This window comes from Curtobacterium sp. MCBD17_034 (assembly GCF_003234515.1).
Classification (GTDB): Bacteria; Actinomycetota; Actinomycetes; order Actinomycetales; family Microbacteriaceae; genus Curtobacterium.
Genome location: NZ_QKTN01000005.1, coordinates 115,344 through 171,747, shown reverse-complemented (window position 1 = coordinate 171,747; position 56,404 = coordinate 115,344). Strand labels below are relative to the sequence as shown.

At 72.1% G+C, this 56,404-nt stretch carries 52 protein-coding genes, 1 tRNA gene and 1 pseudogene (2 of these 54 only partly in view); 31 read left to right on the top strand and 23 right to left on the bottom strand.

Annotated elements, in window-relative coordinates; all coding sequences use genetic code 11:
• The 9 genes from topA to DEI92_RS10865 all read left to right on the top strand — a co-directional run.
• Positions 1 to 1,318: the 3' end of a type I DNA topoisomerase gene (gene topA / locus DEI92_RS10905; protein WP_111013502.1), read on the top strand. Its footprint begins 1,436 nt before the window's first position; 1,318 of the gene's 2,754 nt are visible here — the last part of the coding sequence; the start codon falls outside the window, past its left edge; it ends in the stop codon at positions 1,316 to 1,318.
• Complete coding sequence (tmk, locus tag DEI92_RS10900) at positions 1,315 to 1,965, top strand: dTMP kinase (protein WP_111013501.1); 651 nt, start codon at positions 1,315 to 1,317, stop codon at positions 1,963 to 1,965. The genes topA and tmk overlap by 4 nt, the downstream gene beginning before the upstream one ends.
• Before the next feature lie 49 nt (positions 1,966 to 2,014).
• Positions 2,015 to 3,157 carry a DNA polymerase III subunit delta' gene (locus DEI92_RS10895; protein WP_111013500.1) on the top strand — a complete coding sequence of 381 codons (1,143 nt, stop codon included), beginning with the start codon at positions 2,015 to 2,017 and terminating at the stop codon, positions 3,155 to 3,157.
• A gap of 61 nt (positions 3,158 to 3,218) precedes the next feature.
• On the top strand, positions 3,219 to 3,845 hold the full coding sequence (locus tag DEI92_RS10890; RefSeq protein ID WP_111013499.1) for a TetR family transcriptional regulator: 627 nt from the start codon (positions 3,219 to 3,221) through the stop codon (positions 3,843 to 3,845).
• Positions 3,846 to 3,889: 44 nt separating this feature from the next.
• Positions 3,890 to 3,962, top strand: a tRNA-Thr gene (locus tag DEI92_RS10885).
• Between the two features lie 106 nt (positions 3,963 to 4,068).
• Entirely contained in the window at positions 4,069 to 5,088 is a 1,020-nt protein-coding gene (locus DEI92_RS10880; RefSeq protein WP_111013498.1) for a Gfo/Idh/MocA family protein, read from the top strand.
• 11 nt (positions 5,089 to 5,099) lie between these two features.
• Positions 5,100 to 6,626, top strand: a complete 1,527-nt coding sequence (gene dacB / locus DEI92_RS10875) for a D-alanyl-D-alanine carboxypeptidase/D-alanyl-D-alanine-endopeptidase (protein WP_258370168.1) — start codon at positions 5,100 to 5,102, stop codon at positions 6,624 to 6,626.
• A gap of 42 nt (positions 6,627 to 6,668) precedes the next feature.
• Positions 6,669 to 7,286, top strand: coding sequence for an isochorismatase family protein (locus DEI92_RS10870; protein ID WP_111013497.1), 618 nt, complete (start codon positions 6,669 to 6,671; stop codon positions 7,284 to 7,286).
• A gap of 21 nt (positions 7,287 to 7,307) precedes the next feature.
• Positions 7,308 to 8,837 (top strand): NAD-dependent succinate-semialdehyde dehydrogenase, encoded by a 1,530-nt coding sequence (locus DEI92_RS10865; protein WP_111013496.1) that lies wholly within the window; start codon positions 7,308 to 7,310, stop codon positions 8,835 to 8,837.
• Between the two features lie 16 nt (positions 8,838 to 8,853).
• Here DEI92_RS10865 and DEI92_RS10860 read toward each other — a convergent pair whose 3' ends face one another.
• The 10 genes and pseudogenes from DEI92_RS10860 to DEI92_RS10815 all read right to left on the bottom strand — a co-directional run bounded on the left by DEI92_RS10860 (position 8,854) and on the right by DEI92_RS10815 (position 18,334).
• Entirely contained in the window at positions 8,854 to 10,773 is a 1,920-nt protein-coding gene (locus DEI92_RS10860; protein WP_111013495.1) for an ABC transporter ATP-binding protein, read from the bottom strand.
• Positions 10,774 to 10,822: 49 nt separating this feature from the next.
• Positions 10,823 to 11,038, bottom strand: coding sequence for a helix-turn-helix domain-containing protein (locus tag DEI92_RS10855; RefSeq protein ID WP_111009491.1), 216 nt, complete (start codon positions 11,036 to 11,038; stop codon positions 10,823 to 10,825).
• A gap of 144 nt (positions 11,039 to 11,182) precedes the next feature.
• Entirely contained in the window at positions 11,183 to 12,610 is a 1,428-nt protein-coding gene (locus DEI92_RS10850) for an MFS transporter (protein WP_111013494.1), read from the bottom strand.
• A gap of 231 nt (positions 12,611 to 12,841) precedes the next feature.
• Positions 12,842 to 13,465, bottom strand: a pseudogene (gene ribA / locus DEI92_RS10845) (GTP cyclohydrolase II); the annotation flags it as partial.
• Between the two features lie 29 nt (positions 13,466 to 13,494).
• Positions 13,495 to 14,493 (bottom strand): bifunctional diaminohydroxyphosphoribosylaminopyrimidine deaminase/5-amino-6-(5-phosphoribosylamino)uracil reductase RibD, encoded by a 999-nt coding sequence (gene ribD / locus DEI92_RS10840; protein ID WP_111013589.1) that lies wholly within the window; start codon positions 14,491 to 14,493, stop codon positions 13,495 to 13,497.
• 88 nt (positions 14,494 to 14,581) lie between these two features.
• Positions 14,582 to 15,148, bottom strand: a complete 567-nt coding sequence (locus DEI92_RS10835) for a GNAT family N-acetyltransferase (protein WP_111013492.1) — start codon at positions 15,146 to 15,148, stop codon at positions 14,582 to 14,584.
• A gap of 16 nt (positions 15,149 to 15,164) precedes the next feature.
• Positions 15,165 to 16,172: a tryptophan--tRNA ligase gene (trpS, locus tag DEI92_RS10830; RefSeq protein ID WP_111013491.1), complete on the bottom strand. Its 1,008-nt coding sequence runs from the start codon at positions 16,170 to 16,172 to the stop codon at positions 15,165 to 15,167.
• Positions 16,173 to 16,221: 49 nt separating this feature from the next.
• The gene (locus tag DEI92_RS10825) at positions 16,222 to 17,064 is read right to left on the bottom strand and encodes an exodeoxyribonuclease III (protein ID WP_111009496.1); all 843 of its coding nucleotides are present in this window, start codon (positions 17,062 to 17,064) and stop codon (positions 16,222 to 16,224) included.
• A gap of 129 nt (positions 17,065 to 17,193) precedes the next feature.
• Positions 17,194 to 17,466: an HPr family phosphocarrier protein gene (locus DEI92_RS10820; protein WP_111009497.1), complete on the bottom strand. Its 273-nt coding sequence runs from the start codon at positions 17,464 to 17,466 to the stop codon at positions 17,194 to 17,196.
• A 97-nt stretch (positions 17,467 to 17,563) separates the two neighbouring features.
• On the bottom strand, positions 17,564 to 18,334 hold the full coding sequence (locus DEI92_RS10815; RefSeq protein WP_111013490.1) for a DeoR/GlpR family DNA-binding transcription regulator: 771 nt from the start codon (positions 18,332 to 18,334) through the stop codon (positions 17,564 to 17,566).
• Positions 18,335 to 18,562: 228 nt separating this feature from the next.
• Here DEI92_RS10815 and ptsP point away from each other — a divergent pair, with 228 nt between their 5' ends.
• The 5 genes from ptsP (at position 18,563) to DEI92_RS10795 (ending at position 24,669) form a co-directional block, all read left to right on the top strand.
• The gene (gene ptsP, locus DEI92_RS10810) at positions 18,563 to 20,218 is read left to right on the top strand and encodes a phosphoenolpyruvate--protein phosphotransferase (RefSeq protein WP_111013489.1); all 1,656 of its coding nucleotides are present in this window, start codon (positions 18,563 to 18,565) and stop codon (positions 20,216 to 20,218) included.
• Between the two features lie 58 nt (positions 20,219 to 20,276).
• Complete coding sequence (locus tag DEI92_RS10805) at positions 20,277 to 21,836, top strand: PTS mannitol transporter subunit IICB (RefSeq protein ID WP_258370167.1); 1,560 nt, start codon at positions 20,277 to 20,279, stop codon at positions 21,834 to 21,836.
• An 87-nt stretch (positions 21,837 to 21,923) separates the two neighbouring features.
• Positions 21,924 to 22,361 (top strand): PTS sugar transporter subunit IIA, encoded by a 438-nt coding sequence (locus DEI92_RS16870; protein ID WP_111036626.1) that lies wholly within the window; start codon positions 21,924 to 21,926, stop codon positions 22,359 to 22,361.
• A complete protein-coding gene (locus DEI92_RS10800) occupies positions 22,358 to 23,509 on the top strand; it encodes a mannitol-1-phosphate 5-dehydrogenase (RefSeq protein ID WP_111013488.1) in 1,152 nt (383 codons plus the stop codon). The genes DEI92_RS16870 and DEI92_RS10800 overlap by 4 nt, the downstream gene beginning before the upstream one ends.
• A gap of 218 nt (positions 23,510 to 23,727) precedes the next feature.
• Positions 23,728 to 24,669, top strand: coding sequence for an NADP-dependent oxidoreductase (locus tag DEI92_RS10795; RefSeq protein WP_111013588.1), 942 nt, complete (start codon positions 23,728 to 23,730; stop codon positions 24,667 to 24,669).
• 37 nt (positions 24,670 to 24,706) lie between these two features.
• Here the strand turns inward: DEI92_RS10795 and DEI92_RS10790 are convergent, their stop codons facing one another.
• Genes DEI92_RS10790 through sdhC form a run of 5 tightly spaced genes read right to left on the bottom strand, consistent with a single transcriptional unit; the run spans position 24,707 to position 28,956 of the window.
• Positions 24,707 to 25,363, bottom strand: coding sequence for a TNT domain-containing protein (locus tag DEI92_RS10790; RefSeq protein ID WP_111013487.1), 657 nt, complete (start codon positions 25,361 to 25,363; stop codon positions 24,707 to 24,709).
• A gap of 22 nt (positions 25,364 to 25,385) precedes the next feature.
• Positions 25,386 to 26,162, bottom strand: a complete 777-nt coding sequence (locus DEI92_RS10785) for a succinate dehydrogenase iron-sulfur subunit (RefSeq protein ID WP_111013486.1) — start codon at positions 26,160 to 26,162, stop codon at positions 25,386 to 25,388.
• Position 26,163: 1 nt separating this feature from the next.
• Positions 26,164 to 27,987 carry a succinate dehydrogenase flavoprotein subunit gene (gene sdhA / locus DEI92_RS10780; RefSeq protein ID WP_111013485.1) on the bottom strand — a complete coding sequence of 608 codons (1,824 nt, stop codon included), beginning with the start codon at positions 27,985 to 27,987 and terminating at the stop codon, positions 26,164 to 26,166.
• A gap of 34 nt (positions 27,988 to 28,021) precedes the next feature.
• Positions 28,022 to 28,468 carry a succinate dehydrogenase, hydrophobic membrane anchor protein gene (gene sdhD, locus DEI92_RS10775; RefSeq protein WP_111009505.1) on the bottom strand — a complete coding sequence of 149 codons (447 nt, stop codon included), beginning with the start codon at positions 28,466 to 28,468 and terminating at the stop codon, positions 28,022 to 28,024.
• Between the two features lie 14 nt (positions 28,469 to 28,482).
• Positions 28,483 to 28,956: a succinate dehydrogenase, cytochrome b556 subunit gene (gene sdhC, locus DEI92_RS10770; RefSeq protein WP_111009506.1), complete on the bottom strand. Its 474-nt coding sequence runs from the start codon at positions 28,954 to 28,956 to the stop codon at positions 28,483 to 28,485.
• 226 nt (positions 28,957 to 29,182) lie between these two features.
• Here sdhC and DEI92_RS10765 point away from each other — a divergent pair, with 226 nt between their 5' ends.
• The 10 genes from DEI92_RS10765 (at position 29,183) to DEI92_RS10720 (ending at position 39,499) form a co-directional block, all read left to right on the top strand.
• Positions 29,183 to 30,295: a mannose-1-phosphate guanylyltransferase gene (locus tag DEI92_RS10765; RefSeq protein ID WP_111013484.1), complete on the top strand. Its 1,113-nt coding sequence runs from the start codon at positions 29,183 to 29,185 to the stop codon at positions 30,293 to 30,295.
• Positions 30,296 to 30,498: 203 nt separating this feature from the next.
• Entirely contained in the window at positions 30,499 to 31,572 is a 1,074-nt protein-coding gene (locus tag DEI92_RS10760; protein WP_111009508.1) for a BMP family protein, read from the top strand.
• 139 nt (positions 31,573 to 31,711) lie between these two features.
• Positions 31,712 to 33,232 carry an ABC transporter ATP-binding protein gene (locus DEI92_RS10755; protein ID WP_111009509.1) on the top strand — a complete coding sequence of 507 codons (1,521 nt, stop codon included), beginning with the start codon at positions 31,712 to 31,714 and terminating at the stop codon, positions 33,230 to 33,232.
• Positions 33,229 to 34,545: an ABC transporter permease gene (locus DEI92_RS10750; RefSeq protein WP_111013483.1), complete on the top strand. Its 1,317-nt coding sequence runs from the start codon at positions 33,229 to 33,231 to the stop codon at positions 34,543 to 34,545. The genes DEI92_RS10755 and DEI92_RS10750 overlap by 4 nt, the downstream gene beginning before the upstream one ends.
• Positions 34,542 to 35,831 carry an ABC transporter permease gene (locus tag DEI92_RS10745; RefSeq protein ID WP_111009511.1) on the top strand — a complete coding sequence of 430 codons (1,290 nt, stop codon included), beginning with the start codon at positions 34,542 to 34,544 and terminating at the stop codon, positions 35,829 to 35,831. Before DEI92_RS10750 ends, DEI92_RS10745 begins: the two co-directional genes overlap by 4 nt.
• Before the next feature lie 64 nt (positions 35,832 to 35,895).
• Entirely contained in the window at positions 35,896 to 36,366 is a 471-nt protein-coding gene (locus tag DEI92_RS10740) for a cytidine deaminase (protein ID WP_111013482.1), read from the top strand.
• Positions 36,363 to 37,655 (top strand): thymidine phosphorylase, encoded by a 1,293-nt coding sequence (locus tag DEI92_RS10735; RefSeq protein ID WP_181434844.1) that lies wholly within the window; start codon positions 36,363 to 36,365, stop codon positions 37,653 to 37,655. The genes DEI92_RS10740 and DEI92_RS10735 overlap by 4 nt, the downstream gene beginning before the upstream one ends.
• A 10-nt stretch (positions 37,656 to 37,665) precedes the next feature.
• Positions 37,666 to 38,781: an adenosine deaminase gene (locus tag DEI92_RS10730; RefSeq protein WP_111009514.1), complete on the top strand. Its 1,116-nt coding sequence runs from the start codon at positions 37,666 to 37,668 to the stop codon at positions 38,779 to 38,781.
• Positions 38,778 to 39,230: a PTS sugar transporter subunit IIA gene (locus DEI92_RS10725; RefSeq protein ID WP_111009515.1), complete on the top strand. Its 453-nt coding sequence runs from the start codon at positions 38,778 to 38,780 to the stop codon at positions 39,228 to 39,230. The genes DEI92_RS10730 and DEI92_RS10725 overlap by 4 nt, the downstream gene beginning before the upstream one ends.
• The gene (locus DEI92_RS10720) at positions 39,227 to 39,499 is read left to right on the top strand and encodes a PTS sugar transporter subunit IIB (RefSeq protein ID WP_111009516.1); all 273 of its coding nucleotides are present in this window, start codon (positions 39,227 to 39,229) and stop codon (positions 39,497 to 39,499) included. Before DEI92_RS10725 ends, DEI92_RS10720 begins: the two co-directional genes overlap by 4 nt.
• Before the next feature lie 1,237 nt (positions 39,500 to 40,736).
• Here the strand turns inward: DEI92_RS10720 and DEI92_RS10710 are convergent.
• From DEI92_RS10710 to DEI92_RS10695, 4 genes are all read right to left on the bottom strand, one after another.
• A complete protein-coding gene (locus DEI92_RS10710) occupies positions 40,737 to 42,482 on the bottom strand; it encodes a phospho-sugar mutase (protein WP_375342541.1) in 1,746 nt (581 codons plus the stop codon).
• Positions 42,479 to 43,315 carry a purine-nucleoside phosphorylase gene (locus DEI92_RS10705; RefSeq protein WP_111013480.1) on the bottom strand — a complete coding sequence of 279 codons (837 nt, stop codon included), beginning with the start codon at positions 43,313 to 43,315 and terminating at the stop codon, positions 42,479 to 42,481. Before DEI92_RS10705 ends, DEI92_RS10710 begins: the two co-directional genes overlap by 4 nt.
• A 98-nt stretch (positions 43,316 to 43,413) precedes the next feature.
• On the bottom strand, positions 43,414 to 45,183 hold the full coding sequence (locus DEI92_RS10700; protein ID WP_111013479.1) for a biotin carboxylase N-terminal domain-containing protein: 1,770 nt from the start codon (positions 45,181 to 45,183) through the stop codon (positions 43,414 to 43,416).
• A gap of 96 nt (positions 45,184 to 45,279) precedes the next feature.
• On the bottom strand, positions 45,280 to 46,044 hold the full coding sequence (locus DEI92_RS10695; protein WP_111013478.1) for a nucleoside triphosphate pyrophosphatase: 765 nt from the start codon (positions 46,042 to 46,044) through the stop codon (positions 45,280 to 45,282).
• Between the two features lie 14 nt (positions 46,045 to 46,058).
• Between DEI92_RS10695 and DEI92_RS10690 the strand changes: the two genes are divergently transcribed.
• The 4 genes from DEI92_RS10690 to DEI92_RS10675 all read left to right on the top strand — a co-directional run bounded on the left by DEI92_RS10690 (position 46,059) and on the right by DEI92_RS10675 (position 50,456).
• Positions 46,059 to 47,306, top strand: a complete 1,248-nt coding sequence (locus tag DEI92_RS10690; protein ID WP_111013477.1) for a class I SAM-dependent RNA methyltransferase — start codon at positions 46,059 to 46,061, stop codon at positions 47,304 to 47,306.
• 144 nt (positions 47,307 to 47,450) lie between these two features.
• Positions 47,451 to 48,131 (top strand): response regulator transcription factor, encoded by a 681-nt coding sequence (locus tag DEI92_RS10685; protein WP_258370166.1) that lies wholly within the window; start codon positions 47,451 to 47,453, stop codon positions 48,129 to 48,131.
• Positions 48,121 to 49,395 carry an ATP-binding protein gene (locus DEI92_RS10680; protein WP_111013475.1) on the top strand — a complete coding sequence of 425 codons (1,275 nt, stop codon included), beginning with the start codon at positions 48,121 to 48,123 and terminating at the stop codon, positions 49,393 to 49,395. The genes DEI92_RS10685 and DEI92_RS10680 overlap by 11 nt, the downstream gene beginning before the upstream one ends.
• Positions 49,392 to 50,456, top strand: a complete 1,065-nt coding sequence (locus DEI92_RS10675) for a hypothetical protein (RefSeq protein WP_111013474.1) — start codon at positions 49,392 to 49,394, stop codon at positions 50,454 to 50,456. The genes DEI92_RS10680 and DEI92_RS10675 overlap by 4 nt, the downstream gene beginning before the upstream one ends.
• Positions 50,457 to 50,749: 293 nt before the next feature.
• Here DEI92_RS10675 and DEI92_RS10670 read toward each other — a convergent pair whose 3' ends face one another.
• Positions 50,750 to 51,013, bottom strand: coding sequence for an acyl-CoA carboxylase epsilon subunit (locus DEI92_RS10670; protein ID WP_111013473.1), 264 nt, complete (start codon positions 51,011 to 51,013; stop codon positions 50,750 to 50,752).
• Positions 51,010 to 52,623 (bottom strand): acyl-CoA carboxylase subunit beta, encoded by a 1,614-nt coding sequence (locus DEI92_RS10665; RefSeq protein WP_181434842.1) that lies wholly within the window; start codon positions 52,621 to 52,623, stop codon positions 51,010 to 51,012. The genes DEI92_RS10670 and DEI92_RS10665 overlap by 4 nt, the downstream gene beginning before the upstream one ends.
• A gap of 131 nt (positions 52,624 to 52,754) precedes the next feature.
• On the opposite strand from DEI92_RS10665, the gene DEI92_RS10660 reads away from it, so the two are divergent.
• The 3 genes from DEI92_RS10660 (at position 52,755) to DEI92_RS10650 (ending at position 55,533) form a co-directional block, all read left to right on the top strand.
• The gene (locus tag DEI92_RS10660; protein ID WP_111013472.1) at positions 52,755 to 53,546 is read left to right on the top strand and encodes a biotin--[acetyl-CoA-carboxylase] ligase; all 792 of its coding nucleotides are present in this window, start codon (positions 52,755 to 52,757) and stop codon (positions 53,544 to 53,546) included.
• 4 nt (positions 53,547 to 53,550) lie between these two features.
• Positions 53,551 to 54,114, top strand: coding sequence for a PH domain-containing protein (locus tag DEI92_RS10655; RefSeq protein WP_111071363.1), 564 nt, complete (start codon positions 53,551 to 53,553; stop codon positions 54,112 to 54,114).
• Positions 54,115 to 54,225: 111 nt separating this feature from the next.
• Positions 54,226 to 55,533, top strand: coding sequence for a UDP-glucose/GDP-mannose dehydrogenase family protein (locus DEI92_RS10650; RefSeq protein ID WP_111013470.1), 1,308 nt, complete (start codon positions 54,226 to 54,228; stop codon positions 55,531 to 55,533).
• A 48-nt stretch (positions 55,534 to 55,581) separates the two neighbouring features.
• Here the strand turns inward: DEI92_RS10650 and DEI92_RS10645 are convergent, their stop codons facing one another.
• The gene (locus tag DEI92_RS10645) at positions 55,582 to 56,319 is read right to left on the bottom strand and encodes a hypothetical protein (RefSeq protein ID WP_111013469.1); all 738 of its coding nucleotides are present in this window, start codon (positions 56,317 to 56,319) and stop codon (positions 55,582 to 55,584) included.
• An 81-nt stretch (positions 56,320 to 56,400) separates the two neighbouring features.
• Positions 56,401 to 56,404 carry the end of a GtrA family protein gene (locus DEI92_RS10640; protein WP_111009529.1) on the bottom strand. Its footprint extends 476 nt past the window's final position, so only the last 4 of its 480 coding nucleotides appear in the window; its start codon lies beyond the right edge, outside the window; its stop codon occupies positions 56,401 to 56,403.

The following is a 56,404-nucleotide window of genomic DNA, read 5'->3' as shown; positions in this document are numbered from 1 at the left end:
GGCGGAGCGCGACCACCTCGGCGTCGAGGGCATCGAGGCCAAGGGCCACGACACGTCGGCGCCGCCGCGGTACACCGAGGCGAGCCTCGTCAAGGCGCTCGAGGAGCTCGGCATCGGCCGTCCGTCCACGTACGCCGCGATCCTGTCGACGATCGTCGACCGCGGGTACGTCACGCCGCGCGGCAGTGCGCTCGTTCCCAGCTGGATCGCCTTCAGCGTCGTCCGGCTGCTCGAGGAGTACTTCCACGACCTCGTCGAGTACGACTTCACCGCCGAGATGGAGGGCGATCTCGACCGGATCGCGGATGGTGAGGCCGACCGGGTCGATTGGCTCAACGGCTTCTACTTCGGCACCGACGCCCAACGGGGCCTCCGCGGGGTCATCGACAACCTGGGCGAGATCGACGCGCGCGAGATCAACTCCGTCCAGCTCGCGCCCGACCTGACGCTGCGCATCGGCAAGTACGGCCCCTACATCGAGGCACCGAGCGACGACCCCGAGCAGCCCCGTCGTGTGAACGTGCCCGAGGAGCTCGCGCCCGACGAGCTGACGGCCGAGAAGGCGCGCGAGCTGATCGAGGCGCCCGTCGTGGGGGACCGCGTGGTCGGCATCAACCCCGCGACCGGCAAGGAGGTCCTGGCGAAGGACGGCCGGTTCGGGCCCTACGTGACCGAGCGGACGCCGGAACCCGAGGCCGAGGTCGACCAGGCCACCGGCGAGGTCCGGGCGTCCACGGCGGCAGACGCTGCCGAGGGCACGACGACGACCGCGACGGCGCCGAAGCGCACCACGAAGAAGGCAGCGCCCCCGAAGGAGCGCACGGCCTCGCTGTTCAAGTCGATGGACCCGCAGACCATCGACCTCGAGACCGCCCTCAAGCTGCTCGACCTCCCGCGCGTGGTCGGGACGGATCCGGAGTCGGGCGAGGAGATCACGGCGCAGAACGGCCGCTACGGCCCGTACCTCAAGAAGGCCGCCGACACGCGGACGCTCCCGAGCGAGGACGCCATCTTCGACATCGACCTGCCCGGGGCCCTCGAGCTCTTCGCACAGCCGAAGTACGGCGCGCGTCGAGCGTCGAGCGCGCTCAAGGAGTTCGAGGCGGACCCGGTGAGCGGCAAGCCGATCAAGGTCAAGGACGGACGCTTCGGGCCGTACGTCACCGACGGCGAGACGAACGCGACCATCCCCCGCGGCGAGGACGTCGAGGCGGTCGACTTCGACCGGGCCGTCCAGCTGCTCGCGGACAAGCGTGCGAAGGGCCCGGCGAAGCCCCGCGCCAAGGCCACCCGGAAGCCCGCCACCAAGAAGAAGTGAGCGCGTCGGGCCGGACCGGCCGCGGACGGTTCATCACCCTCGAGGGCGGCGACGGCGCGGGCAAGAGCACGCAGGCGGCCCTCCTCGAGGACTGGCTGACCGAGGGTGGCCGGACGGTCGTGCGCACCCGCGAGCCGGGCGGCACCGCGCTGGGCGAGCGCATCCGCGAGATGGTCCTGCACGAGCGTGGGCACGTCGCCCCGCGGGCCGAGGCGCTGCTCTACGCCGCCGACCGGGCACACCATGTCGAGACCGTCGTCCGGCCGGCGCTCGCCCGGGGCGACGTCGTGGTGCAGGACCGCTACATCGACTCGTCGGTGGCCTACCAGGGCGTCGCGCGATCGCTCGGCGCCGACCGGGTCCGAGCGGTCTCGGACTGGGCCGCGGACGGCCTGACCCCGGACCTGACGGTGCTGCTCGACCTCGACCCCGTCGTCGGCCGCCGTCGGGTGGCCGCCGCACGGGGGACCCTGGACCGACTCGAGTCGGAGGCGACCGCGTTCCACACCGCGGTGCGCGACGCCTTCCTCGCCATGGCCCGAGCCGAGCCGGACCGGTTCCTCGTGCTCGACGCCACACGCCCCCTGGAGGAACTGGCGGGGGCGGTGCGCGCTCGGGTCGCGCAGGTGCTCGGAGCGGCGGCGTGACCTCCCGCGATCGCTCCGCGCTGTCGGTGGCCGATGAGAGTGTGTCCCGGTGAGCGTGTGGGACGGGCTGACCGGCCAGGCGGACGCGGTCGCCGCGCTCCGAGCGGCGGCCGAGGCCCCCGAAGGCAGCGGGAGCATGACGCACTCGTGGCTCATCACCGGGCCTCCCGGCTCCGGGCGGTCGAACGTGGCGCTCGCGTTCGCCGCGGCGCTCGTGGGTGACGGCCCCGACGACGACCGCGCCCTGACGCAGGTCACCGCCCGGACGCACCCGGACGTCGCGGTCCTGTCGACGCAACGGGTGATCATCACCATCGACGAGATCCGCTCGCTCGTGACGGGGTCGCACTACGCGCCGTCGGTGGGTCGGCACCGCGTCGTGATCGTCGAGGACGCCGACCGGATGACCGAGCGCACCTCGAACCTCCTACTCAAGGCGCTCGAGGAGCCCCCGGAGCGGACGGTCTGGATCCTCTGCGCCCCGAGTGAGGCCGACCTCATCCCGACCATCCGCTCGCGGGTGCGGTCCGTGCGCCTCCGGGTCCCGGACGTCGCGTCGGTGGCCGACCTCATCGTCGCCCGCACCGGCGTCGACCGCACCCTCGCGGTCGACGCGGCCCGGCAGGCCCAGAGCCACATCGGGATGGCGCAGCGTCTGGCCACGAGCGCCGAGGCGCGGGACCGCCGTCGCCGCACCCTCGAGACCGTGCTCGCCGTCCGGAGTGTCGGGGACGCGGTGGTCGCCGCGGCCGACCTGCTCGCCGTGGCGGACGAGGACGCCAAGGCCATCACGCAGGAGAAGGACGCCGAGGAGCGTGACGCGGCGCTCCGGTCGCTCGGCGTGGAGCCGGGCGGGACGGTGCCGCCGGCGCTCCGCGGGCAGCTGCGTGGGCTCGAGGAGGACCAGAAGCGGCGCGCCACCCGGAGCCTCCGCGACGGCCTCGACCGCATCCTCGTCGACGTCATGTCCCTGTACCGCGACCTGTTGTTGCTCGGTCTCGGCGCGCCCGTCGAGCCCGTGAACGCGTCGATGCAGGCGGAACTCGATCGTGCGCTCGCATCGGTGCCTCCCGCGTCCGCGCTCGAGGTGCTCGACGCGGTCGCCCTCGCCCGAGACCGCATCGCCGCGAACGTGGCGGCGCTCCTGGCGCTGGAGGCGCTCATGGTGACGATCGCGCGGGCCGTCCGCTGATGCACGGACGCCCTCGGCGGACGACCGTCGCCGACCGCACCGCCTCTGGGATGATCAGACGATGAGCGACACCGAGCCGGGCCTGCGCGAACGCAAGCGTCGGGCGACCCGTCTGGCGATCCAGCAGGCGGCGATCCGGATCGCGCTCGAACAGGGCCTCGCCGCAGTGACCGTCGACGAGATCTCGCGGCGCGCGGACGTCTCGCCACGCACGTTCTTCAACTACTTCCCGAACAAGGAGCAAGCGCTCTCGGGTGACGATCCCTCGTTCCCCGACGACGCGATCCTGGTTGAGTTCGCGGCTGGCGGACCGACAGGCTCGTTGCTGTCGGACGTCGGTTCGCTCCTGGTCCACTCGACGCAGGAACTCATCGCCGACCGCGAGCTGCTCCCGGAGCGGCAGCGCCTGTTCAGGGAGCACCCCCAGCTCTTCAGTCAGCGCATGGCGTCGATGAAGGAGTTCCAGGCGCAGCTCTCGGCGGTCGTGGAACGACGGCTCCTGCGTGACCACCCCGATGGCGACCCGGTCGTGCTCGCTCGGCGCTCGACGCTCGTGGCGTTGGTCGCACTCGCGGCGGTGCGGCAGGCGTGGTCGCAGTGGTCGGCGGACGAGGACGCGACCCTGGTGGACAGCATCGAGACCGCGTTCGCGGACCTCGCCGTGCTCGTTTCGCGCACACCCGCCTGATCCGCTACAGTTGACACCCGTGCCGCTCCGGATCCGGAGCGTCCGCCGCCTTAGCTCAGTCGGCAGAGCGATTCACTCGTAATGAATAGGTCGTCGGTTCGATTCCGACAGGCGGCTCGATCGAGGCCCACATCCCCACGTCGGGGTGTGGGCCTCTTCGTCGTGAGCGGTGGTCCGCGGCGCGCTTCGCACACGTCCGTCGCGGTCCCGGTAGACAGGGACCATGACGGTTCGCTGGGGCGTGATCGGGACGGGCGGCATCGCTCGCTCCTTCGTGGAGGACAGCGCCGCGCTCGGGGTGCGCTTCACCGCGGTGGGGTCGCGGACGCGGGACCGAGCGGAGGCGTTCGCGGACGAGTACGGCATCGAGCACGCCCACGGCGACTACGACGCCCTGGTCGCCGACGACACCGTCGACGCGGTGTACGTCGCGACCCCGCACTCGGCACACGCCGAGGACGCCCTGCGGGCGATCGAGGCGGGCAAGCACGTGCTGGTGGAGAAGGCGTTCACGGTGAACGCGGCGGAGGCGCGACGGGTCGTGGACGCGGCACGAGCCGCCGGGGTCCTCGTCGTCGAGGCGATGTGGACGCGGTTCCTGCCGCAGGCGAGCCGGATCCGCCAGCTCGTGCACGAGGGTCGCATCGGACGGCCTCGTCTCGTCGAGGCGACGCACCACCAGGCCCTGCCGACGGACCCGCGGCACCGGCTGAACGACCCGGCGCTGGCCGGCGGTGCGCTGCTGGATCTCGGCGTCTACCCGCTGGCGTTCGCGGTCGACGCGCTCGGCGTGCCGGAGACGGTCGCGGCGGTGGGGTCCTTGAGCGATCAGGGCGTGGACACGCAGATGGGGCTCGTGCTCGGGCACCCGGACGGCGCGCAGTCGGTGCTGCACTTCGCGCTCGACCTGCGCAGCCCGAACGCGGCGTCGATCATCGGGGACGAAGGGCGGATCGACCTCGACCCGTCGTGGATCGGCCCGACGACCTACCGGCTGCGCGATCGGGACGGCCACGTGCTCGAGGAGTTCGACGGGCGTGAGGACCGCGTCGGCTACCACCACGAGGCGCGGGCGTTCGAGGAGATGATCGCGTCGGGTGACCACGAGGGCGGACCGATGCCGATCGAGCAGACCGTCGCGATCATGGAGGTCATGGACGAGGCGCGTCGGCAGGTCGGCGTGCGCTACCCGGGCGAGACGGACGACACCACCGACACTGGCGCGGAGCCGACCCACCCGTAGAATCGTCGGCGATGTCCGACGACCTCGACGCGCCGAACCACGCCGACCACGTCCCCGCCGCCGACGCCCCCCACGGTGGGCGCGCGGCCTTGACGCGCCTCCGCGGTGCGGTCGCGCGACGCCCGATGCCGTGGGCGGTCGGCGCCTTCGTCGCCGTCCTCGTGCTCGGGTCCGGTGGCGCCGCCGCGATCGCGGCGGCGACGACACCCGGCGCCGGGAGGCCCGTGACCGGCGTGACGGCGGCGAGTGGCGCCTCCCGGTCCGCGCCTCCGGCGACGCGGTCGGCGACACCGACGCCGACGCCGACGGTGGCCGCCCGACCGGTGCCGAGCGACCCCGCCGGTCCGACGGCGATCGGGACGTGCTCGGTCGCGGGGGCGGCCTCCGCCGCTGGTCTCGGTCAGTTCGAGGGCGTCGTCGTCGACGCCGCGACGGGCGAGACCCTGTTCGACCGGAGCGGCGGCACGCCCGCACGGACGGGGAGCGTCATGAAGACGCTCACGACCGCGACGGCGCTCGCCGACCTCGGTGCGGGCTACCGCATCCCGACCACGGTGGTCTCCGAGGGCGGCGGCACCGTCGCGATCGTCGGCCACGGTGACCCGACCCTCTCGGCGGGCGGGGCCACCGTCTACCCGGGGGCCCCGACGCTCGTGCAGTTGGCGCAACAGGTCAAGACGACGCTCGGCAGCACGCCCGTGACGACGATCGTCACCGACGACACGTACTGGAACGACGCGGACGCGTGGGACCCGACGTGGCCGGTCACCGAGCGGACCATCGGTTACCAGCCGGAGATCACCGCGCTCATGGTGGACGGTGACCGCGCCAGTCCCGGTCTCGCGACCTCCCCCCGGTCGACCGATCCCGTCGGCCGCGCTGGCGCGATGTTCCGCACCGCCCTGGCGAACGCGGGCGTGATCGGTGCGGCGTCGGCGACGATCACGAAGCGTGCCACCACGGGCACGACGACCATCGCCGAGGTGCAGTCGCAGCCGGTGTCGACCCTGATCGGGCAGATGATCCCGAACTCCGACAACACGCTCGCCGAGATGCTCGCCCGGATCTCGTCGAAGGTGTCGGGGTCGAACGGCTCAGCGGCATCGCTGACCGGCGTGTACCGCGCGGCCCTGTCGGCCTACGGCATCGACGCCTCGGCGATCACGATCCGGGACGGCTCGGGCGAGAGCGCCTCGAACGCCGTCGCACCAGCGCTCGTCGCGAAGCTCATGGTGCAGGTCGCGGCCGGGCAGAAGGGCCTCGGCGTGCTGGCGCAGTCGCTGCCGATCGCCGGTCAGACCGGGACGCTCGCCGGTCGCTTCACGGGGGCGAACGCGGTCGCCGCCGGCAAGGTGCACGCCAAGACGGGATGGATCGACACCGCGAACACACTCGGCGGGTACATGGACGCCGCGGACGGCACGCGGCTGACCTTCGCGTTCTACGCGCTCGGGTCGTCGCGGGCCGCCGCGTTGCCAGCGCTCGACGCGATCACCGCTGCGGTCTACCGATGCGGCGGCAAGCTCGCGAACACCTGACCGTGTGCGGCCGCAGACGGCGGCAGGGGACAGGATGGACGCATGACCAGAGCGCTCGTGATCGTGGACGTCCAGAACGACTTCACCGAGGGCGGCGCCCTCGGTGTGGACGGGGGTGCTGCGACCGCCGCGCGCATCACGACCTTCCTCGGGCGACACGCGGGCGACTACGACGTCATCGTCGCCTCGCGCGACTGGCACCACGGCGACGACGACAACGGCGGTCACTTCGCGTGGGGGGATCCGGACTACGTCACGACGTGGCCGGTGCACTGCGTGGCGGACACCTTCGGGGCCGAGTACCACCCGGACCTCGACACCGCACCGGTCGACATCCACGTGCGGAAGGGCATGGGGGAGCCGGCGTACTCCGCGTTCGAGGGCGTCGACGACCAGGGTCGGGGGCTCGTCGACCTGCTGTACGACCGGAAGGTGCACGCGCTCGACGTCGTCGGCATCGCGACCGACCACTGTGTCCGGGCGACGGCCCTCGACGGTGCCCGAGCCGGCCTCGACGTCTTCGTGTTCGAGGACCTCGTCGCCGGGGTCGCGTCCGGACCGAGCGCGGCCGCGCTCGACGAGATCCGCGCGGCCGGTGGGCACGTCGGTCGGAGCGACGTCGGGGAGGGCCTCGAACGCACCGACGGTGCCCAGATCTGACGCGACCCGGAGGAGACGAGCATGAGCGACGGCACGGCCACGACCGCGCGCACGGCCCCGACCGCCCCCACGACCACGATCGACGACGGCGTCGTCCGGGTGACGGACGTGCCGACGGGCTTGTTCATCGCGGGCGGATGGCGTGCCTCGTCGTCCGGCCGGACCTTCGACGTCCGCGACCCGTCGACGGGCGCCGTCATCGCCGCCGTGGCCGATGCCACCCCCGAGGACGCGATGGCGGCCCTCGACGCCGCGGTGGTCGCGCAGGACGCCTGGGCTGCGACCTCGCCCCGGGGCCGCTCCGACGTGCTCCGTCGCACGTTCGACCTGGTGCACGAGCACGCCGAGGACCTCGCGCGGCTGATGTCGCTCGAGATGGGCAAACCCCTGGCCGAGGCGCGCGGCGAGGTCGTGTACGGCGCCGAGTTCCTCCGGTGGTTCAGCGAGGAGGCCGTGCGCATCGGCGGCTCCTACGGCACGAACCCCGAGGGCACGGGTCGCGCCATCGTCCTGAAGCGCCCGGTCGGCCCGGTCTACGCGATCACGCCGTGGAACTTCCCCCTGGCGATGGCGACGCGGAAGATCGGGCCGGCGCTCGCGGCGGGCTGCACCATCGTCGTGAAGCCCGCCGACCTGACGCCCCTGACGACCCTGTACCTCGCGCGGCTGTTCGCCGAGGCCGGGCTGCCTGCCGGGGTGCTCGGCGTCGTGCCGACCTCGGACGCCGCGGCGCAGTCGGGGCCGCTCATCGCCGATCCGCGACTCCGGAAGCTCACGTTCACCGGGTCCACGCCCGTCGGCTCGGCATTGCTCAAGCGGGCCGCGGACAACGTGCTCCGGACGAGCATGGAGCTGGGCGGCAACGCGCCACTCGTGGTGTTCGACGACGCGGACCTCGAGACCGCCGTGTCCGCGGCGATGGCAGCGAAGTTCCGCAACGTGGGCGAGGCCTGCACGGCGGCGAACCGCTTCTTCGTGCAGGCCGGGATCGCCGATGCCTTCGTCGCGGCGCTCACCGACCGCGTCCGCGGGTTCCGCATCGGCCGCGGGACCGAGGACGGCACGACCATGGGGCCGCTCATCGACGAGCGCTCGGTCGACAAGGCGGCGCGACTCGTCGCGGACGCCGTCGATCGCGGGGCGACCCTCGTGCTCGGCGGGGAGCGCGTGGACCGTCCGGGGACCTACTACGCCCCGACGGTGCTCGACACGGTCCAGCCCGGGTCCGCGATCCTGTCGACCGAGATCTTCGGGCCGGTCGTGGCGATCACCCGGTTCGACACCGAGGCCGAGGCCGTCCGGCTGGCGAACGACACCGAGTACGGTCTCGTCTCGTACGTGTTCACGAAGGACCTCGCGCGCGGCCAGCGCATGGCGGAGCGGCTCGAGTCGGGCATGGTCGGGCTGAACACGGGTGTCGTCTCGAACGCGGCGGCACCGTTCGGTGGTGTCAAGGCGTCGGGGCTCGGGCGTGAGGGTGCCCACGACGGTCTCGAGGAGTACCTCGAGACCGTGTACGTCCTGACGCCGGATCCGTTCGCCGCGCCCTGACCGTCCGGGCAGGCCCTCAGACCAGGAGCTGGTGCTTCGCCAGGTCCCGGTAGAGCGGCGTCGTCTGCACGAGTTCCGAGTGGGTGCCCTGACCGACGATGCGGCCCTGCTCGAGCACGACGATGTGGTCCGAGTCGACGACGGTGGACAGTCGGTGCGCGATCACGAGGAGCGTGCGGTCCTCGGCCACCGCGTCGATCGCGGCCCGCATCCGCTGCTCGTTGATGCCGTCGAGGCTCGACGTCGACTCGTCGAGCAGCAGGATCGGCGGTGCGGCGAGGAGCGCGCGGGCGATCGCGAGCCGCTGGCGTTCGCCGCCGGACAGCATGACGCCGTCCTCGCCGACCTGGGCGTCGAGGCCGCGTTCGTCGCGCTCGAGCACGTCGGACAGGTTGACGGCCTCGAGGACGCGCACGCACTCGGCTTCGGTCGCCTCGGGCTTGCCGAGCAGCAGGTTCGCCCGGATCGTCCCCGCGAGCACGGGGGCGTCCTGTTCGACGTACCCGATCTGGCTGCGGAGCTCGGCACGGTCGAGCCCGCGGACGTCGATCCCGCCGAGTCGGACGACGCCGTCGGTCGGGTCGTAGAACCGCTCGATGAGCGCGAGCGTCGTGCTCTTGCCGGCACCGGAGGGGCCGACGAGCGCGACGCGCGTGCCGCGCCGCACGCCGAAGGACACGTCGTGCAGGACGGCCGTGTCGCTGGCCGTGCCGGTCGTGTCGCCGTCCGGCCGGGAGGCGGTGCGCGCGCCCGGCAGGCCGCGCGCGTCCGCCCCGTCGACCGCGGGGACCGCCACGGCGGCAGCGGTTCCCGGGACCGTGCCGTCCGCCTCCGTCACCGCGCGGACGGCGGCCTCGCGGTAGTGGAAGGACACGTGCTCGAAGGTGATGGCGTCGTCCGTGGCGACCGCGGGGGCCGGGAGGGCGGCGTGGTCGTCCTGGTCCTCGGTGGGCAGGTCGAGGATCTCCTGGATGCGGCCGAGGGCCCCGAGGGCTTGATTGACCGCGACCGCCGCACCGAACGCCTGACCGAGCGGCATGATCATCATGAACAGCAGCAGGATGAACGTCACGAGGGTGGCGACCTGGATGCTGCCCGCGGCGACCTGTCCGCCGCCGACGCCGATCACGACGATGAACGAGAGCTGCATGGCGATGCTCGCGACCGGGACGACGAACGCCGACATCCGAGCGATGTCCAGACCGCGGCGGTAGGCCTCCGAGGCGTGGCCGTCGATCTCCGTGACCTCGCGTTCGGTGGCACCCGCGGCTCGGATCGTACGGACGGCGCTGATGCCGCGCTCCACTGCGGCCGTCAGGTCGCCCACCTTCTCCTGCGCGGCCTTGCTCGCGGCGCGGATCCGGCGCGACAGCACGCCGACGACGACGATCGAGACGGCGATCACGATGGCGGTGAGACCGAGCAGGAGCGGGTCGATGATCGCCATGCCCACGACGGCGCCGATGAAGGTCAGGGCGCCCCCGATCGCTTCGACGAGTCCCTGGGTCAGGACCGCGCGGAGGAGCGTCGTGTCGCTGCCGACGCGGGACACGAGGTCACCCGTGCGGCGGACGTCGAACTCGGAGATCGGGAGGGACAGGATCCGCGCGACGAGGCGCCGCCGGCTCGACAGCACGACGCCCTCGCCTGCCCGCTGGAGCATGAAGTGCTGGAAACCGTTGATGAGCCCCGCGACGACGACCATCGCCGCGAGCGCGACGACGAGCAGGGTCAGGGTGTGCCCCGCCTCGACGGCCTGGATCACCTGGTTCACGAGCAGGGGCTGTGCGAGCGACGCAGCCGAGCCGAGCACGCTGAGCATGACGATGAACACCATCACCGGGCGGTTCTCGAACAGGTACGGGAGCAGTGAACGGAAGGTCGCGCGGGGTCCGTCCGGCTGCTTGCGGCCGCGTCGGGCCAGGGGATTGCTCATCGGTTCCTTCTCGGATGGTGCCGGGCGCATGCCCGTGACGGAGGTCGCGTCAGCAGCGGCCGTACTTCTTGTGCACGGCCTGACGGCTCACGCCGAGGAGCGTGGCGATCTCCTGCCACGAGGCTCCGGCGTTGCGTGCGCGACGGGCGGCGATCGCCTCGACCCGGTCGACCTCGCGACGGAGGTCCCGCACGGCACCGAGGGCCGTGAACGGGTCGTCGTCGCCGGCGTCGGCCGCGAGCGCGGTGATCGTGCCGCTGTCCATGGTGTCAACCTACATTGACACTCGCAGCATGTCAACCCGCGTTGACGGAGGCGCCCGTCCGCGCCACGGCGACGGGCGCCCGTCGACCGGTGCCGGTCCTCCCGGTCGGTCGGCGAGCGCCCGTCGTGCTGGCGGTGGCCCGCGTCAGGGAGCGAGGCTCCCGGCGCTGGTGGTCCCCTCTGTCGTGCCGGCGCCGACGGTACCGTCCGTGCGGTCGAAGTCGCTCCCGCGGGTCTCGCGGACGAAGAACAGCGCGACGAGTGTGACGACCGCCGCTCCCGCCAGGTAGAGCCCGACGAGGAAGATGTTCCCCTTGGCGCTCCACAGGGCGATCGCGACGGTCGGGGCGAGGGAGGCACCGAGGATGCTCGCGACGTTGTAGGCGACGGCCGAGCCCGTGTACCGGACGTTCGCGGGGAACAGCTCGGGCAGGAGCGCACCCATCGGACCGAACGTCAGGCCCATGAGCGAGAGTCCGACGACGAGGAACGTCACCGTGCCGAGCGGCCCGTGCGCGGACGCGAACCAGAACTGGAACGTCAGGCCGAACAGCACGATACCGATCGTCGTCAGGATGAGCGTCGGGCGGCGCCCGAAGCGGTCCGCGAGCATGCCGGCGATCGGCGTGAAGATCCCGAAGAAGACGACGCCGATCATGAGGAGGCCGAGGAACTCGCCCCGCGGGTACCCGAGCCCGATCTTCGCACCGGCGGTCACGGTGGACGGCGCCGTGCCGTACGTCAGCGTGAACGTCGTCATGAAGTAGAACAGCACGTACGTCGCGACCATCCCGAACGTCCCGACGACGACCGCACGCCAGGACGTGCGGAACACACGGCCGAGCGGCACCTTGGCGACCGCGCCCGATTCCACGACCCCCGTGAACACCGGCGACTCGATGAGCTTGAACCGGACGTAGAGTCCGATCACCACGAGCACGGCGCTGAGGAGGAACGGGATCCGCCAGCCGAAGGACTGGAACGCGGGCGATGCCGCCTGTCCCGCCGCGGCCGGCATGAGCGCGTTGAGCACGATGAAGACGCCGTTGGCGATGAGGAACCCGATCGGCGCGCCGAGCTGGGGGAGCGACCCGAAGACGCCCCGGCGGCCGGACGGCGCGTTCTCGGTCGCCAGGAGCGCCGCCCCGCTCCACTCGCCCCCGAGGCCGACACCCTGGCAGAACCGCATGACGGCGAGGAGGACCGGCGCCCAGACACCGATCTGCGCGAACGTCGGCAGGACGCCGATGAGGAACGTCGCGCTCCCCATCACGAGGAGGGAGGCGACCAGCGTGGTCTTCCGGCCGATGCGGTCACCGAAGTGGCCGAAGATGATCGATCCGACCGGGCGTGCGAAGAACGCCAGCGCGAACGTCACGAACGACGACAGCTGCGAGGCGACCGCGCTCTCGTTCGGGAAGAACAGGCTGGGGAACACGAGGACCGCGGCGGTCGCGTAGACGTAGAAGTCGTAGAACTCGATCGACGTGCCGACGAGGCTGGCGATCACCACGCGTGAGCGCGGGTTGGTGGTGGGTGCGGCGACGGACGTCGCCGGAGCGGGTGCGGACATGGTTGCGCGTCGGACTCCGAGGGGAGCACCCGGGACGGGTGCGGTGCGGACACGAACGTCGGGTCGACGACCGGTTCGCGCAGGTGGGCGCGGACACCGGTCGGATGCGTTCGTCGAGGTACCGCTCGTGACGGTCCACACAGTCTACGTGCTCGTCGTCGAACCTGCGAATCCGCCCAGAGCCTGGGATACCAACGCCGCGGCGCCGGATGGGCTCCGCCGCCCGACCGATCAGCCGGGGAGGTCCGCCTCGAGATGCGCGGGGAGGGCGTGTCCCATCCGGTCGCGCTTCGTGTCGAGGTAGCCGGCGTTCTCGGCCGAGACACCGACCACGAGCGGCACGAGCTCGTCGACGACGATCCCGTGCTCCTCGAGCTGCCGGCGCTTCTCGGGGTTGTTCGACAGCAGCCGGATGTGGGTGATCCCGAGGTCCGTGAGGATCCCCGCGGCCCCGCCGTACTCACGCGCGTCCGCGGGCAGGCCGAGCGCGAGGTTCGCGTCGAGCGTGTCGAGCCCGTCCTCCTGCAGCCGGTAGGCGCGGAGCTTGTCGATGAGCCCGATGCCCCGGCCCTCCTGCCCCCGCAGGTAGACGACGACCCCGCCCTCGGCGGCGATGGTGTCGAGCGCGGCGTCGAGCTGCGGGCCGCACTCGCACTTGAGCGACCCGAAGGCCTCGCCGGTCAGGCACTCCGAGTGCACTCGAACGAGCGCTCCGTCGGCCGGGGCGTTCCCGGTGCGGTCGCGCGCGATGACGGCGACGTGGTCCGCCCCGGTCACGAGGTCCCGGTACGCGCGCATCTCGAACCGGCCGTGGACGGTCGGGACGGTGGTGGCGACCTCGAACCGCACGGGACTGCCCGGTGTGGGGGAGGTCAGCGCGTCGCTCATGTGGTGCTCCGGTCGATGCGGGCCCGGAACAGCAGGTCCGGGCCGAGTTCCGTGGACGATGCGATGGTCAACCGCAGGCGGTCGTTCATGCTTCCCACGCCGAGGTCGTCGAGGGCCGTCCGTGGACCGCCGAGCAGGACCGGCGCCGTGTACACCAGCAGTTCGTCGGCGAGGCCGTGCCGGATGAGGGCGCTCGCGACCGTCGGACCGCCCTCCGCGAAGACGGTGTGCACCCCGAGGGGGCGGAGGGAGCGCAGCGCTGCCTCGAGGTCGTGGCCCGGAACCGCGCGGTATCCGCGGGGATGGCGGCGGAGCGCGGCGTCGTCCGGCACCGCGCGGTCACCGACCACGACGGGCAGGGGCTGCACCGGCATGAGCTCGCCCGCGTCTCCCCGCGCGGTGAGGCTCGGATCGTCGGCGAGCACGGTACCGGTACCGACGAGCAGCGCATCGTGGTCCGCGCGCTGCTCGTGGACGTGCTGCCGCGCGGCCGCCCCCGTGATCCACTTGCTCGAGCCGTCCGCCGCCGCGGCCCGGCCGTCGAGGCTCATGGCCCACTTCACCGTCACCCAGGGCCGGCCGAGTCGGACCGAGAGCAGCCAGCGCTCGAGGAACGACACGGCCTCGTCCGCGAGGAGCCCGGACACGACGTCGACGCCCGCGGCGCGGAGGCGCGCGGCACCGCCGTGCGCGTGCTCGCCCGGGTCGTCGATCGCGTACACGACGCGGGTCACCCCGGCGTCGAGCAGAGCGACCGAGCACGGTCCGGTGCGGCCGACGTGGTCGCACGGCTCGAGCGTGACCACCATCGTCGCACCACGGGCCGCGCCCGGCGGGAGCGCTGACAGTGCGTCGACCTCGGCGTGGGGCGTGCCCGCACCACGGTGGTGTCCCTCGGCGAGCACGGAGCCGTCCGGCGCCAGGACGACGGCGCCGACGCGCGCGTGGTCGCCGACGCGCGGGCCCTCGGCCGCGAGTTCGAGCGCGCGGCGCATGGCCCGCTCCTCGGCCGGGGAGACGGGTCCGGAGGGCGCGGTGCTCACCCGGTCGAGCATAGCGAGGCTCCCGGCCGCCGGCCGGGCGTCAGGCGTCGAGCGCGGCCGCGGGCCACGGCAGGTCCGAGGCCGATCGGCCGTCCGCTCGGAGCAGTCCCTTCCAGCAGGTCACGGGGGTGCCGTCACGGCCGGGGATGAGCCCGGGTCCGGTCCCGGTGTAGGCGAACCCCGCCCGTCGCGCCACCGCGGCCGACGCCCGGTTGCCGACGAAGCACTCCCAGTACACGTCCTCGTGGCCCTGCTCGAACGCCCACCCGGTCACGAGTCGCACGGCCTCGGCCATGAGCCCGTGCCCGCGCGCCGAGGGCGCGAGCCAGAACCCGATGTCGCGGTGCGCGGGCCGGAACGCCACGACGCCCTCGAGCCACGTGCTCGACGGCCGGCGGATCGCCCACGTGTACTCGCGGTCGGACGCCCAGCCCGGGCCGACCAGGGCGTCGACGAACGCATGGGCGTCACGGGGCCCGTACCGCATCGGGATCGTCGTCCATCGCGCGATCTCGGCGTCCTGGCACGCCTCGGTGATCGCGGGTGCGTCCGCCCGCGTCGGCATGTCGAGGCGGGCGACGGGGGACCGCAGCGTGACGGGGAGCACGTCCGGCGGGGACGGGTCAGCGGTGCCGCGGCACGAAGCCGATGCGGTCGTAGACGGTGGCGAGGGTGGCCTCGGCGATCGACTCCGCCCGGTCCGCCCCGACGGCGAGGAGCCGGTCGAGCTCGGCCGGGTCGTCGAGCAGCTCGAGGGTCCGCGCGCGGACGGGCTCGAGCTCGGCCACGACGGCGTCCGCCACGGAGCCCTTGAGATCGCCGTAACCCTTGCCCACGAAGGCCTGCTCGAGCTCCGGGACCGGGGTCCGCGTGAACGCCGACAGGATCGTGAGCAGGTTGGTCACGCCCGGCTTGTGCTCGCGGTCGGCCCGGACGTCGCGCTCGGTGTCCGTGACGGCCGATCGGATCTTCTTGGCGGTGCGCTTCGGGTCGTCGAGCAACTGGATGAGACCCGCGTCGGTCGCCGCCGACTTGCTCATCTTGCTCGTCGGCGTCTGCAGGTCGTAGATCCGTGCGGTCTCGGCCAGGATGTGGGCCTCGGGCACGACGAACGTGTCGCCGAAGCGCGAGTTGAAGCGGCCCGCGAGGTCCCGCGTCAGCTCGACGTGCTGGCGCTGGTCGTCGCCGACCGGCACGATCGCGGACCCGTAGAGCAGGATGTCGGCGGCCATGAGCATCGGGTACGTGAACAGGCCGACGGACGCCGACTCGGTGCCCTGCCGTGCGGCCTTGTCCTTGAACTGGGTCATCCGGCTCGCCTCGCCGAAGCCGGTGATGGTGTTGAGCACCCAGGCGAGTTCGGCGTGCGCGGGGACGTGCGACTGCACGAACAGCGTGGACTGCTCGGGGTCGATCCCGGCCGCGATGTACTGCGCGGCCGTGCGACGGGTGTTCTCGCGCAGGGCGGCCGGGTCCTGCGGCGAGGTGATCGCGTGCATGTCGACGACGCAGTAGATGGCGTCGTACGTGGTCTGCAGGTCCCGCCACTGCATGAGCGCGCCGATGTAGTTGCCGAGGTGGAGCGATCCGGCGGACGGCTGGATGCCGGAGAACAAGCGGGTCTTCGTCATGGTGCAGGTGTCCTTGCGTGGGCGGCCGAGGGGGCCGGGGAGTCGGGGGTCAGACCTCGTAGTCGACGACCACGGGGGTGTGGTCGGACCATCGCTGGTCGTACGCGGCAGCGCGGTCCACCGCGTACGCCGTGACCTTCGCCGCGAGCGCGGGCGTCGCCATCTGGTAGTCGATGCGCCAACCGGAGTCGTTGTCGAACGCCTGGCCGCGCCACGACCACCACGTGTAGGGGCCGGGGACGTCGCCGGCCTGCTCCCGTCCGACGTCGACCCATCCGAGCCCGGTGCCGGTGGTGCCGTCGACGCAGTCCACCTGCTCGCCGGCGGCGCCGAGGAAGCGGTCGAAGTAGGCGCGCTCGCGGGGCAGGAAGCCGGCCCGCTTCACGTTGCCCTTCCAGTTCTTGATGTCGCGCTCGTCGTGCCCGACGTTGAGGTCGCCGACGACGACCGCGAGCTCGTTGTGCCGCTGCAGGGCCGGGAGGCGCTGCTCCATCGCGTCGAGGAAGCGCCACTTCTCGTCCTGCTTGGGGGTGTCGGCCTCGCCGGAGTGCACGTAGGTGCTCACCACCGTGACGACCGCGTCGCCGACCTCGTAGTCGGCCTCGAGCCACCGGCCCGCCGAGTCGAAGTCGTCCGGGCCGAGCTCGACACGGTGGATCCGGGCCCGGTCGCGCGAGGCGATCGCCACGCCCGCGCGGCCCTTCGCCGTCGCAGGGTCGTGCACGACGTTCCAGTCCTCACCGAGGAGCTCCTGCAGGTCGTCGGTGGACGCACGGACCTCTTGCAGGGCGAGCACGTCGACGTCCCGCCCCTGCAGCCAGTCGCCCATGCCCTTGCGGAACGCGGCGCGGATGCCGTTGACGTTGACGGTCGCGAGACGCAGGCGGGTCATGGGTTCAACCCTAGCGGCGGCCTCCGACGGGGCCCGTCCCGGACGTGCGCCCCTGCCGGGAGGTCCGTGGCGGCGCCACCACGGGCCTCCCGGCCGGCGGGTGGCACGACGCGGCCGCCGCGGCCGCGGTCAGGCCGCGTCGTGGTCGGTCTGCAGGAAGGTCACGAGTGCGTCGGCGGTCGCGTCGGCGTCGTCGCCCGTGACCGTGAGCGTGACCTCGTCGCCGTTCTCGACGCCGAGCCCGAGGAGACCGAGGATGCTGCCCGCGTTGGCCGACTTGTCACCCTTGGCGATCGTGACCTGGTGACCGGACGCCGTGACGTTCTGCACGAACAGCGAAGCGGGGCGGGCGTGCAGCCCCGATCCGCTGGCGACGGTGACGGTGCGGGTGGCTTCGGACATCGGAACTCCTGTCTCGATCGGACGCGTGGTCCGGGTGGATGCGCCCTCATGGTAGCGAGCGCGGCCGGTGTGGCCGTGGACGGTCGCGGCCGACGGGTCAGTCCCGTCCGGGCCAGAAGACCTCGGTGCCGGCGGCCTCGACCTCGCGCACGAGGTCGAGGTTGACCGCGGGGTCGGTGATGATCGTGTCGATCGCGGCGAGCGGTGCCACGCGCCCGAACTCCTCGCGGCCGAACTTCGAGTGGTCGGCGAGCAGGATGCTCCGCCGCGCGGCCTTGATGAGCGCGGTCTTCACGGCGGCCTCCGCCAGGTTGTGGGTCGTCAGGCCCCGCTCGGGTGTGATGCCGTTGATGCTGAGGAACGCGACGTCGACGCTCACCATGCCGACGAGCTGGTGGGTCCACGTGCCGACGCCCGCGAGGGAGTCGCTCCGGATGTTCCCGCCGAGGAAGTGCAGGTCGATCCCGGGCCGGTTGGCGACCGCCATCGCCACCGGCAGCGAGTGCGTCACGACGGTGAGCCCGCGGTCGGTCGGCAGCATCTCGGCGAGGCAGATGGTCGAGGTGCCCGCGTCGATGATGATCGAGCCGCCCTCGGGGAGTTCGTCGAGCGCGGCCTCGGCGATCACCATCTTCTCGGCCGTGTTGATGCCGCCGCGGTCGCCCACGCCCGCGTGGATCGTGATCCGCTCGACCGGGATCGCGCCGCCGTGCGCGCGCCGGACGAGGCCGCGCCGTTCGAGGCTCGTGAGGTCGCGGCGGATCGTCTCGGGCGTGACCGCGAGGAGTTCGGCGAGGTCCTTGACGTCGACCCGCCCCTGCGCGCGCGCCTGCTCGACGATGCGCTGGTGACGTTCTGGTGCGTACATCGGACCTCGGAGTGGGCGAAACGGGCATGGACCGACGTCCCCGGAGGCCCGAGTGGCCGGGGCGGGGGGAGTCAGACGCAAACGGGCATCTGTTTCTGCATTTTTATCCCCGGATTTGTTTGTTTGTCAATCGGAATCGATGTATGGTCGTCGCAGCGCGCCGCCCGTGCGCCGTCGTCCAGCCCCACCGCACCGCCTGATCTGCGCGATGAGATGAAGGAGTCTCGAATGTCCGAACTGCCCGGAACCGGGGTGGGCCGCGGCGTCGCGCTCGGACCCGTGCTGCGCATGCCCGAGCCCCTCGGCGCTCCGTCGGCGGCACCGCTCGACGGTCCGGTCGAGGCCGCGGACGCCGCCGTGCACGAGGCCGTGGCCGCGGTCGCCGACGACCTGACGAAGCGCGGCGCGCTCGCCGGTGGCGACGCCCAGGCCGTGCTCGAGGCCCAGGCGCTCATGGCGCAGGACCCGACGCTGCTCGACGACGTGCACACCCGGATCAGCGGTGGCGCGAACGCGGAGCGCGCCGTGCACGACGCGTTCGCCGCGTTCCAGGACATCCTCGCCGCGATGGGCGGCTACATGGGGGAGCGGGCGGCCGACCTCGGCGACGTGTCCCAGCGCATCATCGCGAAGCTCCGTGGGGTGCCCGCACCGGGCGTGCCCGACTCGGACACCCCGTTCGTCCTGGTCGCGCGCGACCTCGCCCCGGCCGACACCGCCCTGCTCGACCTCGACAAGGTGCTCGCGCTCGTCACGAGCGACGGCGGCCCCACCTCGCACACCGCGATCCTCGCCCGGGCGAAGGGCATCACGGCGATCGTCGGCGTCGAGGGCGCCGCGGACCTCGTCGACGGCCAGACGGTCGTCGTCGACGCCGCTGCCGGCGTGGTCGTCACCGACCCCGATCCCGACCTCGTCACCGCGACGGAGGCCCGGATCGCGGAGCGTCTCGCCGCGGCCGACCGACCGGTCACGCCCGGCGCGCTCGCCGACGGCACGCTCGTGCCGCTCCTGGCGAACCTCGGCAACCCCGCCGATGCCGCGGGCGCCGTCGCGCTCGGCGCCGAGGGCGTCGGCCTGTTCCGCACCGAGTTCCTGTTCCTCGACTCGCCGACCGCACCGACCGTGGAGGCGCAGCGTCAGGCCTACGTGCAGCTGCTGTCCGCGTTCCCCGGCAAGAAGGTCGTCGTGCGCGCGCTCGACGCGGGGGCGGACAAGCCGCTGTCGTTCCTGACCGACCAGGACGAGGAGAACCCCGCGCTCGGTCGCCGTGGCCTCCGGGCGCTGCGACACCACGAGGCGGTCCTCCGTGACCAGCTCACCGCGCTCGTCCAGGCCGACGCCGAGACCGAGGCCGACCTCTGGGTGATGGCGCCGATGGTGGCGGACGCCGAGGAGACCTCGTACTTCGTGTCCCTGGCCCGCGAGCTCGGTGTCCGGACCGCGGGTGTCATGGCCGAGGTGCCGTCGCTCGCGCTCCTCGCCGAGCAGGTGTTCCAGCAGGCGGACTTCGTCTCCATCGGCACGAACGACCTGACGCAGTACACGCTCGCCGCGGACCGGCTGCTCGGGTCCGTCGCCTCCTACCAGGACCCGTGGCACCCCGCGGTGTTGCGCCTCGTCGCCCAGCTCGGTGCTGCCGGGCGTGACGCGGGCAAGGCCGTGGGGATCTGCGGCGAGGCCGCGGCCGACCCGCTGCTCGCCGTCGTCCTCGTGGGTCTCGGCGCCACCACGCTCTCCATGACCCCCGCCGCCCTCGCGGACGTGCGCGCCGAACTCGGCCAGCACACCCTCGAGCAGGCGCGCGAGATGGCCCGGGCCGCGCTCGCCGCCCCGTCCGCCGCGGCCGCACGTGCCGCTGCGACGTCGGCGCACGTCGCCTGACCTCCCCGTCCCGTTCCCTCCGATCCGTTCCCACGAACCCACACCAGAAAGAACGCACATGACAACGACGTCCGTCGCAGCGACCGGCGCCCCCGCACAGAAGCGGGGCGGCGGTCGGGTCGCCGTCCAGAAGTTCGGCGCCTTCCTCTCCGGCATGGTGATGCCGAACATCGCGATCTTCATCGCGTGGGGCATCATCACCGCCTTCTTCATCCAGACCGGCTGGACTCCCGTCGGCGTCCTCGGCGGCTTCGGCACCACGCACGGCGTCGCGAACGTCGGCGTGGTCGGCCCGATCCTCACCTACCTCATCCCGCTCGCGATCGCGATCCAGGGTGGCCGGATGGTCTACGACATCCGCGGTGCGGTCGTCGGCTCGATCTTCACGATGGGCGTCATCCTCGGCGCGTCGGGCACGACGATGATCCTCGGCGCGATGATCTGCGGCCCGCTCGGCGCGTACCTCATCAAGCAGGTGGACCGCATCTGGGACGGCAAGATCAAGCCGGGCTTCGAGATGCTCGTGAACAACTACGCGGCCGGCATCCTCGGCTTCGGGTTGTTCATGGTCGGCTTCTTCTGGCTGTCCTGGATCTTCCTCCGCATCGCGGACGGCCTCGGTGCCGCCGTCGAGTGGCTGGTGCACGCGCACCTGCTGCCGCTCGCGAGCGTCATCATCGAGCCGGCGAAGGTCTTCTTCCTCAACAACGCGATCAACCACGGCGTGCTCGACCAGCTCGGCGCGCAGCAGGTCCAGCAGTCCGGCAAGTCGATCCTGTTCCTCCTCGAGGCGAACCCCGGCCCCGGTCTCGGCATCCTCCTCGCCTTCACCTTCTTCGGTGTCGGCGTCGCGCGGTCGACGGCTCCTGGCGCGATCCTCATCCAGTTCTTCGGTGGGATCCACGAGATCTACTTCCCCTACGTGCTGCAGAAGCCGATCCTGTTCATCGCCGTCATCCTCGGTGGTGCGACCGGTGTCGCCACGAACGTCGCGTTCGGGTCCGGTCTCGTCGCCCCGGCCTCGCCGGGCTCGATCCTCGCGGTGCTCTTCAACACCTCGCGGGACAGCTACGTCGGCGTCATCCTCTCCGTCGTCCTGTCGGCGCTCGTGTCCGGCGCCGTCGCGTCCTTCTTCCTCATCTCGACCCGCAAGCGGGACCTGGCCGCCGGTGGTGGCGACATGAGCGACGCCCTCGCCCGCATGCAGGCGAACAAGGGCCGCGACGTCAACGCCGCGACCGCGGGCATCTTCGGCTCGAACGCCCCGGCGAACGAGGAAGAGACCGAGTCGTCCTTCGGCGGCGTCGGTTCCGCGACGGGCACCACCACCGCCACGCGCGTCCAGAACGTCGTGTTCGCCTGCGACGCGGGCATGGGCTCGAGTGCGATGGGCGCGAGCGTCCTGCGGAACAAGATCAAGAAGGCCGGTATCGAGGGCGTCACGGTCGTCAACAAGGCGATCGCGAACCTCTCGGGTGACGAGGACCTCATCATCACCCAGGAGGAGCTCACCGACCGGGCGAAGCAGAAGAACCCGAACGCGCAGCACGTGTCGGTCGGTAACTTCATGAACGCGCCCCAGTACGACCAGGTCGTCGACCAGCTGAAGCAGCAGTAACCGCACCACACGGCACCACACCCACGGGGCGGGGGAACGCGGACGACGCGTTCCCCCGCCCCACAGCCACGAACAAGGAGACCACCGATGCCCGTCCTGCAGGAGAGCCAGATCCGGATCCACACCGAGGACACCGCTCCGACCAAGACGGAGGCGATGAAGGAGGCGGCCGACATCCTCGAGGCCGCCGGTGCGGTCACGGGGGACTACTACCCCGCCATGCTCGAGCGCGAGAAGAGCGTGTCCACCTACATGGGCAACTTCCTGGCGATCCCGCACGGCACGAACGAGGCGAAGGACGCCATCAAGACATCCGCGCTGTCGTTCATCCGCTACGCGTCGCCCATCGACTGGGACGGCAACGAGGTGCGATTCGTCGTGGGCATCGCCGGCGTCAACAACGAGCACCTCGACATCCTGTCGAAGATCGCGATCGTGTTCTCCGACGAGGACCAGGTGCAGGCGCTCACGGAGGCGCCCGACGCCGCGGCGATCATGGCGATCCTCGGCGAGGTGAACGAGTGAGCGTCGCCGTCCACTTCGGTGCCGGCAACATCGGGCGCGGCTTCGTCGGGCTCCTGCTCCACGAGGCCGGGTACGAGGTCGTCTTCGCCGACGTCGCCGCGCCGCTCATCGACGCGCTCGCGGCCGCCGACTCGTACACGGTGCACGAGGTCGGCGAAGGTGCGCAGGACCACGTCGTGACGGGCTTCCGCGCGGTGAACAGCGCTCAGGACGAGGCCGGCGTGGTCGCCGAGGTGGCCGCGGCCGACGTCGTCACCTGCGCCGTCGGGCCCACCGTGCTCCGGTTCATCGCCCCGGTCATCGCGCGCGGCCTCGTCGAGCGCGACCCGGAGGCAGCGCCGCTCGCCGTCATGGCGTGCGAGAACGCGATCAACGCGACCGACCGCCTCCGCGAGTTCATCGTCGACGCGCTGCCCGAGGGCGAGCGGGACGCGGCGCTCGCCAAGGCGGTGTTCGCGAACACCGCCGTCGACCGCATCGTCCCGGCACAGCCGGCCAACGCGGGCCTCGACGTCACCGTCGAGACCTACTTCGAGTGGGCGATCGACCGCACGCCGTTCGCCGGCACGGAGCCCACGATCCCCGGAGTGCACTACGTCGACGGGCTCGCCGCGTCGATCGAGCGGAAGCTCTTCACCGTCAACACCGGGCACGCGACCGTGGCCTATCACGGGTACCTCGCCGGTGCGGACAAGATCTCGGACGCGATCGCGATCCCCGCGGTCCGGTCGGCCCTCGAGTCCGTGCTCGGCGAGACGAGCGACCTGCTCGTCCGTCGGCACGAGCTCGACCCCGAGGTGCACCGCGCCTACGTGACGGCCATCATCGCCCGCTTCGAGAACCCGCACCTACCCGACACGGTGACGCGGGTCGGGCGGCAGCCGCTCCGCAAGCTCTCGCGCGACGAGCGCTTCGTGTCGCCCGGGGCTGCCCTCGCCGAGGAGGGCGTCGACCCGACCGCGCTGCTCGACGCCATGGGCGCCGCGCTCCGCTTCGACGTCGCGGACGACGAGCAGAGCGTCGAACTCCAGGCCCTGCTCCGATCGGATGCCTCGGACACGGACGTCGCGCAGCAGATCACCGGTCTGGAGGCCGGACACCCGTTCCTCGCACCGTTCACCGACCGCGTGGCCGCGGTCCGCGCCTGACGCGGACCCGCATCCCGCACCGACGCAGGCCCGCACCGGGCCAGCTCGACGGCCGCCGTCCCTCCCGGGCTGGCAGCCGTCGTGTCGCCTGCGCCCAGCGCGCCGTGGCGGTCGCCGACCGCCCCGCGTTCAGGCCGGCTCCGGGGCGCCGTGCAGCCGTCGGGCGTTGGATGGCGCGGACGGTGCCGACGGACGACACCGGACGGGAGTGGACCGGGATGGCCAAGCGGTGGATCGCGCCGGAGTTCGGCGGCGTCGAGGTGTTCGAGTTCGTGGAGACGACCGTGCCGGAGCCCCGCGCGGGTGAGGTGACGATCAGCGTCCGGGCGGCCGGCGTCAACCCCGCCGACTACAAGCACACCCAGGGCGGTCCGAACGCCGACCGCTCCCAGTTGCCGATGGGGATCGGGTACGAGGTCGCGGGCGTCATCAGCGCCATCGGACCGGGGACGACGATCGCGTCCGGCGGTGGGAGCACCGGCGACCGCGTCATCGCGTTCCGGGTCGACGGCGGCTACGCGACGGACATCACCGTTCCGGCGCACGACGTGTTCGCGGCGCCGGACACCCTCGACGATGCCGCGGCCGCGAACCTGTTCCTCGCCGGGACGACGGCGGCCGACGTGCTGCGGGTCGTCCACCCGGGCGAGGGCGACACGGTGCTCGTGCACGGTGCGTCCGGAGCGGTCGGGGTCAGCGTGCTCCAGCAGGCGCGACAGCGGGGCATCCGTCTGATCGGCACCGCGTCGGAGGCGAACGCCGAGACGGTACGGCGGTTCGGCGGCGAGCCCGTGGCGTACGGCGAGGGCCTGGCCGACCGGGTGCGCGCGCTCGCACCGCAGGGTGTCGCGGCGGCGATCGACTGTGTCGGCACCGACGAGGCGGTCGACGTGTCGCTCGAGCTCGTGGTCGACCGCGACCGCATCGTGACCATCGCGGCGCACGGTCGTGCCCAGCAGGACGGCTTCCGGGCCGTGGGCGGTGCGCAGCCCGAGAGTGCCGCGTTCCGGGACTCGGTGCGGCAGCAGCTCGTGGACATGGCGGCGTCGGGGGAGCTCGTCGTGCCGGTCGCCCGGACATGGCCGCTCGCCGACGCCGTCGAGGCGCTGCGCTTCCTGCAGGAAGGCCACCCGGGCGGCAAGCTCGCACTCGTCCCGTGAGCAGGGCGCCTCGGTGCGGTCGGCGGGGCCGTCGCGGTCAGACGACCCGGAGTCGGACGAGCGAACCGTCGACCACGAGGTCGCGCACCGTCACCCCGGGATCGGCGATCGCGAACCGCAACGCACCACCGGGCTGGTCGAACCAGGGCTGCACGAGCCGGACGTTCACGAGGAACGGCCGGTCCGTCACGTAGCGGTGCACGTCCGGGCGCTGCATCGCGTGCGGCGGCAGTGACCGAGCGGGGAGCGGGGTGTCCAGGGGGTGCAGCAGGTAACCGTCGGGACCGCCGACGCGGTCGACGGGGATGCCGGCTGGGATCTGGATCGTCAGGCCCGCGTTGCCCGCGCCGTGCGCCTGCGCCGCGAGCTGCGGGTACGAGGCGCCCGCACGATCGCGGAGGGCGTCGAGTTCGGACTGCCGGACGTCGCGGGCCGGCGGGAACGGGCGGTTGAGGAACCGCCGGAGCATCTCGACCGCGTCGTCCTCACTGCGGGCCACGGCCAATCGGCGGGGGTTGCCGTAGTCGACGACCTCGAGGGCCCAGTCCTGCCCGTGCGCCGACGCGGCGTCGACCGGCACGATCCGCAGGGCTCCCTCGACCGGCTCGTCGAGCGGGTGCTCCCCGGGGAGCACCACGTACCGGGCGGTGTAGCCGAGCTGATCGAGCGTGGGGCGGACGTCCGCGAAGGTCATGGTCGGAGCCTACCGAGCGGTTCTAGGCGTGGCCTCGGACGAGTGCCTGCTTGACCTCTGCGATCGCCTTGGTGACCTGGATGCCGCGTGGGCAGGCGTCGGTGCAGTTGAAGGTCGTGCGGCAGCGCCACACGCCCTCCTTGTCGTTGAGGATGTCGAGACGGACCTTCGCCTCGTCGTCGCGGGAGTCGAAGATGAACCGGTGCGCGTTGACGATCGCGGCCGGACCGAAGTACTGCCCGTCGGTCCAGAACACCGGGCACGAGGACGTGCACGCCGCGCACAGGATGCACTTCGTCGTGTCGTCGAAGCGCTCACGCTCGGCGACGGACTGCACGCGCTCCTTGCCCTTCTGCGGGGCGGACTTCGACTGCAGGAACGGCTGGACCTCGCGGTAGGAGGCGAAGAACGGCTCCATGTCGACGACCAGGTCCTTCTCGAGCGGCAGGCCCTTGATCGCCTCGACGTAGATCGGCTTCGACACGTCGAGGTCCTTGATCAGCGTCTTGCAGGCGAGCCGGTTCCGGCCGTTGATGCGCATGGCGTCCGAGCCGCAGACACCGTGTGCACACGACCGGCGGAACGTGAGGGAGCCGTCCTGCTCCCACTTCACCTGGTGCAGGGCGTCGAGGATCCGGTCCGTCGGCAACATCATCACGCCGAACTCCTGCCAGTGCGGCTCGGTGTCGACGTCCGGGTCGAACCGGCGGACCATGAGGGTCACCGGGAACGAGCCGGGAGGCGCGGTGCGGTCCTCCGCACGGCTCACGGGGGCATCGCTGACCAGAGTGTCGGTCATCTCAGTACTTCCTCTCCATCGGCTGGTACCGGGTGATGACCACGGGCTTCCAGTCGAGTGTGATGTGGTCGTCGGCGAGCGAGGAGTGCGGATCGCCCGTCAGGTACGCCATGGTGTGCTGCATGTAGTTCTCGTCGTCGCGCTTCGGGTAGTCGTCGCGCATGTGACCGCCACGGGACTCCTTGCGGTTCCGCGCGGAGAACACGACGACCTCGGCGAGGTCGAGCAGGAACCCGAGCTCGACGGCCTCGAGCAGGTCGGTGTTGAACCGCTTGCCCTTGTCCTGGACGGAGACCTTCAGGTACCGCTCGCGCAGCTCGTGGATGGTCGCCGTCACCTTGGCGAGCGACTCGTCCGTCCGGAACACCTGGGCGTTCTTGTCCATCTCGTCCTGCAACTCCTTGCGGAGGCTCGCCACGCGTTCGGTGCCCGTGGAGGCCCGCAGCTGCTCGAGCATGCGGCGCACGTTGCCCGCCGGGTCCTCGGGGAGCGGGACGAACTCCGCGGTCTGCACGTACGCCGCCGCGTTGTTGCCGCTCCGCTTGCCGAACACGTTGATGTCGAGCAACGAGTTCGTGCCGAGCCGGTTCGACCCGTGCACGGACACGCAGGCACACTCGCCGGCGGCGTAGAGGCCCGGCACCACGGTGTCGTTGTCCCGCAGGACCTCGGCGTTCGTGTTCGTCGGGATGCCCCCCATGGCGTAGTGCGCGGTCGGCATCACCGGCACGGGCTCCGTCACCGGGTCGACACCGAGGTACGTGCGCGCGAACTCGGTGATGTCCGGGAGCTTGGTCTCGAGGACCTCGGCCCCCAGGTGCGTGCAGTCGAGCAGGACGTAGTCCTTGTTCGGGCCGGCCCCGCGGCCCTCCGCGACCTCTTGCACCATGCACCGGGCGACGATGTCGCGGGGCGCGAGGTCCTTGATGGTCGGTGCGTAGCGCTCCATGAAGCGCTCGCCGGAGGCGTTGCGGAGGATCGCGCCCTCACCGCGGGCGCCCTCCGTGAGCAGGATGCCGAGGCCCGCCAGGCCCGTCGGGTGGAACTGGAAGAACTCCATGTCCTCGAGCGGCAGGCCGGAACGCCACACGATGCCGACACCGTCGCCGGTGAGGGTGTGGGCGTTCGAGGTCGTCTTGTAGATCTTGCCGAACCCGCCGGTCGCGAAGATCAACGCCTTGGCGTGGAACACGTGGAGCTCGCCCGTCGCGAGCTCGAACGCGACGACGCCGACGGGCTGCTCGCGGGTGACGCCGTCGTCGCCCGTGACCTCGGCCATGACGAGGTCGAGGGCGTAGAACTCGTTGAAGAAGTTGACGCCCAGCTTGACGCAGTTCTGGAACAGCGTCTGCAGGATCATGTGGCCCGTGCGGTCCGCCGCGTAGCAGGCGCGGCGCACCGGCGCCTTGCCGTGGTCGCGCGTGTGGCCGCCGAACCGACGCTGGTCGATCTTGCCCTCGGGCGTCCGGTTGAAGGGCAGCCCCATGTTCTCGAGGTCGATGACCGCGTCGATGGCCTCCTTCGCCAGGATCTCGGCGGCGTCCTGGTCGACCAGGTAGTCACCGCCCTTGATCGTGTCGAACGTGTGCCACTCCCAGGAGTCCTCTTCCACGTTGGCGAGCGCCGCCGCCATGCCGCCCTGCGCGGCGCCCGTGTGGGATCGCGTCGGGTACAGCTTCGAGATCACGGCCGTGTTCGCCTGCGGGCCGGCCTCGATCGCCGCTCGCATGCCGGCGCCTCCCGCGCCGATGATGACGATGTCGAACTGGTGGTGGTGGACCCCGTCGACGACGGAGCTCGTGGGTGCAGCGGTGGTGTCGGTCACGGACTTCTCTCGAATGTGGTCAGGAGGGCGGAGCTCAGTGCGCGGGGCAGAACGACGGCAGGTCGGCGGCCGCGGCACCCGCGGGGCACGGGTCGAACGTCCAGCAGACGAGCGTGCCGAGCGCGATCAGCACGACGCACGCGACGAGCACGGCGCCGAGCAGCGTGCGCCGCACAGCCGGTCGGCCGACGTAGTCGTTGATGATCGTGCGCATGCCGTTCGAGCCGTGGATGAGCGCGAGCCACAGCATGAGCGTGTCCCACACCTGCCAGAGCGGACTCGCCCACTTGCCGGCGACGAAGGCGAAGTCGATCTGCTTGACGCCACCCCCGGCGACCATGTTGATGAACAGGTGCCCGAAGATGAGCACGACGAGGACGATCCCCGACGCGCGCATGTAGATCCAGCCCCACTTCTCCCAGTTGGTGGTGCGGCGGGCGGCCGGGGCGGAACGCGGGGCCTCGACGGTCTCGGTGGTCATCGGATCTCCTCCGCTCAGTGCAGGTCGGCCACGAGGTTCATGATCTGGGTCGGCAGGAAGCCCGCGATCAGCACCACCCAGATCCCGACCACGATCCAGAACATGAGCCGCTGGTACTGCGGTCCCTTGCTCCAGAAGTCGACCGCGACGATGCGCAGCCCGTTGATCGCGTGGAAGACGATCGCCATCACGAGGCCGGTCTCGCCGAGGTTCATGATCGGCGTCTTGTACGTGCCGATGACGGCGTCGTACGCGGCGGGCGAGAGTCGGACGAGGGCCGTGTCCAGGATGTGCACGAGCAGGAAGAAGTAGATCGCGACGCCCGTGATGCGGTGCAGCACCCACGACCACATGCCGGCGCCGCCGCGGTAGAGCGTGCCCGACGGGGCCCGCGGTGGTCGCGGTGTCGGTGCCGACGTGGGACCGACCGGCGCCGCGACTGCCGTCGCGCCACCGGGTTCGTCGTGCACAGCGGTCTGCTCGGCCATGAGCGCGCCCTCCCGTGGGATGCTCGGCCGCCGATCGGCGGCCGTTGCCGTTCGTGTTCGTGTGGAACACGGACCATCCTACGGCCGGGCACCGACCTCCTCGTGCCATGCCGTCCGGGGGTGACCACGTGAACGGACCGTGGCGATCCGGGGACGGGGGCCAGCCTCCCGGACCGGCGGCCGATGCCCCTGCCGCTCGTGCCGCCCCCGCCGATATGGTGACCGGATGACCGACGACCTCGAGCGCTTCTACGCCATCATCCCCGCCGGTGGCATCGGCTCCCGACTCTGGCCGTTGTCCCGGGCGGACGCGCCGAAGTTCCTCCACGACCTGACCGGCACGGGCGCGTCCCTGCTCCGGTCGACCTGGGACCGCCTCGCCCCGCTGAGCGGCGACCAACGCATCATGGTCGTCACCGGCCGTGCGCACCGCGCCGCCGTCGAACGCCAGCTCCCCGGTCTCTCCGACCACAACGTCGTGCTCGAGAGCGAACCGAAGGACTCGACCGCCGCGATCGGCCTCGCCGCCGCGATCCTGCGCCGCCGCGAGCCCGACGTCGTCATCGGCTCGTTCGCGGCCGACCACGTGATCGGTGACGTCCGCGGGTTCCGCCGGTCCGTGCGGGAGGCCGTGGTCGCGGCCGAGGCCGGGTACATCACGACGATCGGCATCACCCCGACCGAGCCGGCGATCGGCTTCGGCTACATCCACGCGGGGGAGCGGATCCACGTCGACTCGGCGAAGGACGTCCACGCCGTCCAGTCGTTCGTCGAGAAGCCCGACCTCGAGACGGCGACCGCGTACGTCGCAGACGGCTCCTACATGTGGAACGCGGGGATGTTCATCGCCCGGGCGGACCGACTGCTCGAGGAGATCGGGCGGAGCGAACCGGAACTCCTCGCCGGGATCGAGGAGCTCGCCGCCGCGTGGGACACGTCCTCGCGCGGGGCCGTCGTCGACCAGGTGTGGCCGCGACTCAAGAAGATCGCGATCGACTACACCGTCGCCGAGCCCGCCGCGGCGGCCGGGCGCATGGCGGTCGTGCCCGGGGACTTCGACTGGGACGACGTCGGCGACTTCGCCTCGCTCGCCAAGCTGCAGTCCGGCGGCCGACCGCATAACCTCGCCGTCCTCGGGGACAACGCCCGCATCCTCGCGGACTCGTCGAGCGGCATCGTGGTCAGCCACAGCGACCGGCTCATCTCGCTCATCGGCGTCGACGACATCGTGGTCGTGGACACCCCGGACGCGCTGCTCGTCACGACGAGCGCCAACGCGCAGCGGGTCAAGGGCGTCGTCGACGCGCTCAAGATCAGCGGCCGCGACGACGTGCTGTAGCCACGCCGCGTCGGAGTCCGCGCTGGTACCCCGGTGCCCGCGTCCGGGGTACCAGCGTTACGAGCGCGTTACAGGTTCGTCGCGATCGGGCAACGGTGCCCAGCCCCCGGCCGGAGCGGTCCTGCACCGGCCGGACCGTCGTGTACTGTCCTTCCGATCGCCCGGTGCGCAGAGCCGGGCTGCACCCCTGTGGAGGACACCCCGTGACATTCAGCACCCGTAAGCTCGCGCTCGGCGGCCTGGCCCTGCTGGGCACCGTGACGATGCTCGCCGGCTGTTCGGCCGCCCCGTCGTCGTCCAGTGCGTCGGGCTCGAAGTCGGACTTCCTGCCGTGCATGGTCTCGGACAACGGCGGCTTCGACGACCACTCGTTCAACCAGCTCGGCTACGACGGCCTGCAGGACGCGGCGAAGTCGCTCGGCGTCACCCCGAAGACGGTGCAGTCGACCGACTCGAACGACTACAACCCGAACATCCGCACCCTCCTCAGCCAGAAGTGCAGCCTGATCGTGACGGTCGGCTTCAACCTCGAGGCCGCGACGAAGTCGAACGCCGCGTCGAACGCCAAGACGAACTTCGCGATCATCGACGACACCCTGCAGTCGAAGAACATCAAGCCGATCACGTTCGACACCTCGCAGGCGGCGTTCCTCGGCGGGTACGCGGCGGCCAGCTACTCGAAGACCGGCGTGGTCGGCACCTTCGGCGGCCAGAAGCTCCCGACCGTGACCATCTACATGGACGGCTTCTACGACGGCGTCCAGTACTACAACCAGCAGCACGGCAAGGACGTCAAGGTCGTCGGCTGGAACGAGAAGACGCAGCAGGGTTCGTTCACGGGTGGCTTCTCGGCCGGCACGCAGGCCAAGTCGGTGGCACAGTCGCTCCTCGACCAGAACGCCGACGTGATCTTCCCCGTCGGTGGCCCGATCTACCAGTCCGCGGCCGAGGCGATCAACGACGCCAAGAACGGCAGCGTCCTCATCGGCGCCGACAGCGACCTCTACACCGCGGACCCGCGCTACAAGAGCATCGCCCTGACGAGCGTCCTCAAGGGCATCCGACAGGCCACGACCTCGGTCGTCGAGACCGCGGGCAAGGGCAAGTACTCGAACGCCCCGTACGTCGGCACGCTGAAGAACGACGGCGTCGGGCTCGCCCCGTTCCACGACTACTCGTCCAAGGTCGACTCCTCGCTCGCCGGCGAGCTGAAGACGATCAAGGCCGGGATCATCAGCGGCAAGATCAAGGTCGCGACCCAGTCGAACGTCAAGTAACACCCCGTCGCGGGCGGGCGGCTCCGGCCGTCCGCCCGCGTTCGTGCGCCCACCACGGGACCACCGCGGCGGCGCCGCCCTCCACCAGCGGACCCGCGCCCACCCCTGCGCGACTCCCGAGAGAAATAGAATCCGGCCCATGAAGCTCGAGCTCCGCGGCATCACCAAGCGCTTCGGCGCCCTCGTCGCGAACGACCACATCTCGCTCACCGTCGAGCCGGGCGAGATCCACTGCTTGCTCGGTGAGAACGGCGCAGGCAAGTCCACGCTCATGAACGTCCTCTACGGCCTGTACCAGGCCGACGAGGGCGAGATCCTCCTCGACGACACGGTGCAGCACTTCGACGGCCCGGGCGACGCGATGCGCGCCGGCATCGGGATGGTCCACCAGCACTTCATGCTCGTCCCGGTGTTCACCGTCGCCGAGAACGTCATGCTCGGACACGAGCCCACGACCTTCGGCGGCCGTCTCGACCTCGCGGGCGCCCGCAAGCGCGTCCGCGAGATCTCCGAGCGCTTCGGGTTCGACGTCGACCCGGACGCCAAGGTCGAGGACCTGCCGGTCGGCGTCCAGCAGCGGGTCGAGATCATCAAGGCCCTGTCGCGCGACGCCTCGGTACTCGTGTTCGACGAGCCGACCGCGGTCCTCACCCCGCAGGAGACCGACGAGCTCATGTCGATCATGCGGCAGCTGCGCGAGGCCGGCACGGCGATCGTGTTCATCACCCACAAGCTCCGCGAGGTCCGCGAGGTCGCCGACCGCATCACGGTCGTGCGGCTCGGTCGCGTCGTCGGCGAGGCCTCGCCCACCGCGTCGAACGCCGAGCTCGCCGCGCTCATGGTCGGCCGCAGCGTCGAGCTCGTCGTCGACAAGGCCCCGGCCACACCCGGGGCGGACGCCCTCGTGGTCCGCGACCTCACGGTGACCGACGCAGCGGGCCACGTCCTCGTCGACGACCTGTCGTTCTCGGTCCGACGTGGCGAGATCCTGGCGATCGCGGGCGTCCAGGGCAACGGCCAGACCGAGCTGACCGAGGCCATCCTCGGGCTCGAGACCGTGCACGCGGGCACCATCACCCTGGACGGCCGGGACATCACCGACGCGAGCGTCAAGAAGGTGCTCGACGCCGGGGTGGGCTTCGTCCCCGAGGACCGACAAGAGGACGGCCTCGTCGCCGAGTTCTCGATCGCCGACAACCTCATCCTCGACCGCACGTCCTCGTCCGAGTTCGCCAGCGCGGGCACGATCCGGTCCGCCGAGCGCGACCGTTTCGCCGACGACAAGATCGCCGAGTTCGACGTCCGGACGCCGAGCCGGACCACCGCCGTCGGACGCCTGTCGGGCGGGAACCAGCAGAAGGTCGTCATCGCACGCGAGCTGAGCCGCGACCTCCGGTTGTTCGTCGCCGCGCAGCCCACCCGCGGCATCGACGTCGGGTCAATCGAGTTCGTGCACAAGCGCATCGTCGCCGCGCGCGACCAGGGCGTCCCCGTCATCGTCGTCTCGACCGAGCTCGACGAGGTCGTCGCGCTCGCCGACCGCATCGCCGTGATGTACCGCGGCACCATCATCGGCATCGTCCCGGCGGACACCCCGCGTGACGTGCTCGGCCTCATGATGGCGGGGGAACTCCCCGCCGGGACGGAACTCGCCGCATGACCGACGACACCCGGACGCCGACGACGGCGGCCGAACCGGACCTCCAGACCGACGACCGCCTGCAGGACCTCGAGGCGGGCACGTCGCTGACCACCGAGACCGCCGACGACGGTCGCGGCGTGGACCGCTGGTCGGCGGCGCTGCGCGGGATCCTGGGCGGCTCGGTCCTCGTCACGGTGTTGGCCGTGGTCCTGGCGCTCGTCGCCAGCGGCATCCTCATCGCGATCACGGACAAGACGGTCACGACGGCGATGGGCTACTTCTTCGCCCGTCCCTCCGACACCTTCGTGGCGATCGGGCACAGCGTGGGCGGCGCGTTCCTCAGCATGTTCGACGGCGCGGTGTACGACCCGGGCCAGTCGACCTTCTCGTCGGGCATCGCGTCGCTCTGGACGACGATCGACTTCGCCACGCCGCTCATCGTCGCGGGCCTCGGGGTCGCGGTGTCGTTCCGCTCCGGACTGTTCAACATCGGCGGCCAGGGGCAGATCCTCGTCGGCGCCGCCTCCGCCGCCTGGTTCGGGTACTCGTTCCACATGCCGGCGATCGTGCACATCCCGCTGACGGTCGTCGCGGGCATCGTCGGCGGTGCGATCTGGGGCGGGATCGTGGGCGTGCTGAAGTCCCGCACGGGCGCGCACGAAGTGATCGTCACGATCATGCTCAACTACGTGGCGCTGTACCTGCTCGAGTACGGCCTCGGCACGAAGGGGCTGCTCCAGGCGCCCGGGAGCGCGAACCCGCAGTCGTCGCCGACGCTGCCGTCCGCGGTCCTCCCGACGCTCATCGGTGGCCAGGGGACCGGCGTCGACATCGGGATCCTCATCGCCATCGCGGCCGTCGTGTTCACGTGGTGGCTCATGAGCCGGTCGACGCTGGGGTTCCGCTTCCGCACCGTGGGCGAGAACCCCCGTGCGGCGCGCGTCGCCGGCATGGACGTCGGCAGCATCACGATCTGGGCCATGGTGATCTCCGGGGCTCTCGTCGGCATCGCCGGGGCCTACCAGGTGCAGGCCGCGGTCACCAGCGGGTACGACCAGGGCATCGACGCGGGCATCGGGTTCGACGCCATCACGGTCGCGCTGCTCGGTCGCTCGAAGCCGTGGGGCGTCTTCTGGGCCGGTCTGCTGTTCGGTGCGCTCAAGGCCGGCGGCAGCTACGTGCAGGCCAGCCAGAACATCCCCATCGACATCGTCAGCGTCATCCAGGCGCTCATCGTCCTGTTCATCGCGGCCCCGCCGCTCGTCCGCGCGATCTTCCGGATCCCGCAGCCGGGTGCTCGCCGCACCAAGCGGAAGGCGGTCGCCGCGTGAGCGTCCTCGCCCCCAACGCCACCGCGCCGGCCGCGTCCGCCGCGGACCGTCCGGTGACGGCCGTCCGGAGCTGGAAGGCACCGATCGGGTACGGCGTGTTCACGCTGTTCGCACTCGTGCTGTTCGGCGTGTTCCACAAGCCCGGCACGTCCACGTTCGAGCTCGCGTCGGCGCACGACCTCGTGCAGCTGCCCGCCGTGCCGCTCCCCGCGACCGGGACCGGCATCGTCGTCATCGTCCTCCTCGCCATCGGAACCGCCTACGCCACGTGGCGCGCCGCACGGTCGCGGAAGGTGCAGACCTGGGTGACCGTGCTGTTCGCGATCGCCTTCGTCATCGCGTTCCTCACGTGGGCCTCGCCCGGTTCGACCATCCCCGTCCCGGGTCTGCTCGTCGGCGCGCTCGGCCTGTCCGCCCCGCTCATCTTCGGCTCGCTCGGCGGTGTCATCTCCGAGCGTGTCGGTGTCGTGAACATCGCGATCGAGGGGCAGTTCCTCGCCGGTGCGTTCGCGTCCGCCGTCGTCGCGAGCATCACCGGTTCGGCGTGGGTCGGACTCGTCGCCGCGGTGATCGCCGGGGTGCTCGTGTCGTTCATCCTCGCGGCGTTCAGCATCAAGTACCTCGTCGACCAGGTGATCGTCGGCGTCGTCATCAACGCGTTCGTCTCGGGCCTCACCGGGTTCCTCTACTCCAAGGTCCTCGCGACCGACACGGCGCTCAACGTCGGCGTGCGGTTCCCGGCGATCGAGATCCCCGGACTCTCCGCGATCCCGATCATCGGCCCGGTGTTCTTCCACCAGTCGGTGATCGTGTACCTCATGTACATCGCGGTCGCCGCGGTCACGATCGGCCTGTTCACCACCCGCTGGGGCCTCCGGCTCCGGGCCGTCGGCGAGCACCCGCAGGCGGCCGACACCGTGGGCATCAACGTCACCAGCACCCGGTTCTGGAACGTCTCGCTCGCGGGCGCGATCGCCGGTCTCGGCGGTGCGTACTTCACCCTCGGGAACGCGGGCCCGTTCGCGAAGGACATGACGGCCGGTGCCGGGTACATCGCCCTCGCTGCCGTCATCTTCGGTCGATGGGACCCGATCAAGGCGACGCTCGCCGCGCTGCTCTTCGGGTTCGCATCGAATCTGCAGAACCTGCTCGCGGCGATCCACTCGCCGGTGCCGACGCAGTTCCTGCTCATGCTGCCGTACGTCGTGACGATCTTCGCCGTCGCCGGACTCGTCGGGCAGTCCCGCGGTCCAGCCGCGTCCGGCAAGCCGTACATCAAGTCCTGATCCACCGCGGTCGCCCCCAGGGGGAGCGATCGGCCGCGACCTGCTCCGCCGGGAGGCACACCCCATGTCCGCAACCGACCCCGCCACCCAGTCCGCTCACGTGGCGGAGGCTGCCCCGTCCCTCCCGGCCGACGTGGACTGGGACGCCCTGCGGGCGGCCGCGACCGAGGCGATGGGCCACGCGTACGTGCCCTACTCGTCGTTCCCCGTCGGGGCCGCCGCGATCACCGAGGACGGCCGCGTCGTCGCCGGCTGCAACGTCGAGAACGCCTCGTACGGTGTGACGCTCTGCGCCGAGTGCTCGCTTGTGTCCCAGCTCCACATGACGGGCGGTGGCCGGCTCGTCGCGTTCACCTGCGTCGACGGCAGCGGCTCCGTGCTCATGCCCTGCGGGCGCTGCCGGCAGCTGCTCTTCGAGCACTCCGCGGACGGGATGCTGCTCGAGACCGTGTCGGGCGTCCGCACGATGGACGAGGTCCTGCCGGACGCGTTCGGGCCGCGGACCCTCGCGACCTACCGGGCGGAGCACCAGTGACCGCCGTGGAGCCGTTCGACACCGTCGACCTCATCCGCACGAAGCGGGGCCGCGGCACGCTGTCGACCGCCGAGATCGACTGGCTCGTCGACGCCTACACCCGCGGGTACGTCGCCGACGAGCAGATGGCGGCCCTCGCGATGGCGATCTTCCTCAACGGCATGGACCGGCGCGAGGTGCGCGACCTCACCCTGGCGATGATCGCGTCCGGCGAACGCATGTCGTTCGACGGACTCGGCAAGGTCACGGTGGACAAGCACTCGACCGGTGGCGTCGGCGACAAGACCACCCTGCCGCTCGCCCCGCTCGTCGCGTCGTTCGGCGTCGCCGTGCCGCAGCTGTCCGGCCGTGGACTCGGGCACACCGGTGGCACCCTCGACAAGCTCGAGTCGATCCCCGGCTGGCAGGCCTCGCTGTCGAACGCCCGGATGCGTGAGGTGCTCGCCGACGTCGGCGCGGTCGTGTGCGCGGCCGGGTCCGGACTCGCGCCGGCGGACAAGAAGCTGTACGCGCTCCGCGACGTCACCGGCACGGTCGAGTGCATCCCGCTCATCGCGTCGAGCATCATGAGCAAGAAGATCGCCGAGGGGACGGGCGCGCTCGTCCTCGACGTCAAGTTCGGGTCCGGCGCGTTCCTGCAGGACATCGAGCAGTCCCGGGCCCTCGCCCGCACGATGGTCGAACTCGGGCAGGACGCCGGCGTCGCCACGACGGCGCTGCTCACGGACATGGACGTCCCCCTCGGCCGGACCATCGGCAACGCGCTCGAGGTCCGTGAGTCCATCGAGGTCCTCGCCGGCGGCGGTCCGGCCGACCTCGTCGAGCTGACGCTCGCGCTCGCGACCGAGATGCTGCAGCTCGCCGGCCTGCCCGACGCCGACCCGGCCGCCGCGCTCGCGGACGGACGAGCGATGGACACCTGGCGTCGGATGGTCGCCGCGCAGGGCGGCGAACCGTCCGCGCCACTCCCGACGGCTCGCGAGACCCACGTCGTCACCGCGCCGCGCTCGGGCGTGCTCATCGAGCAGCAGGCGCTGCCGTTCGGCATCGCGGCCTGGAGGCTCGGTGCCGGTCGTGCGCGCGCGCAGGACCCGGTGCAGGCGGGCGCCGGGATCGAGCTCCACGCGAAGCCGGGCGACGCCGTGACCACGGGGCAGCCCCTGTTCACGCTGCACACCGACGAGCCCGCGCGCTTCGACCGGGCCCTCGATGCGCTCGAGGGCGCCTGGGGGATCGGGGACACCGCGCCGGAGCGCGGTTCGATCGTGCGGGAGCGCATCGGCCGGTAGCCTTGGGGGCATGAGCGCCCCCGACCAGACCTACCGGCTCCCGGACGGCGGGGCGGTGATCAACGACCTGCCCAAGGTGTCCCTGCACGATCACCTCGACGGCGGCCTCCGCCCGACGACCATCGTCGAGCTCGCCGACGCGGCCGGAGTGTCCCTGCCGACGACCGACCCGGACGACCTCGGGCGCTGGTTCGCGGACCAGTCGAACTCCGGGTCGCTCGTCGAGTACCTCAAGACGTTCGACGTCACGACCGCCGTCATGCAGAGCCGCGAGGGACTGACGCGTGTCGCGCGGGACTTCGTCGAGGACCTCGTGGCCGACGGTGTCGTGTACGGCGAGGTGCGCTGGGCGCCCGAGCAGCACCTCCAGGGCGGTCTGACGCTCGACCAGACCGTCGAGGCGGTGCAGCAGGGCATCGAGGAAGCCGTGGACGCCGCTGGCGGGCGGATCCGCGTCGGCCAGCTCGTGACCGCGATGCGCCACGCCGACCGCGGGCTCGAGATCGCGGAACTCGCCGTGCGGCACCGTGACCACGGGGTCGTCGGCTTCGACATCGCGGGCGCCGAGGACGGCTTCCCCGCATCGCGGCACCGTGCGGCGTTCGACTACCTGGCGGCGCAGTTCATGCCCGTCACGGTGCACGCCGGCGAGGCGGCGGGGCTCGACTCCATCCGATCGGCGCTGCTCGACGGTCGTGCGCTGCGGCTCGGGCACGGCGTCCGCGTGTTCGAGGACGTCGAGATCACCGACGCCGACACGGACGGCTCGGCCCTCGCGGCCCTGGGCGAGATCGCGTCGTGGGTGCGGGACCGTGAGATCCCGCTCGAGGTGTCGCCGTCGTCGAACCTGCAGACCGGGGCGATCGCGGCCTGGGGCGACGACCTGGCGGACCACCCGTTCGACACGCTGTACCAGCTCGGGTTCCGGGTCACGGTCAACACCGACAACCGGCTCATGAGCGACACGTCGTTGTCGAAGGAGCTCGCGCTCCTCGCCGCGACGTTCGGGTACGACCTCGACGACCTCGCGGCGTTCCAGATCAACGCCGCGCTCGGAGCGTTCCTGCCCCTCGAGGACCGCGAGGAGATCATCGCGACGATCACCACGGGTCACGCCGAGGCATGACCGCCACGCTCCCGCCGCTCCCTGACAGCGCCGTCGTGATCCACGAGACGGCGGCGGACTGGCGCGCGGCCATCGGTCTCGCGGGCGGAGCGCTCGCCGCATCGGGAGCGACGGACCCCTCCTACGGCCGGTCGATGGTCGCCATGGTCGAGGAGCACGGCCCGTACATCGTGATCTCGCCCGGGCTGGCGTTGGCGCACGCCCGACCGGGTCCCGAGGTGCACCGCGACGGTCTCGCCGTGGTGACCCTGGCCGCACCGGTGGTCTTCGGGCATCCGCACAACGACCCCGTTCGGGTCGTGCTCGGGCTCGCCGTGGCGTCCGTCGGAGGGCATCTCGACTCCATCGGCGCCCTGGCGAACCTGTTCAACGACGCCTCCGTGACCGATCGGTTGGCGGCGGCGCAGAGCCCGGACGAGGTCCGGCAGATCATGGGGGTGACGGCATGAAGATCGTGACGATCTGCGGTGCGGGTATCGGTTCGAGTGGGATCCTCAAGGTCAACGCGGAGCGGGCGCTCGCCGACCTCGGGCTCGACGCCGACGTCGTCGCGGCCGACGTCGCCTCGGTGCGGGACGTCGCGGCTGACGCGCAGGTCATCCTGACGAGCGAGGAGTTCGTGGAGGCCATCGGACGGACCTACGCCGAGGTCATCGTCATCCGGAACCACTTCGACCAGCAGGAGATCTCGGCCGCGGTCGAGCGAGCGCTCGGCTGACCGCGGCCGGGTCGCTCCCGCTCGTCTGATCGCGATTGCACCGGCTCCTTCCGTTTGAACCTCCGCATGTCGCGGCTCGATCGGATGTCGGCGGTTCAACCGCGGCGCGCGCGGCCCCCCCGACGGGAGCAATCCCATGCGTGCGAGGACGGCGGGTGCGGCTCCGCCGGGCATGATGTCGGCCCAGACGAAGCGCACGACCGCCCGGACACCCGGTACCGATCGGAGACGATCCTCGCGGCGCTTCTCCTCGATGACCACCTGCTCCGGTGTCCTCCCGGCACGCACCGTGGGCGAGCGGTACTTCACGAGGCCGTCGAACTCCACGATGACACCCTGGTCCGGGAACCAGAAGTCGACGATGCCGATCGTTCCGCGGGCGTCCGTGAACCGGGCCTGGAGGAGCGGAGTCGGGGCGCCGAGGTCGTGCATCAGCAGCCGAGTGGCGCTCTCTCCCGGTGATTCGGCCTCCGGGGCGGCCAACGCGACGAGATCCCCCGCTCTCCGGACAGCACGCGGAGTGGGTCGATCGTGGAGTTCTCGGGTCAGGTCCGCGGAGCGCACGCCGCGACGGAGGACTGCGTCCAGCACGATCAGCGATGAGCGTCGATCGGGCTCCAGCGCGATGTCCACAGCGGTGGCCGCGAGGGCCGTCACCGGCGCGCCACACCAGCGATCGATCGACACGACACGGCCGGCGGCGCCGACCTTGCGAACTCCCGTACGACGCTGTCCGGTCCGTCGCTCGGGGTCGAGGAACGTGACGACCGACGGGAACTCGCCGACCCACGGGAGCTCATGAACGGCGGCCGCCGACGCGTGCGAGATGATCAGCCGTTCGGCTACGGTCGGGAGGACCGCGCGGAGCCGAGCGCGATGCCGCGCGGCGGGTGTCGAGGCGCTCCACCCGGGCTCCGCGACGAAGCGGCCGGGAGCGAGGCGCACGGCTCTACCGCGCTCAACTGCTCGCAGCAGCCGTCGGCCGCGGTCGCCCGACGGATCAGCCGTGCCACCTTCGAGGATCTCGAGCTCGTCCATGTCGAGCAGTGTGGCGGGTAGCCGACCACCGGCTCCGAGGATGTTCGACTTCTGTGGACAACTGCCCGAGCGCCGGCTCGCTGGGACGGCGCGTTCGAGCGTGGAAGCAGACGTCGAACGCCCTTCGTCCGGTTGAACACGTCACTCGGGGTGTTCGACCGGAATGCTCCGGTTCATTCCGGCGGCAGGGGCCGGGGGACTAGGAGACGAGGGGGCGCACCGCGTCCGCGATCCGCTGCACGAGGACCGCCGCGGCGTCCGGTCCCTCGGAGGACACCGTGTCGATGTAGACCTTCACCTTCGGCTCCGTACCGCTCGGCCGCACGATCACCCGTGCGCCGCCGTCGAGGTCCCAGCGCAGGATGTCGGACGGCGGGAAACCCTCCACGCCGTCGCGGAAGTCCGTGACCTCGAGGACACGGATGCCGTCGAGATCGGTCGGCGGCGTCTCCCGGAGCGCGGACATCACCTGTCCGATGCGGTCGAGGTCGTCGACACGGACGGAGACCTGCCCCGAGCCAGCGGCACCGAACGTGTCGGCGAACTCCTGCAACCGGTCGGCGATGGTACGGCCACGAGCGGCGAGTTCGGTGGCCAGACCCAGGAGCACGACCGCCGCCGAGATGCCGTCCTTGTCGCGGATGGCCTGCGGGTCGACGAGGTACCCGAGGGCTTCCTCGTACCCGAAGACGAGGCCCGGGACCCTGGAGACCCACTTGAAGCCGGTCAGGGTGTCGCGGTAGTCCAGGCCGTACCGCTCCGCCACGTGCCGGAGTGCGGGGGAACTCACGATGCTGGCGGCGAGGGTCGGCCTGGTGCCCTCGTCCGCGGCGTCACCCGTCGCCCGCCCAGCTCGACCCTGAGCAGCCTGCTCCGCCGCACGCCAGCCGAGCAGCCATCCGACCTCGTTGCCCGAGAGCCGCCGGAAGGACCGGGAGCCGTCGTCGGCGGGAACGGGGATCGCGAGCGCCAGGCGGTCGGCGTCCGGGTCGTTGGCGACGACGAGATCGGCGTCGAGCTCGACACCGCGCGCGAGCGCCAGGTCCATGGCCCCCGGCTCCTCCGGGTTCGGGAAGGCCACGGTGGGGAACGCCCCGTCGGGCTCGATCTGCTCGGGGACGACGTCGGGCTCGGCGAACCCGGCAGCCGCGAACACCTGGCGGGCGGTGGCCCAGCCGACGCCGTGCATGGCCGTGTAGACGACGCGCGGCTGCTCCTGCGGCGGCAGGGCGGGTGCGTCGACGAGACCGGCGGTGGCGGCGACGTACGCGTCGACGACCTCGGTGCCCTGGATCGCGTAGGCATCGCTGCGGGCGAGGTCACGGATGTCGCCCGCGGCGACGGCGTCGATGGCCTGAGCGATCTCGGCGTCGACGGGGGGGACGATCTGGGAGCCGTGGTCGCCCTGGCCGAGGTACACCTTGTAGCCGTTGTCCCGCGGCGGGTTGTGGCTCGCGGTCACCATCACCCCGGCGCCGACGTCGAGGTGCCGCACGGCGAACGCGAGCACGGGCGTCGGCAGGGCCTCGGACAGCAGCGTGACCTCGATGCCGAGCCCCGCCAGGACCTCGGCGGAGTCGCGGGCGAACACGTCCGAGTTGACGCGGCCGTCGTAGCCGATGACGACACTGCGGACGCGCCCGGAGTCGATGAGGAAGCGTCCGAGTCCCGCCGCGGCCTGGGTGACGAGCACGCGGTTCATCCGGGTCGGTCCGGCGCCGAGCTCGCCCCGGAGGCCGGCCGTGCCGAACGCGAGGCGTGACCCGAAACGGTCCGCGAGCGGCGCCCAGTCGTCGTCGTCGCGCGCAGCACGGAGCAGCGCGTCGAGTTCGGCGCGGGTCTCGTCGTCGGGGTCCTGGTCGAGCCAGCGCGTCGCGGCATCGAGCAGGGCTGCGCGTGTCGGCTCGTCGTCCGGGTCGTGCGCGCCGGACACCGTGCCGCTCACAGTGCCGCCACGACCCGGGCGAGCAGGTCGGCGATCACGGGCTCGGCGTCCTTGCCGGCTTGCAGGACCTCGGCGTGCGAGAGGGGTTCCTTCTGGATCCCGGCAGCCAGGTTCGTGATGAGCGAGAAGCCGAGGACCTCCATGCCGGCCTGCCGCGCGGCGATGGCCTCGAGCGCGGTGGACATGCCGACGATGTCACCGCCGATCGTCCGGGCCATCCGCACCTCGGCCCAGGTCTCGTACTGCGGCCCGCGGAACTGCGTGTACACGCCCTCGTCGAGCGTCGGGTCGATCTCCTTCGCCACGGCGCGGAGCCGTGCGGAGTACAGGTCGGTCAGGTCGACGAAGGTCGCGCCCTCGAGCGGGCTGTCCGCGGTGAGGTTGATGTGGTCACTGATGAGGACGGGCGTGCCGGGCGTCCAGTGCTCCTTGATGCCGCCCGCGCCGTTCGTGAGCACCATGATCGACGCGCCGGTCGCGGCAGCGGTGCGGACGCTGTGCACGACCCGGCGGACGCCGTGGCCTTCGTAGTAGTGCGTCCGAGCGCCGATGACGAGCGCGTGCCGCCCGTCAGGCATCCGCACGGATCGCAGCGTTCCGGTGTGTCCGACGACCGCGGAGGCGCTGAACCCGGGGACCTCGGTGGCGGGGACCTCGGACACGGTCTCGCCGAGGAGGTCCGCGGCCTTCGCCCAACCGCTCCCGAGGGTCAGGGCGATGTCGTGGTGCTCGATGCCCGAGCGGTCCGCGATCACGGCGGCGGCGTCACGGGCGACCTCGAACGGGTCGACCGCGGGGTCGTTCAGGGGGTTCTCGCTGGTCGTGGTGGCCATGCCGACAACTCTAGATGCGCCTCGCCCGCGCGCTCGTCGACGGCCCCTGCGTGTGGAGCCGCGCCGCGCCTCCCGGCGTGTGGAGGACCAGGGCCGCGCTACGCGAGCTCGAGCAGCACGTGTCCCGAGGACACGGTCTGCCCGACGGGCGCGTTCACGGCGCGCACGACGCCGTCGCGGTGCGCCTGCACGGGCTGCTCCATCTTCATGGCCTCGAGCACGACGAGCAGATCGCCCTTGACGACCTCCTGGCCCTCCTCGACGGCGAGCTTGACGACGGTCGCCTGCATCGGCGAGGTGACGCTCGCGCCGGACGGACCACCGGCGCCGCCGCCCCGGACCGTGGAGGTGCGGCGCTTCGGGGGAGCGGTCCGGTGCCGGGGGGACGCCGCGACGCCGACGACGCTCGGCATCGTGACCTCGATCCGCTTGCCCGCGACCTCGACGACGACCCGTTCGCGCGCCGGCGGCTCGGGGAGCGCCTCGGGCTCGCCCGACCACGCGGGGATCTCGTTGACGAAGTCGGTCTCGATCCAGCGGGTGTACACGCTGAACGGTGCGTCGTCGGCGGTGGCGAACGCCGGGTCCTCCACGACGGCGCGGTGGAACGGCAGGACGGTCGGGAGGCCCGTGACCTCGAACTCGGCCAGCGCACGACGCGAACGCTCCAACGCCTCGGCGCGCGACGCTCCGGTGACGACGAGCTTGGCGAGCAGCGAGTCGAAGGCACCGGTGACGACGTCGCCGGAGACGACGCCGGAGTCGACGCGGACGCCGGGACCGGACGGGGAGTGGAACACGTGGACCGGGCCGGGCGCGGGGAAGAAGTTGCGGCCGGGGTCCTCGCCGTTGATGCGGAACTCGAACGAGTGCCCACGGGCCTCCGGGTCCGGGTAGTCGAGCGTGCCGCCCTCGGCGATGCGGAACTGCTCGCGGACCAGGTCGATGCCGGTGACCTCCTCGGACACCGTGTGCTCGACCTGCAGGCGCGTGTTCACCTCGAGGAACGAGACGGTGCCGTCCCGACCGACCAGGAACTCGCAGGTGCCCGCGCCGAGGTAGCCGACCTCGCGCAGGATGGCCTTCGAAGAGGTGTACAGCTGCTCGGTCTGCTCCGGCGTCAGGTACGGTGCCGGGGCCTCCTCGACGAGCTTCTGGTGGCGGCGCTGCAGCGAGCAGTCACGCGTCGACACGACGACGACGTTGCCCTCGGCGTCGGCCAGGCACTGGGTCTCGACGTGGCGCGGTTCGTCGAGGTACTTCTCGACGAAGCACTCGCCGCGTCCGAACGCCGCCACGGCCTCGCGGGTGGCGGAGTCGAACAGCTCGGGGATCTCCTCGCGGGTCCGGGCGACCTTGAGGCCACGACCGCCGCCGCCGAACGCCGCCTTGATGGCGACGGGCAGGCCGACCTCGTCCGCGAAGGCCACGACCTCGGAGACGTCCTGGACCGGCTCGATGGTGCCGGGTGCGAGCGGCGCGCCGACCGCCTCCGCCACGTGCCGGGCGGACACCTTGTCGCCGAGCCGCTCGATGGCCTCGGGCGACGGGCCGATCCACACGAGTCCGGCGTCGATCACCGCGCGGGCGAAGTCCGCGTTCTCGGCGAGGAACCCGTACCCGGGGTGCACGGCGTCGGCACCGGAGCGTCGGGCGACGGAGACGATCTTGTCGATGACGAGGTAGGTGTCGGCGCTCGTCGTCCCGTTCAGCGCGTAGGCCTCGTCGGCGAGGCGGGCGTGCAGGGCGTCACGGTCCTGGTCGGCGTAGACGGCGACCGAGGCCTTGCCCGCGTCACGTGCCGCTCGGATGATCCGGACCGCGATCTCGCCACGGTTCGCGATGAGGACCTTGCTGATACGGGGCATGAGAACTCAGCGTATTCGCGCCCCGGGTGCCCCCATTGACCGGCATGCACAAAGAAGGCGTGGTCCGGCCGTGCGGTTGCTACAACGCCCTCCGGGTCAGGCGGTGGCCCACAGATCGTGCCAGGCGATGCCGAAGCCGTGGCGGAGCATCGACCGCAGCATGGGCAGCGACAGTCCGACGACCGCGCTCGGGGCACCGTCGATCCGGGTGATGTACGCGGCGGCGGCGCCGTCGATCGTGAACGCGCCCGCGACCTCGAGCGGCTCGCCGGTCGCCACGTACGCCGCCACCTCGTCGGGGTCGACGTCGTCGGCGAAGGTGAGCCGCGCACCGTCCACCGCCACGACGGTGTCACCCTCGATCCGCATGCCGGGAGGAACGGTACCGGCCCGGCCCGCCGGTCCCGCATGCGCACCGGTCGCGTGGTCGTCGGCGGTCGTCGACGCGGCCGTACCGGAGCCTCCCGGCCGGTCCCGTCGGCGGTCGACGACGCAGTGGCCGGACCACAGGGTGCCGCCGCCGGCCGCGAGCATCCCGCGCCACCGCTCGAGCGCGACGACCGGGTCGTGGGGTTTGCCGTACAGGTGGCCGTCGACCTCGAACGCGGAGTCGCCTCCGAGGACGACACCGTCCACGGGGGAGCCGGCGATCGACCGGTCCGCGACGGCGCGGGCCTTCGCGACGGCGAGCAGCGACACGAGCTCGGGGCCCGTGAGTGCCCGACCGAGGCGCTGTGCCTCGGCGGCGGCGGTGGACTCCTCGTCGACGCCGGGCGCCACGAGGACGGGCTCGATCCCCGACTGGGCCAGGAGGGCCCGCCGTGCCGGGGAGGTGCTCGCGAGGTACAGGCGGGTGCGCATGCGACCATCGTTCCATGGGTGACCAGGTCGGAACGCTGCTCGAACTCGACGTCACCGGGATCGCGCACGGCGGGATCACGGTGGCGCGGCACGAGGGACGCGTCGTGTTCGTGACCGACGCGATCCCGGGCGAGCGGGTCGTCGCCCGGGTGGGTGAGGACCGGAAGAAGTCGTTCTGGCGCGCGGACACCGTCGAGGTGCTCGCGCCGTCACCGCACCGTCGTCCGCACGTCTGGGAGGCCGCCGCGATCGAGCGCGATCCCGCCGAGCGGGCCGGTGGTGCCGAGTTCGGACACATCGCACTCGAGCACCAGCGGGCCCTGAAGCAGCAGGTCCTCGTCGAGGCGTTCGCGCGGTTCGCGCACCTCGACCTGCCCGACGTCGAGGTCGTCGCCGCGCCCGGGGACGACGCCGCGGACGGTCTCGGCTGGCGGACCCGCGTCCGGCTGCACGTCGACGAGGACGGCACGCCCGGCCCCTTCGCCGCGCGCTCGCACCACGTCGTCGCGGTGCACGACCTGCCACTCGCGGCGGCCGCCGTCGCGGCGGCCGCACCGCGCGGCGCGAGGACCATGCCGGGCGCGGCCGTGGTCGACGTCCTGGCCCCGTCGGAGGGGTCGGGCGAGGGTCGGCTCGTCATCGACGCGCAGGCACCCACCGTCGTGCACGAACGGGTCGGCGACCGGGTGTTCGCCGTCGACGACACGGGGTTCTGGCAGGTGCACCGTGCCGCACCCCGGGTCCTGACCGACGCCGTCCGGCGCGCCGTGGATCCGGACCGGCTCGACCCCCAGGGCCACCACCTCGACCTGTACGGCGGCGTCGGGCTGCTCGCGGCGGCGCTCGGTGACCTCGTCGGAGGTGGATACCGCGTCACGAGCGTCGAGAGCGCCGCGGCCGCGACCGAGCATGCCCAGGAGAACCTCGCCGAATGGGTCGGAGCGCGTGCCGAGACGGGGCGCGTCGACCGGTGGCTGCGGCGCACGCTGGACACCGTCGGGCGGACCGAGCGGGACCGGTTGGCCGCCGGCACCGTCGTGCTCGACCCGCCGCGGGCCGGGGCCGGGAGGCACGTGGTCGAGTCCGTCGTCGCGCTCGCGCCCGCCCAGGTCGTGTACGTCGCGTGCGACCCCGTCGCGCTGGCGCGCGACGTCGCCACGTTCGCCGAGCTCGGGTACCGGCTGGACGACGTCCGCGGGCACGACCTGTTCCCGCACACGCACCACGTCGAGGCCGTGGCGCGGCTCGTCCCCGAGGTCTGACCCCGTCCTCGCCGTCCCCCGAACCGCGGACCGGAACCGAGCCCGATGCTGGTGGCGGCCTGAGTACGATGGTGACGGCGAGCGGAACAGGGGCCGCACGCCGGAAGCGAGGCGACCGTGGCACCAGGAACGACGTCCACCAGCGTGGACCACACGAGCACGACGACCAGGCCGGTCCGGGTCGCGATCGTCGACGACCACGAGTCCGTCCGGCTCGGCATCCAGGCCGCGTGCCAGGCCGAGGGCTACGAGGTCGTGCTCACCGCCGCGGGCGTCCCGGAGTACGTCGAGGCCCTCGCCGGGCGCGAGGTCGACGTCGTCGTGCTCGACCTGTCCCTCGGCGACGGCTCGACCGTGACCGAGAACGTCAAGCACGTCCAGGGCACAGGGGCCGCCGTCCTCGTGCACAGCATCGCCGACCGCGTCGCGAGTGTCCGAGAGGCCCTCGCCGCCGGTGCCGCCGGGGTCATCCCGAAGTCCTCCGCGACGAAGACCGTCATGGCCGCGGTCGCGACCGTCGCGCGCGGGGACGTCCTCAACAACCTCGAGTGGGCGAGCGCCATCGACGCCGACCGCGACTTCGCCAAGGCCCAGCTCGGGCGTCGCGAACGCGAGATCCTGCACCTGTACGCGTCCGGGCTGCCGCTCAAGCTCGCCGCCCAGCAGCTCGGCATCGGCTACTCCACCGCGCGCGAGTACCTGGACCGCATCCGCGTGAAGTACGTCGAGGTCGGACGCCCGGCCCCGACCAAGGTCGATCTGCTGCGCCGTGCGGTCGAGGACGGCATCCTGCCGGGACTCGACGCGGACGGCGATGGTCGCTGACGCCGCACCGCCGGTCGCGGCGGACCCGAGCCGGAGCATCCGGCCGGCCATCACCGCGACCACCCTCGAGCGGGCCATCGCGGTCATGCTCGCCGCGGCGGCCCTCGGGTTCGGCGCGGTCACCGTCCCGCCGGTGCTCCAGCAGCTCCCGTCGCTCGACCCCGTGTGGGGACTCGTCGTGGCGCTCGTCGTCTGCGCCTCGATCGTGTTCGTCGGGGCGACGGCCGTCGTCCGCCGGCTCGCGCGGACCGCGCAGATCGTCGTCGCGGTCGTGTTCCTCGTCGCGCTCGTCACCTGGCCGTTGACGGTGCCGGGGAGCCTCCCGCAGGCGCAGGTGCCCTGGCTCTGGTGGTTGTGCAACGTCGCGACGATCGCAGCCGCCATCGCGTTCCGCACGTGGCAGATCGCAGCCGTCTACAACGTCCTCGTGCCCGTCGCCTACGTCGTCGTCCGGATGACCCCATCGGGCGGCGCCGTCTCGCTGCCCCGCGCCGTGCTCGACGGCGTGTACGTCATGATCCTCGGGGGCGCGGCCCTCGTGCTCATCGTCGTGATCCGCCGTGCCGCCGCCGCCGTCGACGCCGCGCAGGCGACCGCGGTGCAGCGCTACGCCCGGGCCATGCGCGAACACGCCATCGAGCTCGAGCGGGTGCAGGTCGACGCCATCGTGCACGACAGCGTGCTCACCACCCTGCTCTCGGCGGCGCGCGCCGACACCCCCGAGGCGAAGACCCTCGCGGCGACGATGGCGCGGAACGCGATCGCCCACCTCGACGCGGCGGCCGCGCGGGGCGGCCCGGCCGTGGTGCCGCCGGTGCCGTTCTCCGCGGTCCGGTCCCGCGTGGTGGAGACCGTCGGGGCGCTCGCCGCCCCCGTGGACGTCCGCTCCCAGGACGTCGACGACCGCGACCTGCCGGCGTCGGTCGCCGAGGCCCTCGCCGCCGCGACCCTGCAGGCCGCGGTGAACAGCGTGCAACACGCGGGCGACGACGCCGTCCGTCGGTGGGTCACGCTCATCGGGATCGGCGCCGCCGGCGTGCGCATCGAGATCGGCGACGACGGCGCCGGGTTCGATCCGGGGGCCGTGCCGGCCGAGCGGCTCGGCGTGCGTCGGTCCATCATCGAGCGCGTCGGGGTCGCCGGCGGGGAGGCGCGGCTCGTCAGCGCGCCCGGTCGCGGCACCCGCGTCGTGCTCACCTGGGCGCCCGCGGCCGCGCCCGCGTCCGTCCCGGTCGAGGCGGCTCCGTCGCGGGGTGGACGATGAGGGCCTCGCTCCCCGCCGGCGTCGCCACCGCGCTCGCCGCGATCTTCTCGCTGTACCACCTGGTGCTCGCCGTGACGTCCTTGTCCGAGGTCCGGGACGTCCAGCCGGTCATCGCGTGCATGGTCCTCTACGTCGCCGCCACCGCTGCCGCCCTCGTCACGACGGACGGCACGCTCCCGGTGTGGTCGGCCTGCTTCGCGCTCGCCACGTCGGTCGTGATGCCGCTCGTCATCGCGCCGGAGGTCCCCCCGGCCTCGGTCGGCACCGGGTACGCGACCTGGTACGTCGCGGCCGTCGGGACGCTCATGGTCATCCTCGTCGTCCGCCAGCGTACGGCGTTCGCGTGGATCGGCGTCGGGTTCCTCGCGCTCCACTCGGTGCTGTGGGCGGGACCCGGCGGGCTGGCGTCGCTCGGGGTGATCGGGAGCCTGTCGTGGGTGGCCATCGCGTCGGCGTTCGTCGCCGCGATGAACGGTGCGACCCGCGTGCTCCGCGACTTCGTCCGGGCCGAGCAGGAGACCGTCGACTGGCAGGCGGCACAGGACGCCCACGTGCACGAGCGGCAGTTCCGGCTCGAGCAGACGACCCGCATGGCGCTGCCGATGCTCCAGCGGATCATCGCCACCTGCGGGGACCTGTCCGCCGAGGAGCGACTCGAGTCCGTGAACCTCGAGGGCGCCATCCGCGACGAGATCCGGGGGCGGAGCCTGCTCTCGGACGAGGTCCGGCACGAGGTCATGGCGCTCCGGCGCGCCGGTGCCACCGTCCAGCTCCTCGACGAGGGTGGTCTCGACGAACTCGAGGACGAGGACCGCGCGCGCGTCCACGCGGAGCTGGCGCGGGGCCTCCGGGCTGCCGCGGGTGCCGACACCGTGGTGATCCGCACCGTTCCCGGGGGATCGGACACCGCCGTCACGGTCGTCGGACTCCGCCTGGACGGCGACGCGAGCGAGTCCGCGGCGCTCGGAGCCGGTCTCGACGACGAGGACGCCGACGAGGACGACTCCGTCGTGCTGTGGCTCGAGATCCCACGGCACCTCGACCCGCGCCCGGCCGGCTGAGGGACGGCGTCTCCGCGACGCTCACGCGCCTCGTGGAACGACGAAGCGGGCCGGTGGTCCACCAGCCCGCTCGTCGAAGGGAACGAGTCAGAGCGACAACCCGAATGTCGCTCTGACTCGACGGGAGCGACGCCGAACCCGAATCGGTCGTCGCTCGGCGATGTTCCTCGAAGAGGCACATCGAACACTTCGATGATGACAGGGCCGCGGTCCCGGGGCAGTCGTCATTTCGGGGGACATTCCTGGATGTCGTACCCCGGAATGTCGCGACGTGGCCGCGGCGGTGCCCGGGATCAGCGGAGCGAGCGGGACCAGGTGCCGGCGGCACCCGACGGCATCGTCCGCGGAGAGCGGCTGGCGGCCTCCCACCCGGCGCGGGGGTCGACCGACACCACGGTGCGGCCGCGCGCCGCTGCGGCGTCGGCGGCAGCGCGGAGCACGGCCGTGACGGCCGCGATGTCCTCGGGTGTCGGCGACCCCGCGACCACCGAGAGGTCGATCCCGTCGGCGCTCCCCGGGCCTCCCGGCCGGTGCGACGCGCTCGCGTCGGCGCTCACAGCGGGATGTTCCCGTGCTTCTTGGGCGGGAGGGCCGCACGCTTGCCGCGGAGGGCGCGCAGGGCCTTGACCACGGCGACCCGCGTCGCGTGCGGCTGGATGATCCCGTCGAGCTCGCCGCGCTCGGCGGCCAGGTAGGGGCTCGCCACGTTGTACGTGTACTCGTTGGCGAGCTGCGCCCGGACCGCGGCGACGTCCTCGCCGGCCTCCTCGGCGCGCTTGATGTCGCTCCGGTAGAGGATGTTGACGGCGCCCTGGCCGCCCATCACGGCGATCTCGGCCGTCGGCCACGCCAGGTTGATGTCGGCGCCGAGCTGCTTGGAGCCCATGACGATGTAGGCCCCGCCGTACGCCTTGCGCGTGATGACCGTGACGAGCGGCACCGTGGCCTCGGCGTAGGCGTACAGGAGCTTCGCGCCGCGCCGGATCACGCCCGTCCACTCCTGGTCGGTGCCCGGCAGGTACCCCGGGACGTCCACGAGCGTGAGGATCGGGATGGAGAACGCGTCGCAGAACCGGACGAAGCGGGCCGCCTTCTCGCCGGCGTCGATGTTCAGGGTCCCCGCCATCGCCTGCGGCTGGTTCGCGATCACGCCGACCGTGCGTCCCTCGACGCGACCGAACCCGATGACGATGTTCGGTGCGAAGAGCGGCTGGACCTCGAGGAAGTCGCCGTCGTCGACGACGTGGTCGATGACCGTCATGACGTCGTACGGCTGGTTCGTCGAGTCCGGGATGACGACGTCGAGCTCCCGGTCCGCGTCGGTGGTCTCGAGCTCGACCGCGGTGTCGTAGGCCGGGGCGTCGGACAGGTTGTTGTCCGGCAGGAACCCGACCAGCGAGCGGGCGTAGTCGAGTGCGTCCTGTTCGTCCTCGGCGAGGTAGTGCGACACCCCGGACACCGCGTTGTGGGTCTGCGCGCCGCCGAGTTCCTCGAACCCGACGTCCTCGCCGGTGACGGTCTTGATGACGTCCGGTCCGGTGACGAACATGTGGCTCGTCTTGTCGACCATGATCACGAAGTCCGTGAGGGCGGGGGAGTACACCGCGCCCCCCGCGGCCGGTCCCATGACGATGGAGATCTGGGGGATGACGCCGGACGCGGCGGTGTTCCGGCGGAAGATCTCGCCGTACTTGCCGAGTGCGACGACGCCCTCTTGGATGCGCGCGCCACCGGAGTCGAGGATCCCGATGATCGGGACACCCGTCTTGAGCGCCAGGTCCATGACCTTGACGATCTTCTCGCCCGCGACCTCGCCGAGTGATCCGCCGAAGACCGTGAAGTCCTGCGCGTACACGGCGACCTGCCGGCCGTGGATCGTGCCCGTACCCGTGACGACCGCGTCGCCGTAGGGGCGCTTGGCGTCCATGCCGAAGGCGGAGGTGCGGTGCCGCACGAACTCGTCGAGCTCGACGAACGAGCCCTCGTCGAGGAGCGCCGCGATGCGCTCGCGGGCGGTCATCTTGCCCTTGGCGTGCTGCTTCGCGATCGCGGCCTCGCCTGCGGCGGTCACGGCCTCGTGGTACCGCACCCGGAGGTCGGCGAGGCGCCCGGCGGTGGTCGACAGGTCCGGCGCGTCCACGCCGTTGGGGGACTCGGGGGTGCTCACCCGATCACCCTACCGGCCGGTCGAGCGCCGTCCGTTGGAGGGTCCCCACGGTTCCTGGGGGTCGGAGTGCACGGTGTCATGCAACCGGCGGACGTGCTCCCGGCGGGGGCGCGACCCGTACATTGGCTCGCATGTCGTTCGAACGATCCCGAGCCGCCGGGGTGCCGCTCACGGTCGTGGCGTCGACGGGGTCGACGAACGCCGATCTCCTCGCCACCGCGCCGGCGACCGATCACCTCGCCGCGCTGGCCACACTCGACCAGACGGCCGGGCGCGGGCGGCTCGACCGCGTGTGGACGGCGCCGCCCGGTCGCACGCTCGCGGTGAGCGTGCTCGTCCGTGCGGACCTCGACCCGGTGGCGCGGGGCTGGCTGCCGCTCGTGGCCGGCGTGGCGATGCGGGACGCGGTCGCGCCGCTCGTCACGGCGACCGCGGTCGCCGTGAAGTGGCCGAACGACGTGTTCGTCGACGACCGGAAGCTGTGCGGGATCCTCGCCCAGGTCGCCGCGGACGGGTCCGTCGTCGTGGGCGCGGGCGTGAACCTCACCCTGACCGAGGACGACCTGCCCACACCCGTCGCGACGTCGCTCGCGCTCGCCGGTGCGCGTGGGGGCGCCGACGACCTCGCCGACGTCGTGCTGGCCGGCTTCTGGACGCGGTTCCGGGAGGCCGTGTCCGGTCTGTCCGCGGACCTGCCCGCCGTGCGCGCCCGGGTCCGTGCGGCGTGCGGAACCATCGGACGCGAGGTGCGCGTCGAGCTCCCGGACGGATCCGTGCTCGAGGGGACCGCGACGGACCTCGACGACGAGGGGCGTCTGGTCGTCGAGGGGCTCGGCACTGCGTCCACGCCGGGAGCAGGCCGTGCATCCGGTGCCGTCACGGCGATCGCCGTGGGCGATGTGACGCACCTGCGGTATGCATGACGCCATGCCCGACGAGGACGGACCCAGCGAGCGCGTCGTCGCCCGGATCCGGCCCTCCGGCCGCCAGTTGGTCCGGCCCGTCGTCGCGCTCCTCGTCGCGGCCGCGGGCTACGGCTCCGGTCACGGCGTGTTCCACGCGCAGTGGGCGTGGGTCGACCTCGTCGTGTCGGTGGCGGCGCTCGTGGTGCTCGTGCTCGGGGCGCTCGTGCCGTTCCTCCGCTGGTTGTCGACGCGGTTCGTCGTCACCACGCACCGACTCGTCGCGCACGAGGGGGTCCTCATGCGGCACCGCACCGAGGTGGTGCTGACGCCAGCGCTCGTCGTGTCCGTGCACCGCTCGATCGGGCAGCGGCTCTGCGGATCCGGGGACGTGGTCGTGCAGGGGGCGTCGGACCGTCCGGTGCTGTTCTGGGACGTGCCGGGTGTCGCGCTCGTGGCGGCCGCCGTGCAGGAGCTCGCCGGCCGTGCCGCACCGCCGCCCGCCGCGCACGCCACCGGTCCGACGTGGGAGGAGATCCTCCGCGGCCCCGGGTCCGACGACGTCGGACCCGGAGGCGCTCGGTCGTGACGCGCCGGTGATCCGGGGTCCGGGCCCACGGGGACACCGGGGGTGGGGCGCTGGGTGAGGCCCCGGTGCGTCCGGGCGCTCGGCGTCGGCGCGCTCCGGTAAGTTCGTCGGGTGCGCATCTCAGTGATCGGCTGTGGGTACCTCGGTGCCGTCCACGCCGTCTCCATGGCCAAGCTCGGACACGAGGTCGTCGGCGTCGACGTCGATCCCGTCAAGATCGCGGCGCTGTCCCGCGGTGAGGCACCGTTCTTCGAGCCGGGACTCCCCGAGATCCTCAGCGAGGCCCTCGCGACCGGCCGCATCCGGTTCACGACGGAGATCGCGGACGTCGCGGGGTCCGAGGTGCACTTCCTCGCCGTGGGGACCCCACAGGGTGCCGACGGAGCGGCCGACCTCCGGTACGTCGACGCGGCGGTGGCCGCACTGCTGCCGCACGTCGGTGCCGGACAGCTCGTCGTCGGCAAGTCGACCGTGCCGGTCGGCACGGCGGCGCGCCTGGCGGAGGACCTCGCCGTGGCCGAACCCGACGCGACGCTCGTCTGGAACCCCGAGTTCCTGCGCGAGGGCTTCGCCGTGCAGGACACGATCAGCCCGGACCGGATCGTGTACGGCGTGCCGGACGGGGTCGAGGGTGAGCGCGCGGTCGAGGTGCTCGACGACGTCTACGCCGCGGCCCTCGCCGCGGGGACGCCCCGACTCGTGGTCGATCGCGCGACGGCCGAACTCGTGAAGGTGAGCGCGAACGCGTTCCTCGCGACGAAGATCTCGTTCATCAACGCGATGGCCGAGATCGCCGAGGTCACCGGCGCCGACGTCACCGCCCTCGCCGACGCCATCGGGCTCGACGCCCGCATCGGCCGGCGGTTCCTCAACGCGGGCCTCGGGTTCGGGGGCGGGTGCCTGCCGAAGGACATCCGTGCCTTCCGTGCCCGGTCGATCGAACTCGGCCTGCCGCACACGCTCGACTTCCTCGAGGACGTCGACGCCGTCAACCTGCGGCGTCGCGACCGCCTCGTGGACGTCGCGACGGAGCTCCTCGGCGGTGACGTCCAGGGCCGCCGCGTCGCGGTGCTCGGTCTGGCGTTCAAGCCCGACTCGGACGACGTGCGCGACTCCCCGGCGCTCGACATCGCGGCACGACTGCGGGCGGCGGGGGCCGTGGTCGTGGCCTACGACCCCGAGGCCGTCCACACCTCGCAGCGCGTCCATCCCGAACTCACCTACGCCGAGAGCGCCGCCGAGGCCCTCGGCGGTGCCGACGTCGTCCTCGTGCTGACCGAGTGGCAGGAGTTCCGGGACCTCGAGCCGGCCGCGGTCGGTGCCCTCGTGGCGGCCAAGGCGATCGTCGACGGCCGCAACTGCCTCGATCCGCAGGCCTGGCGGCAGGCGGGGTTCACGTACCGCGGCATGGGGCGCTGACCGGAGTCCGACGCTCCACCGGCCGCCCGGTCCGCGCCCGCCCGTCCGTCAGGCCGTCGAGACGACGCTGCCGGTCGTCGCGTCGACGACGACCGTGTGGGTGGTGCCGCCAGCACTGACGAGCACGGTCCACCGGTGCGACGATCCGGCGGCGCCGAGGCGGAGGGACGTCACCCTGCCGCCGTCGACCGCGGCGGTCGCCGTCGTGGCGGCGTGGGCGACGTCGACGCGTGCCGCCGTCGCCGCGGCGGCGTCCGCGGCCTGCGTCGCGGCGTCCACCTGCTTCGGGAAGGGGCCGCTGATCACCCGTTCCGTCGTCCCCGAGACGACCGACTGCGTCTCGGCCCCGCCGGTCCCCACGACGAGCACGGTCCAGCCGTCGGCACCGGACTTCGAGAACGCGATGACGGTGCCACCACCGGCGGCCGTGACGCCCTGCGCGGCGATCCCGGCGACGTCGACCGGCGCTGTCGTCCCGGTGCCGGCCCCGCCCGAGGACGACGACCCGCCGGAGCCGGACCCGCCGGCACCCGCGGTCGCTCCCGGGGCGGCTGACGCCGGTCCCGATGGCGCGCCGCTGCTGATCGGGGCAGCACCCGCCGTCGCACCCGTCGCGGTGGTGGCGTCGCCGGTCGGGTGGGGCGTCGCGCTCGCGCCGTGCGCGGTCCGTGTCGGTGTCGGGTCGCCGCCGCCGCTGCACCCCGTGAGGGCGAGGGCCACGCCGACCCCGAGTGACACGACGACGGGCAGCGGGACGAGACCGCCCCGACGGCGAGAACCTGGCATGGACCCGATCCTGGCAGGTGGCCCCCACCCCACCCGGCAACGGCCGGGAGGGTCGTGGAACGCGCCGACGACGGCTCGCGGTCAG

What these genes read in the sequence shown, in the direction of transcription:
- DEI92_RS10890 (WP_111013499.1), top strand. Translation starts at nt 3,219, where the DNA reads ATGAGCGACACCGAGCCGGGCCTGCGCGAACGCAAGCGTCGGGCGACC.
- DEI92_RS10880 (WP_111013498.1), top strand. Translation starts at nt 4,069, where the DNA reads ATGACGGTTCGCTGGGGCGTGATCGGGACGGGCGGCATCGCTCGCTCC.
- dacB (WP_258370168.1), top strand. Translation starts at nt 5,100, where the DNA reads ATGTCCGACGACCTCGACGCGCCGAACCACGCCGACCACGTCCCCGCC.
- DEI92_RS10870 (WP_111013497.1), top strand. Translation starts at nt 6,669, where the DNA reads ATGACCAGAGCGCTCGTGATCGTGGACGTCCAGAACGACTTCACCGAG.
- DEI92_RS10865 (WP_111013496.1), top strand. Translation starts at nt 7,308, where the DNA reads ATGAGCGACGGCACGGCCACGACCGCGCGCACGGCCCCGACCGCCCCC.
- DEI92_RS10860 (WP_111013495.1), bottom strand. Translation starts at nt 10,773, where the DNA reads ATGAGCAATCCCCTGGCCCGACGCGGCCGCAAGCAGCCGGACGGACCC.
- DEI92_RS10855 (WP_111009491.1), bottom strand. Translation starts at nt 11,038, where the DNA reads ATGGACAGCGGCACGATCACCGCGCTCGCGGCCGACGCCGGCGACGAC.
- DEI92_RS10850 (WP_111013494.1), bottom strand. Translation starts at nt 12,610, where the DNA reads ATGTCCGCACCCGCTCCGGCGACGTCCGTCGCCGCACCCACCACCAAC.
- ribD (WP_111013589.1), bottom strand. Translation starts at nt 14,493, where the DNA reads ATGCGCCGCGCGCTCGAACTCGCGGCCGAGGGCCCGCGCGTCGGCGAC.
- trpS (WP_111013491.1), bottom strand. Translation starts at nt 16,172, where the DNA reads ATGACGAAGACCCGCTTGTTCTCCGGCATCCAGCCGTCCGCCGGATCG.
- DEI92_RS10825 (WP_111009496.1), bottom strand. Translation starts at nt 17,064, where the DNA reads ATGACCCGCCTGCGTCTCGCGACCGTCAACGTCAACGGCATCCGCGCC.
- DEI92_RS10820 (WP_111009497.1), bottom strand. Translation starts at nt 17,466, where the DNA reads ATGTCCGAAGCCACCCGCACCGTCACCGTCGCCAGCGGATCGGGGCTG.
- DEI92_RS10815 (WP_111013490.1), bottom strand. Translation starts at nt 18,334, where the DNA reads ATGTACGCACCAGAACGTCACCAGCGCATCGTCGAGCAGGCGCGCGCG.
- ptsP (WP_111013489.1), top strand. Translation starts at nt 18,563, where the DNA reads ATGTCCGAACTGCCCGGAACCGGGGTGGGCCGCGGCGTCGCGCTCGGA.
- DEI92_RS10805 (WP_258370167.1), top strand. Translation starts at nt 20,277, where the DNA reads ATGACAACGACGTCCGTCGCAGCGACCGGCGCCCCCGCACAGAAGCGG.
- DEI92_RS16870 (WP_111036626.1), top strand. Translation starts at nt 21,924, where the DNA reads ATGCCCGTCCTGCAGGAGAGCCAGATCCGGATCCACACCGAGGACACC.
- DEI92_RS10795 (WP_111013588.1), top strand. Translation starts at nt 23,728, where the DNA reads ATGGCCAAGCGGTGGATCGCGCCGGAGTTCGGCGGCGTCGAGGTGTTC.
- DEI92_RS10790 (WP_111013487.1), bottom strand. Translation starts at nt 25,363, where the DNA reads ATGACCTTCGCGGACGTCCGCCCCACGCTCGATCAGCTCGGCTACACC.
- DEI92_RS10785 (WP_111013486.1), bottom strand. Translation starts at nt 26,162, where the DNA reads ATGACCGACACTCTGGTCAGCGATGCCCCCGTGAGCCGTGCGGAGGAC.
- sdhD (WP_111009505.1), bottom strand. Translation starts at nt 28,468, where the DNA reads ATGACCACCGAGACCGTCGAGGCCCCGCGTTCCGCCCCGGCCGCCCGC.
- sdhC (WP_111009506.1), bottom strand. Translation starts at nt 28,956, where the DNA reads ATGGCCGAGCAGACCGCTGTGCACGACGAACCCGGTGGCGCGACGGCA.
- DEI92_RS10765 (WP_111013484.1), top strand. Translation starts at nt 29,183, where the DNA reads ATGACCGACGACCTCGAGCGCTTCTACGCCATCATCCCCGCCGGTGGC.
- DEI92_RS10755 (WP_111009509.1), top strand. Translation starts at nt 31,712, where the DNA reads ATGAAGCTCGAGCTCCGCGGCATCACCAAGCGCTTCGGCGCCCTCGTC.
- DEI92_RS10750 (WP_111013483.1), top strand. Translation starts at nt 33,229, where the DNA reads ATGACCGACGACACCCGGACGCCGACGACGGCGGCCGAACCGGACCTC.
- DEI92_RS10740 (WP_111013482.1), top strand. Translation starts at nt 35,896, where the DNA reads ATGTCCGCAACCGACCCCGCCACCCAGTCCGCTCACGTGGCGGAGGCT.
- DEI92_RS10730 (WP_111009514.1), top strand. Translation starts at nt 37,666, where the DNA reads ATGAGCGCCCCCGACCAGACCTACCGGCTCCCGGACGGCGGGGCGGTG.
- DEI92_RS10725 (WP_111009515.1), top strand. Translation starts at nt 38,778, where the DNA reads ATGACCGCCACGCTCCCGCCGCTCCCTGACAGCGCCGTCGTGATCCAC.
- DEI92_RS10720 (WP_111009516.1), top strand. Translation starts at nt 39,227, where the DNA reads ATGAAGATCGTGACGATCTGCGGTGCGGGTATCGGTTCGAGTGGGATC.
- DEI92_RS10705 (WP_111013480.1), bottom strand. Translation starts at nt 43,315, where the DNA reads ATGGCCACCACGACCAGCGAGAACCCCCTGAACGACCCCGCGGTCGAC.
- DEI92_RS10700 (WP_111013479.1), bottom strand. Translation starts at nt 45,183, where the DNA reads ATGCCCCGTATCAGCAAGGTCCTCATCGCGAACCGTGGCGAGATCGCG.
- DEI92_RS10695 (WP_111013478.1), bottom strand. Translation starts at nt 46,044, where the DNA reads ATGCGCACCCGCCTGTACCTCGCGAGCACCTCCCCGGCACGGCGGGCC.
- DEI92_RS10690 (WP_111013477.1), top strand. Translation starts at nt 46,059, where the DNA reads ATGGGTGACCAGGTCGGAACGCTGCTCGAACTCGACGTCACCGGGATC.
- DEI92_RS10680 (WP_111013475.1), top strand. Translation starts at nt 48,121, where the DNA reads ATGGTCGCTGACGCCGCACCGCCGGTCGCGGCGGACCCGAGCCGGAGC.
- DEI92_RS10675 (WP_111013474.1), top strand. Translation starts at nt 49,392, where the DNA reads ATGAGGGCCTCGCTCCCCGCCGGCGTCGCCACCGCGCTCGCCGCGATC.
- DEI92_RS10660 (WP_111013472.1), top strand. Translation starts at nt 52,755, where the DNA reads ATGTCGTTCGAACGATCCCGAGCCGCCGGGGTGCCGCTCACGGTCGTG.
- DEI92_RS10655 (WP_111071363.1), top strand. Translation starts at nt 53,551, where the DNA reads ATGCCCGACGAGGACGGACCCAGCGAGCGCGTCGTCGCCCGGATCCGG.
- DEI92_RS10645 (WP_111013469.1), bottom strand. Translation starts at nt 56,319, where the DNA reads ATGCCAGGTTCTCGCCGTCGGGGCGGTCTCGTCCCGCTGCCCGTCGTC.